Below are 57,671 nucleotides of genomic sequence, written 5' to 3' on the forward strand. Positions count from 1 at the left end.
GGTTTAACCAAAATACAGGATTGGGACACTACGCTATTTCTTTTTGAAGAGGAGTATCAAGTCCCCTTCCTGTCATTTGAACTAGCTGCTGTACTTGGAACCATGAGTGAGCTAACCCTTCCCATCTTATTATTTACAGGATTATTAACTCGCTTAGCAGCCATAGGGCTATTTATCGTAAACCTTGTCGCTGTCATTAGCCTTATCGAAATAGCACCAGCAGCACTTTATTTGCACTACATTTGGGGCCTTCTTCTAACTCACATCATCATTTACGGTTCCGGCCCTATTGCACTCGATAATGTGGCCCAAAGAATTAACCCGAAAATGCACCTAAATAAAAAAATACTCACTTAGAACTGGCTAGGCTCAGAGGAAGTCAAATTTAAGGCTTCCTCTTATATCCCTACCCAGAGTTAATCAATCAGATAGGATACATATGATGCAAATGGACAATAGAAGTAACTTTAAAAGTGTAGCCCCGTTTGACAGCAATAAGCTGGCTATAATGACTCCAAATCAACAACAAAGGCTTCGAGATTTACAAATAAATATTGGGCAAAAGTTAGTTATCAAACATGATCTGGAGGTCATCGCTTCTTTCAGTACAAATGGCTGGCGCCACTTTAAAAATGCTGATGATGTAAAGAACAGCTATTCTTTAATGACCGATCTAGAGTTAGTCGCAAAGCTAAAAGAGAAATACGGTAACTCACTGTCTATCTTTGAATACCCAAGGGATGAAAGACCCACTCTCGCCGAGGTTTACAGATAGTCTTTAGAAACTTTTAAATTAATACTCATTATCTCTTCCAATCAGGTTTCGCTTATTTATTTTCAAAAGACAGGCATTCTTAACTCAGTGTCATTGTCTTCAGAACAGAACAAACACTACCTTATAATCTCAATCCCTGATTTTGCTATCAGGCCTGCCATCAACACTGATGTTAACAGCCTTCAATTGATCTATCGCACCTTTTGTACATTTGCATCTCACGACACTACGCAGTGATGCATTCACTAGGCTAAATTTAGAAAAGCAATAACCCAGCCACTAGTGAATCTGAACTGGTACAACTTTGATGAAGCAAAGTATAAAAACAATCACGGTTAAGAAAATCTTAGTGTTAGCGTTTTCTTTCTTGATCTGTACGTTGATTATTATTGGAGTTAATTTTCAGGAATTAATTAATTCCACAATGCGAGATAAAGGTATCTCTATCGCACAGTCTATTGAAAATACGTTAACTCATCATATGCGTGATGGGCTCTTTCGAGATGAAAGAAGAAATTGTTCAGACTGCAAACTCATTACCTGGTATTCAAGATCTTAAAATTATCCGCACCCCAAAGATGAATTACCAATTCAGTTTGCCATCTCAAGACGACCTCATATCCATTCCTAGAATCAAAGAAACCTTCGACAGCAAAAAAATCTATATATAACTGCCAAACCCCTTTGAAGATCCAGCTTTAATTCAAATCGCTTACCCCTACTTTGCAACGGCTAGGCATGGTCTTAATTGCGTCACCTGTCACGATGCTGAACATGAAGATGTTTTGGCTGTATTGGATTTTAAGGTAGACACCACACAATATCGTTGGATGTCAGCTACCTACCTTTACACGCTAATGGCTTTTTACCTATTAACCTTGATAGGCGTCGCACGTCTTTTATTCTGGTCCTCGATAAAAACGTGACCGCACCATTACGCTGGTTAGTTAAACGAACAAAAGAGAGCTACGAACAGCATGTCAGCATCGATACACAAAGAATAGAAGCCTTAGAACTGGATTACTTTGCCAACAAAGTTAATGAATTTAATGAACTCGTTCTAAAACGAAATCAAGAACTTGAAGAAATAAACGAGGAGATAATTCTCACACAAAAAGAAATTATTTTAGCCATGGGTAACACCTGTGAAACTCGTTGCCAAGAAACAGCAAGCCACGTAATACGTGTTGCAGCAGTAAGTGCTTTGATCGCAAATAAAGCAGGATTACCACAAGAAGAATGTGAAACGATACAAACTACAGCCCCTATGCATGATATTGGCAAAGTCGGTATACCCGATGAAATTTTAAAGAAACCGGGCAAATTCACGCCCGAAGAATACAAAATCATGCAAACCCACTGTCAGATAGGTTTCGATATTTTTCGTCATTCAGAACGACCGTTATTAAAAACGGCGAGTATCATTGCTCTTCAGCACCATGAACGCTGGGATGGTGAAGGCTATCCACAAAGTCTTAAAGGCGAAGATATTCATATATACGGAAGAATAGTCGCCATCGCTGATGTCTTTGATGCGCTGATATCACCACGTTGTTATAAAACACCTTGGAGCCCTGAAAAGGTATTCGACTATTTCAAAGAAAAAGCGGGAAGTCAGTTCGATCCTAAACTAACCCAACTGTTACTCGATAATTTCGAGCAAGCACATCAAGTCGTCCTGAAATACCATGAATAGTATTAGCTAGGTTATTTAACGATAGTTAAACCCGTATCAATATTCCGAGGTTAACGAACGCAACAGTCCATGGTAGTTTGGGGCAGAGGAAATACTGCTATGACCTTCGTTTTCAAAACGATAAACGGTCGCTAAACCTGGACTAAATTGACGGTATAGTCTCATCGTATTATCTGGAGAAATAACTGTGTCATTAGTCGCTAAAAAAATTGACGTTTTAGCTCTGACCTTGGGCGCATATTGCCAAGATAAGTATTTATCTTTTAATAACAGCGATACAGGAATACCCCAATAGCGTTCACTCGCTACATCCTCAATACTGCTATAGGGCGTTATCAAAATAAGTTGCTTCGTGGGCTTTTTAGCTGCCAGCCGAGTCGCAATACCGGTTCCTAGACTTCGCCCCATCAATACGATGTCAGCGTTATCTTCGGCCACTTGTTCGTACAAAGCTAAAGCGTCTTGATAGATAGATTCTTCACGAGATTGTCCATCGCTACCATAACCTCGGTAGTGCATTAGATATAATGAGTAATGCGGGAAGAGCTGAGTAAATTTAGCCAAACGCTGCGATACATCTTCAGCATTGCCACCGAAATAGATCAGCGCTTTACCTGTATTCCTAGTTTGAATAGTAACGACTGTATTGCCAACGTCCGTAGGAATCAACAGAGTATGCTCATCCCTAGTTTCTTTTCGCTCTTGTGGAAAATAGAGGAGGTTATCCTGATTAAAGTAGAGAAAAGCGCAAAGCAGTAGGTAACCAAAGCCACCTAAAAATATAAATTTCAAGACTGCTTTTTTCATAACCTAAAACTCGCTATGCGCCTTTAAAAGATTTTTTAATTAGGCTTATTCAACCAACAATACTTCAATACGGCGTTTTTTCGCACGACCTTCAACTGTGCTGTTATCTGCTACAGGTTGCTGATCTGCAAAGGCGCGTGCTTGTAAGCGTTTTTGAGCAACGCCCAGTTCAACAAGCTTATGTAATACACTCAGTGCTCTTGCAGAAGAAAGCTCCCAGTTAGTAGGAAACTTATCAGTTAAAGCCCCTTTCACCTGAACATTGTCAGTATGACCAGCAACAACAATTCTATTTTGATCTTGTTTAATCGCGGCTGCCAATTTTTCGATAATGCGACACCTTCCTTAGAAAGCTCGATATTACCTGATGCAAACAAAACTTGAGGACCCAAAGTCAGCTTAACCGAATTAAGATTTATACGAGCGAAACGCTACAACTGGTCGGAATGAACAAATCTAGATTAAACGCCCGTTTTACTCATATAGGTCAATACATTAGCTCTCCATTTTCTATACAATGACAAAATCTAATATAAGGATTTTAGAGGGTTTCCCCGATGTTCTTCTCTGGTAAGTTGAACCTGCAAATTAAAGATTTACAAACTGAGATCGAAACGCTTAAAGCCGACAATGCGAAGCTTATCGCCGAGAATCAAGAATTGACTCGTCGCTGCTATAACCTTGAGAGCCAACAGTCCTCTCAAGAGGCAAATGATCAAAGAGAAATTTGTTCTGCATGGGTTCAAGGTGGAAGCCTTGTTGCCAAAGTAAGAGAGACCATCGCAACAACGGCTGAAAACTTGGAACAAGAGAAGCAAAGTTTGGGCAATTCAATGTCCATCTTCGACGAAACCAAACTAGCCGTGGAAAACATTCTTGACCGTGTTCAAACTATTCAATCAAATGCGCAAGAAGGCAACGCTAATGTTAAAGGCCTACTAACTTTATCTGAGCAAATTGAAAAATTTGTTGGGGTTATCCGTGACATCTCTGATCAAACTAACCTCTTAGCCCTTAATGCTGCAATAGAAGCAGCACGTGCGGGCGAATCTGGTAGAGGGTTCGCAGTAGTAGCAGACGAAGTACGAAACCTTGCTCGAAAAGCTAGCGAAGCCAGCGATGAAATTGCTGGTTTAGTAGGACAGATCAGTTCTAAAACGTCTATAGCATCAGATGATATAGGTCAGGTAGACATTTTAAGCAGTGAGGTCGTTGCATCAGCAGAACAGATCAAAGCGGGCGTAAAAAATGTTGTATCACTATCAGATCGCATGAACACAATAATCAGTGCCAGTGCTGCTGACACCTTCATTGAGACGGTTAAGCTTGACCATATTAATTGGAAAAATAATGTCTATGAGGGCATTGTTGAAGGCAAATTAGATCGCTTAGATTCTTTAGCGGATCATACTTCTTGCCGTCTCGGTAAATGGTACTACGCAGGTGCAGGCAAAGAGAACTACAGCCACTGCGGTAGTTTCCAAATCCTCGAAGCACCTCACGAAGTGGTTCATACATCAGGTCTAGCAGCGGTAAATGCCGCAAAAGCTGGTGATATTAGAACTGCCGCTATACATCTCGCTAAAATGGAAAAAGCAAGCTTAGAAGTAGCTGACGCTTTAGATCGCTTGAATTCCGAAATTCACTAAGTCTTAAAGAAAACGTTCGGGCCTGACATGAGCAACTCATATCAGGTCCACCATCCCCGCATCCAAAATTATTTGGTTTTCCCCAATAGAGCCTAACCTCGAATCAACTTTTCAAAGCCCCTATCAATCACATAGTTCTTTTCCAAGAGCCATCCTGATCCGGATTGGTATATCGGCCGTAAACGTTTTTGATTGTTGATGATAGCGTTGCTGGTAACTGAGTAATAAATAGGGAAAAGCCAATCGCTCCCGGCTTATTACCTGTTACTCAACATTCACCTCACGGCAATGTGGAAGTAGCCAATCGATACTTCTTTAGGTTACTGGCAATGGCAACAAGTACCTTTGGGATATACCTAACGGTCACCCCAATTTGAGTCTGGCGTAAGCCAGACTCAGTTTTTTAAAAGGTCAAAACCATGCTTCGTTTAGTAAAGAAAGAATGCCAAATCGATTTAACTAAAGCTAAAGGTGTTTTCAATTACATTTTGCTGAAAGGCAAAAAATTAAGCCACAATCATTACAGTTACTTAGGGCTGGAGGCGATTCATAACTTTGATACTTGCACGCTGACCTTGTTCGATTCCAACGTGAAGTTAAATTTCACTATGAAAGATGATTATCAAACGAAACTAGTTAGCCCCGCGGGTTTTCGATTATTTTTGGAAAAAATAGAAACAATTTCCCAAAGGTACAGATAACTACACCTGTCACATACTAGCTTAGTTAACATCTATTAGCCGACCCTCTGCTTTGAAGCCCATTCGATATGACGTTGTATTTTCGAAGAACTCAGCAACTGACCCAGTGAGTGATATTCCTTCGCCAAAGTCATCTCATCAAATGCCCTATGGACCGCATCATGACAACATCGACAAATATTGATACCTCGATTTAATTCCTCACGACTATAACGCTTAGAGAAGTAATATCGTCTATGCATCTTCTTAGGAATTAGATGATGAAAAGTTAACAACAAGGTTCGTTTACATAAAGGGCATTCAGCCACAAGACTCTTCACCAACACGCCTCAAATTTGCAAAGGTTTTATATCTTTTACCACTTTATCAACAAGATAGATCAGCTTAAAAGAGATCTACCTCTCCTACCCTAGCGTAAGCAAAATAATATAACGAGGTGGTCTATGAATGATCTTACGAATTTGAAGTTGCAACCAAGTATTAACAATATATCTGAAGCAAGTGCATTGGATATATACAGCCAGCAGCTTGCGCAATTTGATCTGTTATCTATCGAGGGAGAAAGAGCACTAGGTAAAAAGATCAATAAAGAAATGGCAAAAATCATTTCAGAAATATGCAACCTTCCACAAGGCCTTGAGCAACTTTCGCACGTTGTAGAAAACTACCTTCAGATCTACCAAAGCGCTGATGGCACTGCCACGAAACGCTGGAAATATGATCCCGAACCAAGTTACATCGCTAATCTCGCTTCTACTTTAATTGATACGCTTGAAGTAATGCTATTTTTAGGTGAGACATCTAAAGAGAGATCGCATATCCAAAATAACTTAATTGCCCTTTTACAAAGTCTATCGCTTGGCCGTCAGCAAATCATAGCAATAGCCGAACAGTTACAAGATCAACGCGAGCAGCTGAAAGGGTTTATTCAAAATTACTTAACATTAAGAAGTGAACTGGTAGAAAAAAACCTACGACTTGTTTATACCGTCGCTGGCCGATTTAACAGCAGCGGTGTCAGTTACGATGACCTAATTCAGGAAGGTAATGTAGGCCTACTAAAAGCCGCTGATCGGTTTAATTTTAATAAAGGTTTTCGGTTTTCAACTTATGCCTTCTGGTGCATTCAGAATGTTCTAAAAACTGCGCTGCAAAAGCGTTATCACACCATTTCACGACCCAGTTACCTCCAAGAAAAACTCAGCATTATTAAAAGGGCGAGGGCCAAATTTGTCAGTAAACATGAAAGACAACCCACCACAAAAGAACTTGCATCTTTAAGCGGTATACCGCTGGCAACCCTAGAGAAGATAAATACTTTCCCTTCAGAACCTCTTTCCCTCAACCATGGTATTGGTTCTGAAGATGACAGCACCCTTCTGGAGGAGATCGTTGCTGATAATACAAACGAAACTGATGTTCTGTCTGAGCAACAACTAAAACGAAAACTCCTCGATCGTATCTGTAAGAAACTGACCGATAGAGAATATCTTGTACTTAAACTCCGTTTTGGCATCGACAGCAGACGAGAACATACATTGGAAGAGATCTCATACCAGTTAAATGTCAGCGTGGAGAGAGTTAGACAGATGCAAAAAAATGCTATGACCAAGCTGCAGAAACTAGATGTAACTTTTGATTAATCAGGCTCTATCTCTAAAGCCTCTATTAGGTTCGACCGCTGTTGCAGAATCTGTTGTTGGTCCTCTGAAGATTTATTTTTCCAATGCTTCACCTGCATTGCTAATCGAGGGTTAACACTCAACAGCGCCTCTTTATCATGCACAAAAGCCCAATAAAGCGTGGTAAATGGACAAGCATCTTCTCCATAAGCCTTACTCGGGTTAAAACGACAACCACTGCAATAATTGGACATTTTCTTGATGTAATTACCGCTCGCAATATAAGGCTTAGACGCCAAAACGCCGCCATCTGCAAACTGACTCATTCCAATGGTATTCGGTATCTCAACCCATGCTACAGCATCTACATACATCGACAGATACCATCGATGGACCTGCTGCGGATCCACTTTAGCCAGTAAAGCAAATAAACCCGTCACCATCAGCCGCTGAATGTGATGACCATAACCATATTCCAACACTTGCGAAATACTCTGCCGAAGGCAATTCATCTCAGTGTCAGCATCCCAATAAAACGCTGGTAGCTGGTTGTGATGCTCCAATGCGTTCATCTGGCTCCACTCTTGTCTGTAGGTCCAATAAAGCCCCCTAACATACTCCCTCCATCCCAGTATTTGACGAATAAACCCTTCAACGGCATTGAGTGGGGCGTCCCCCTCCTCGTATGCATCGATAGCCTTTTCGATCACTTCTCTTGGACTTAATAATTTGAGATTTAAACTGGAGGAAATCCAAGCATGATAGAGAAAAGGTTCATTCACCCACATCGCATCTTGGTAAGAACCAAAGGAAGCTAAACGCTCTTCGATAAATTGATCTAAAAGCGTAAGCGCCTGCACTCTATTTACAGGCCATAAGAACTGATCCAGCTTACCTGGTAGGAGAGGTAAGCAGGTTTTTACATCTTCAATAACTTTCAAGGTTATCTCATCAGGAATTGAGCTAGGCATTAAACCCTTAGAGCTTGGCCCCGTTTTACCAAAGCTCTTGCGATTGTCCTGATCATAATTCCACTTACCACCGACCGGTTTGGTTTTATCGGCCATTAGGATCTGTAGATCCTTCCTAATATATCTATACCAGTGTTCCATCCGCGGTTGCTTTAATCGACTGATCCACTGGCTAAACTGTCCCGGTTGAGAGATAAAGTGGTTATCAGGCAACACCTCAAAAGGCACATTTAACTGATCAGTTAAAGCGTTTAGTTGATCCAGTAGTCGGCTATCCCCAGGTAAAACCACACGTATTTTTTCAGGAGATACTGCATCAGCCAGATCTGCTAGACCATCGCAAATAGAACCTAGGTTTTGACGGATATCGACATAATGAACAGCTAAACCCTTTGCCTCAAGTTCTTGAGCAAAATGCCTCATCGCACTAAGAAAAAGAGCAGTTCTATGTTTAGATGAGCCTTCCTGAACTGACTCCTCTGTAACTTCAAAGAAAGCAACCACATCCTGTTTAGAATCAAAACCACTAAACAATTCACTGTCGTGGTTAAGCTGATCTCCCAACACTAAGCAAACACTGCGGACAGAATTAACTATCTGATCCATTAAACAAGTCCACTAATAATGAGTGTTGAGCCTGCGACAACAGAGAGATGAGTTCTAAGTTTCCAAAATGCTTCAGGATAGATATTGATCAAGCTATGCATTTCATAAAGCCAAAGCAAAAAGAAAGAGGCACCCGCCAGAATCAACGGATGAGGCAGAGGGCAAACTAACCAACTCCATGCCCACAACATAGCAATGATCGATATCCATGCTTGATGTTTTGCAGCCCCAGTAGCCAAAGAGGCAAACCAGATCACCCCAGCAAGAAATGTAAAAATAAGCGCTGCATAACTTAACAACCAATCATCAAACAGAGCACCTTTATCATGGAAAAGCCAAGCTAATCCGATAAATGGTATTAATCCCGCATAGCCGAACAATCGATGAGTGTTGGTAAGTGTAAAACATGTAGACATATCAAATAGATCCAAGGAAGTGGAACAAAGCTGATTGGAATGATCAGCTTAAAAGGATTTAGATATGTTTACGCTGAAGAAGATGAAATCGATCAAATAGGGAGAAGCCTAAAGCAAGCATTACTTGCTCTAGGGCTGAAGGTCTGTGCCGATCATTGCGTTATGATTAAAGGAATGTAGCTGAGATCGGCGATATGCATTAATCGAAGATGCTAAGGAACAGCTCCCACTTACTTGGCTTAGCCTTCTTGTGATATTCCTTACGCAGCTCGTCTACTGCTTCAAGTTGCTTCTGAACCTGCTTTAAGTTGTCAGCCGTCGCAACTGGAATCCCATTTACCAGTTGTTCTACTTTTTTCAGACCTTCAAGAGAGATCACTTTGCGCTCAGGTGAAAAGTCATAAGCCTGCGCGTTTTTTAGATGATCTTTGAAGATATCCATTCGTTGGTTAAAACCCTCAGCCGAGCTACTCACCATCGCTTCTTTATACTGAAGGCGCATCTCTTTCATTGTCTGTTTTAATGTTAGTGGGTTACCAGCACTTACATACCCACTTGTTGTGAACATCACAGCTATTAACAGAGAACTAAATAACGTTTTAAAAGCAGAGAACTTCATAAAAATAAACCTATATCACATCAACATATTTACCGAGCGGGTAATATACCAGATCTGCCGATTAGGCTAAATCAAAGCAGATTAATCCACCAAGGGTAGATGATCGAAAAAACTCATCGCTCCCGCAGGCAAACGTTAATTGCTGCTTGGAAAACAAGAATGTTGCAGCTTCAACGGTGCGACATATCCTCAGCCTCTTAAAAGAACGCGAGTTAAGATGGACTTGCGATAGAGGTTTTCTGGAATTTGATGTTCTATCTTCGCATGTAGTTCCGGCAATCTGGACCAATGCACACCCTGCTTATGATGATGCGCTGTATGGTAACCAAGGTTTCCAGTTAGGCGATTAAAAAGTGGGTTTAGATTATTGTAGGAAGCTTCAAACTCATTATCTGTATCCAAACCAGAGTGATGTTCATATGTAACATAGGAGGTAAACAGCAAGCTGGTAATCATCGGTAAAACAAACAACAACAAGCCCGCAACAGGGTTATACCAAACCAATGCCGCAACAATAGCGAAGGTAATTGCGGTATAAGTCAAAAAGGTAGACAACTGCTTAGGATGCTTTTTACCTACTTGATAACCGCGACTATAGGCCGTTAAAGCAACATTCAATGTGTACTCAATAGCTCCCATCTGCTTACCATCTTTACGCTTCCAACGACTCTCATCTTTCTCTTGATCGAGGAAGTTAAGGTGATGGCCTAATACATGGTGCAAACGCCATAAATGCGTCGTTACCCCTGTATGCAAAGCATAAACAAACTCTAATACGCGATTTAGAACGTTATTTCTAAAAGTGAAAAGGTGTTGATGGTGGTGATTCCACGCACAGATCACCCCTTTTGGAATGATCATCAATAGATAGTATAGCGTCAGCGCAATAGGGTCACTCACTGTAAAGTAAAGTACAAAATCAATTACAGTCAGGCTCAAGATAATCAACACTGGCAAGCAGTCTTCTTTATACCTAAACCCGAGTAAACCACTATCTTTCATAAGAGATATCACGCCGAACTAAAATTGGCTGACAAACATAAAGGAAACAGCCTTAACTGTATATAAGAAATACTAACAACACCGATGAATAAGCCGGGTTATTGATCTAAGTAAACATCCGACTTTATTAGTTAAAACTGTTCTTCAAGCCACTTAGCGAAGATTCTCACTTGATGGGCATCTTCAGTATAAGGCGAGAGCCGGTAAGAATAGTTATAACCCGTAAGCCGTGGCATCCCTTTATCTTCAACTAACCAACCTTGCTGACAGGTACTTTCAGCCAGCACATCACTGATCAGTGCATACCCCTGTCCAGCTAGCGCTGCTTGTAATGCAAACTGCTCCTGATTAAAGCTACGAGCAGTATAAGTTAAATCATCGAAATAAGGTCGCCATTCGATATTAGCCAGAAAATCATCTTCCCACTCAGTAACAAATAGATTGGGATTGTCCGTAATCTGATCTAGAAAATCCTGCCTGGCATAGCAAGCTAACTGTTCTTGAGCTAACAATTTTTCCTGTGGATCATCACTCTCCAAGCCATAGCGTATCGCTAAATCAATCCTTCTATCATGCTCAAGCTCCACCAGCGTATTACTTGCACAGATTTCGATCTCGATATCAGGATATCTCAGATTAAATTCAGTAAGGCGTGGCGCCAACCATAAACTCGCAAACGAGGTACAGCAAGAGATCGTCACCCTATTAGTCGGTGTTTTTATCTCCTCTATACACATATGCAATTGATTGAGTACAGAGAGCGAGGTCTCAGCTAACTTCTCACCCTCAGGCGTAAGCTCGATGCTCCGTACCTTACGTTCAAACAGCGTTACATTTAACTGTGCTTCTAAACTTCGAATCTGATGTGACACCGCAGTGGGCGTGACATTCAGCACCTTAGCCGCTTGTTTAAAGCTCAAATATTGCGCAGCAATGGCAAAAGTTTTGATGGCATTTAACGGTGGCAGCTGACCCAACATAATCTAAATCCAAACCCATAGATGAATAAAACTTATTTATAAGCAGCAACTACTCGTTTGTCAAAACGTTGATTTAAGCGTGAAAATTAACCTAAATAAAATGATCACGGAGCTCCAGATGCCAACCATTCTACATATAGATGCCAGCGCACGTGGCTGGCAGCCAAACGGCGAGAAACATCAATCTATTTCACGCCATATAGCCCACCTTGCGGTAACCACCTTTAAAAATATGATCCCTGATTGCGAGGTTATTTATCGTGATTTAGCTAAGAAACCACCAGAATTTATCAATGAACAGTGGATTGCGGCATGTTTCTCGGAATCACCTACTGATGAACAGAATAAAGCCCTTGCGCAATCCGACCAATATATAGCTGAGATAGAACAAGCAGATATCATTGTGCTCTCATCACCTATGTATAACTACGGTATGCCCGCGGTATTAAAAGCATGGTTTGATCAAGTTATACGCATAAATAAAACTTTCTCATTCGATCTAGCTAGAGGTGATTATCCACTTGAACCTATCCTCAGTGGTAAGCAGTTAATCTTATGCACATCCTGGGGCGAATTTGATTTTGCAAAAGGAAAAGAACGAGCGCATTTGAACCACCTTTCACCGCATATTGAGCAGTTAAGTCCTTATCTAGGCGTAGATAAATTTTATGAAATCAGCAGTGAATATCAGGAGTTCTCGGATCAACGTCATAAAGCGTCATTAGAAGCGGCACAACTCAAGGCAGTTGAACTTGCACAATCCATAGCCGAAACCTATGCAACAGCTGTGGCTTAGAGCTTTTCGGAATAGTTTCAATTAACTTTGAACAGCGCCTTTAAACAAGGCGCTTTTTCGGAACAGATACACCGCCGCCACTAAATCAAACGAAATACACATAACTGCATACCACTCAGGTGCAAAGTGCCCGCCTGCTCCAACCAGATGCAACCCAACATCCCAAACAGGATGTAACAACCAACCCAGCGCTAAGAAATGAAGCCCAAAGTGTTTAGCCAATAGGTAGGAGCTGCCATATATCAACACGCCAACAGTTTCGATAAATAACCAAGTCGTACTCGCACCATAGAGCATAGCAAAACCTATATAAATCAGCGCAGCAATGACTAATGCTATACCAAAGATATTGATCTGCTCTTGCTCTGTTCTACCCTTTGCGAACTTAATTAAGAGTCCACCGCCCGTTAAACCGAATATTAACCACAGAATCGTATAGACATGCTCCATATAGCACCTACCACCAAACGATTTCCATCTTAGAAAAGATGTTAAAACTTAGCTTTAATCTTATTAACAAAAGCTTCTACACGAGCTTGAGAAGCTTTTTCACTTTTGTAAAACGACAACATCTGGAATTTACAGCCTTTGGTACACGCACCTAACAGAGCTATTTTGAGGACTTTCTTAACCGGCTGACGCAAGATGAACAGATCGACCCACCATGGCGAACCCAGAGTAGTAACCACTTTCACTTCTTTTAGATTATCTAAACGCGGCTGAATAGCACCAAGATCTTTGGCATGGTCATAAGCGAAACCCGGTGCCCAAACTCGATCAAACCAGCCTTTTAGCATCGCCGGAAAACCAAACCACCAAGTGGGAAAGATCAGTACGAGGGATTCAGCTGCCTGAAGTTGTTCTATATCCGCTTTTAATCGAGTGTCATCAAACTGATCAGCGTAGTAGCTCTTTCGCTCTGTCTCTGTAAGCGCGGGCTCAAAATCCGATTCGTAAAGATTGAGTAGCGTGATCTTATACCCCTTTGCAGTTAAGTGTTTAACCGTTTCATCGCAGAAATGATGACACAAACTATCCTTCAACGGATGGGTCAGAACTACCAAACACTTCATGCGAATCTCCTTAACTGATTACAGCGATGCCACACCCTATAGTGATCTGGATCCTATTTAAAGTCGTTAAAGTACAACAATAACGTTAGGAATAGTGACGGGTAGAGAAGAAATAAGGAAAGAGATATTTGGAGAGGATAATAACTTCGTGCAGACGCAAAAATACCTTACATCCGGTAACAACACCGAATGTAAGGTGGGCACTATTTAATCAAAGATGATTAAACGCGTTCAAAGATAACTGCGATACCCTGACCGCCACCGATACACATAGTTACCAGTGCATACTTACCTTCAATTCGTTCAAGCTCGTAGACAGCCTTAGTCGCAATGAAAGCACCAGAACAACCTACTGGGTGACCTAATGCAATGGCACCACCATTCGGGTTGGTTTTCTTCATATCCAAACCTAGGCCTTTAGCTACCGCAATCGCTTGAGCTGCAAAAGCTTCGTTCGACTCGATCACATCCATATCATCCAAGCTCAAACCTGCTTTTTGCAAAGCTAGCTTAGTTGCTGGAATTGGGCCTTCACCCATAATCTCGTTGGATACACCTGCAACGGCGTAAGACTTAATCTTAGCGATCGGCTTTTGACCGGCAGCTTCAGCTGCTTCAGCAGATGCCAATACGAAGAACGCTGCACCATCGTTGATACCCGATGCGTTGCCCGCTGTTACCGTGCCGTCTTTCTTAAATGCTGGACGCATACCTGCTAGTTTCTCAGCAGTAGTACCTGGCTTACAGTGCTCATCGGTATCGAAAACAACTTCGCCTTTACGTGTTTTCTGAACGATCGGTACGATCTGAGACTTAAAGCGACCTTCTTCAATCGCAACAGCCGCACGACGTTGCGATTCAGCAGCTAGTTCATCTTGATCTTCACGGCTGATATCCCACTTCTCTGCTAAGTTCTCAGCAGTGATACCCATGTGACCAGCACCAAATGGATCAGTCAGTACAGACACCATAGAATCCAGCATTGTGGTTTCACCCATACGAGCACCAGATCGCATCGCTGTGGATAGGTAAGCACCGCGAGACATCACCTCAACACCACCACCGATACCGTAATCGCAATCACCTAGCATGATCTGCTGAGCAGTGGTTACAATACCCTGCAAACCAGAAGAACATAGTCGGTTGACCGACATTGCTACAGACTCCATCGGCAGACCTGCCTGAATCGCAGCAACACGCGCAACATAAGCGTAGCGAGATTCTGTAGGGATACAGTTACCTACAGTTACATAGTTAATTTTCTCTGGATCAGCACCTGAACGATTAACCGCTTCCTTCATTACCTGACCTGCCAGCTCAGCCGGCTCCATAGTACTTAGGCTTCCGCCGAATGCACCGATTGCTGAACGTACAGCACTAAGAACTACAACTTCTTTAGTCATGATTGATCATTCCCCATATTGTTATATCGCCCGTAACTTCACGCAGAAATTAACTACCGGCTTATCGTTGTCCCATCTTTTTGAATAAGTGAGCAAGCGCTCATTTAGGCAAATCGAATAAACACAATATCACCGTGTTGTGAATAAAAAACAATCAACCATAGGTATAGGGGGCAGATGCTAGATGCTGGTGCTAGATAGAGTGTATGGAGGGTTAGCGAAGCGTAACCCAAAAGAATCGACAAGAATAAGTTCAAAACATGGTGCGATACAGTTCTTAATTGCATCCTACTGACTGAATGCCAGTTAGAAGGGCAAATCTGAATTTATAAGTATTTGTCTCTAAGCGCTTCTAATGTATTTTGAGATTGAAGCTTCTTATAGGCTTCATTCAGCTTCTCAATAGACAGCTTAGCTTTACTCTTTTTCGAGATTTGTACCCAAGGGGTATTTTCTTTGACCACCAGCGGTTCGCCAAACAAACTAAAGTCATCATTTAGTTGTTTAGCTGCGCTTAAAATAGGATCGATCGGTCCGATAATGCCATCCACTCGTCCCCTTTTGAGCATTTTAACGCCTTGTACAAAATCAACTGTACTGTACTTTCTAATCTCAGGGTCCTTATCAATTTGTTCACTGAACTTAGCCCCTCGCAGATAAGCAAGCTCCTTGCCTTTTAGACTCTCTACCGATTCAAATGCAGTACCCTTCAATCCAATCACTACGGTTGGCAAGGCAGGTAAAGGTGCTACATAGATGACATGCTCTTTTAACTCTTCATATTTGAACATGATAGTCATATCAGCCTTACCCGACTTTAACTCCCTAATAATGCGGCTGTAGGGAGCAATAGAGTTCTCTGGCTGATACCCCGCTTCTTCTATCAACTTATTTGCCATTTCATAGTAAATACCGCCTGTGCTAGAGCGACCTTTAATACCATAAGGGGGGAAGCCAATAGTCCGGATGACAACTGACTTTTTACTCTCATTTGAGAGATTGTATGGCTCCTCCACTAAGGAGCTTTCAGCTCTAATGACGCCCGGAAGGAATAATAAAAGAGATAAGAAAGTGAATAGGTATTTCATGCTTTTATTCTAGACCTAATCCAAACAACACAATGTACGGAAATCGTCTAAATGTTAGGGAACCTGCTAACAAGTCTAATGCGACTTTGCTATGCCCCTTGGGTACAGGCTTACAGAGCAATTGAAGCACAAGGCAATGATTACAGGCATGCTGGTTGCCTGGCGAAAATCATTAACGAAGTGATTCAGTTGCTCTGCAAGCCCCGTAGGGTGGGCTATAAAACGACCATCTACTTTGTCAGCAAGTTTGAAAAGGTCTAGACATTTCGCTGCACGGGCTTTCGCGTGTATGGTCGTTTTATAGCCCACTGAGAAAGTATGAGACTTATTCGCAGGTTCCTTAGTTACAAAGTGGGTTTCTCAAGCTCTTGAACTAGGTAACTCGCATCCTCAACTTTTTCCACAAATACGCGGTTTGCATCAGCTAGCGCTTGATTATAAAAATGAGGCCCAATCTCTTTAGCAAAGAACTCGATCAAAAACTCCGCTTCAAAACTGCCAATATCCTGATCCAGCTCATCAGAAAAATACCGCTTAATCTTACTCACCATGCGATCTGTTTGATCTTGAGATAACTTTATATCTTTCATAAATCCTTTGCTTTCTGGCTAACAACAACTGGGATAAACGATCTTAAACCATCTAAGGGTAATAAGATTCAATATATTCACCTTAAGCCATCCACCAACCACTAAGACCAACAACGCAGTCGCACAAAAATCTTAGATTTAGCGATTCTTTATCATCAATAAGCTAACCAAAGGAACACAAAGGCTGAGAACGGAAACAGGAATTTACCTAGGATCATCAGACATATAACCCAAGCCTATTTGAGTTATAGGGCAACACCAAAAAGAACCTCCACCAATGGCAATTTGCAGCACCAAACTTGAGCAACAACCCCGCCCCAAACTCAGAAAAACGCACCTTATTTGTGCACGTCTAAAGACATCTTGATTAATTGCTAAAAAACTAACAAAAAAATATAGATTTCTTTGTAAATCTACACATTTTGAAACAATTATTCTGTTATATTCAAAACAGCTAAAAAAGCAAATAAGCCTATGTTTTATAATGATTTAACACCACTTAAACCATACATAAAACAAGGTTTATATAAATTATAAAGTTACAACAAATTCACAAGTGCATAATTAAGAATGGGAGCGCATTTAGATGTTGCTTAGCTCACTCAAAATTTCTTCGCGGATAGCCCTGTTAGCAGGGATAAACTTATTACTCATCCTTGCCCTTGGTGGCGTCGCTACATACCAGATGAACAAGATCGGTATCGAGTTAATCGAAGTAGCAGAAGAAGACCTACCAATAACCAATATGCTTTCAAAAGTGGCTCAGCATCAACTAGAGCAAGCCATTCTTTTTGAGCGTAGCCTCTCTTACGCAACCGCAATAAAGTACGGTGATGATCGTTCACAAGAGATGCTGACAACAACAAAAGCATTCCACTCATTGGCAGATAAAGTTGATCAGGAGTTTAAGCAACTAGAAGAGCTGCTTGAGCATGCGATTACCAAAGCGCATAGCGCAGAAGCCAAAGAGCAATTTGAATCCTTACTCACAACCATTTTGGACATAGACAAAATTCACGCCGAATACGACGAGTTAGCTCTATCGTTATTCCAAAAGGTCAAAAATGGTTATGCGGCATCTGCTATTGCTTCAGCCGACCATATTATTGAACTCGAAGATAAAATTGATCATGAACTGATTGATGCGCTTGATCAGATTCAAGCCTTCACGCTTGAAGCCACACAGCGTGCCGAGCACGACGAGCTTAAAGCACAAAAGCTGATTATGATTATCTTTGTGGTCGCACTTATTTTGGGTGTTTCCCTAGCCTTGATGATCTCTCGTGCAATTACTGGCCCTGTGAGCAATATGCGTGATCGTCTAAAAGAGATCTCCGATGGTGATGGCGATTTGACTGTACGCCTACCCGTAAGCGGTCAAGACGAAACGGCTGAAGCGGCCGCAGCGTTTAACCGCTTGATGGAGAAGCTGGGTAAGATGGTGATGACTATCCGATCGACATCAACGCAACTGGTTCAACGATCTGAACAGTCGATTGTCTTGATGGACGCTACCCGCGACCAAGTTGAACAACAAAAACGCGAAACAGAACAAACTGCTACTGCTGCCGAGCAGATGTCAGGCAGTATCACTGAGATTGCGCAATCGACCGATCATGCAGCAGAACTTGGCCGAGGTGTGCTAGAAAAAGTTCAATCTGGTTCTGGAATCGCTAAGCAAAATCAGCAAGCGATAGAACAGCTCAATATCAATGTCGAAAGCGCTGCCACTCAGCTTAACTCTCTAGCTACCGAAACAAACCGAATCAGTGAAGTGCTAGACGATATCCGTGGCATCGCAGAACAAACCAATCTACTTGCTCTTAACGCCGCGATCGAAGCAGCACGTGCGGGCGAATCAGGCAGAGGCTTTGCAGTAGTAGCCGATGAAGTACGCACTCTATCTCAACGTACTCAATCATCCACTGAGGACATTCAAGAACTGCTAGAGAACCTACAATCAGCAACCAATGGTGCGATCTCTGTGATGCAAAAAGGCCAAGAGAATGCTGGCCACTGTATCCAACAAGCCAACCATACCGCTGCTGAACTAGAAGAAGCATCTGCAGCAGTTGAAGGAATGGCTGCAATGAATACGCAAATTGCCGCAGCAGCTGAAGAACAGTCGGCAGTGGTAAAAGAGATTCATGCCAGCCTTTCAAGCATTTCGCTTTACGCTAACAGCACCAATGACAGTGCAAACCAGACCTCTCATATAAATAAAGAAGTAAGTAATGAGTTACTTCAGCTTAACCACTTGGTCTCAGAACTAAGGGCTTAATTTAGTTGCTAGACAGGATGTAGGTTGGGTTAGCGAAGCGTAACCCAAAAAAATTGATCCCTCCGAGTCAAAACAGGGTGCAATACACTTCGTTATTGCACCCTACTTTCCAACCTAAACCCAATATACACTTTCATTACAACTTCGAAGTTTATAAGATAATTTCAATCATCAGTTCTGAAGAACAGAAACAATCAATGGAGTGAATATATGAAGATTGTCTATCGAGTTTTTGTGGGTTTAGGAGTCCTGTTCTGTTTATTTGCAGCTTTAGCATTTTATCTTTCTTTCAGCTCGGCACAATTTGTATCTAACCAAACCCAATTCATAAGTGATTTCACACAGGACTTTTCTGAGAACTGGGAAGTCTCAGATGTTTATGAACGACTTGATAACAATCTGATTCTAGAATTTAAAAAGCCTCAAGGTGCTGAAGCCCTTTCTCATTTTGCAGCTTTAGGCTCATTAAGTAACATCTCAGACATAACAATGGAAAGGTACAACGAGGGAACAAACGGTACTGTTGCCGTCCTGACTTATAAAGCAATTTTTCAAAACGCCAAAAGTGTTATCACTATTCAGTTAGTCAAACTTGATGATTCAGTAAAAGTCCAAGGTTTCTACATTACCCCAGAAGATGGCTTTCCAAATCAATTAACCAAACACGAAGCCTAACTTTATAGATATAGGTCTGTTTAGAGATTGATTTAGCAATACGTAATCCAAAGAATCAACGAATGTAAATCTAAAACCACGGTGCAATACACTTCGTTATTGCACCCTACTTAATGGTAAACCTCCCACCTATGTTGGTTAGCGAAGCGTAACCCAACAATTCCAGAATATTCTCGCCAATAATAATTATGGATACTCACCACGAGTAAGTGCACCCATATACTTATCAAATCGACGTTGGCGAGTATCAGGCTTTTTAGCGCTATCCAAACCATGGGCTATGACATAACGTCTCGATTTAGTCAGCGTTTCGTAAAACGCTTTCGCCTCTGGGTTATCATCAAGTGATTTAATGAAATCCTCAGGCACTTCCATTTCACTGGCGGTATAAGCATTTTCCCAACGACCATCAGTTTTAGCCGCATTAACTTGGACCATCCCCAGCTCAGTCATGCGGCCTTCACTAATCAGACGCTCGGCGTGATCTCTGTTTCGTTTTGACCAAACACTTTTCGCTTTCCTCGGGGTGATCCGTTGCAGGTAAGCTTGTTCATCAATCGACTTTTTAATACCGTCGATCCACCCCCAGCATAGTGATTCGACTACCACGTCATCCCAAGTCACACTGGGAATAGCGCATTTCTTCTTGAAGATCTTTACCCACAGCTCAGTTTTAGCTACATGGTTATGTTGCAACCATTGCCCCAACTCTTCAGCGGTAGCAAAAGATTTAATTTTCGTTGGATCAGGTTCGGTCATAGGCAAAGCTCAAACGATGCAGGGTTTTGAAAGTCAGGATCTTACGGAGTTTCACGATAGAAGGAAATAGAGCCTACCCACTGAAATGAGCTACTTTAATTAGAATATTAGGGGTCTAAATCAAGTGCATCTAGTACTGATTTAAGCTCAAAATTGTAATGCGTTACTGCTGGGTTATAAGTTTTAGAGAACGACTTAAAGTTAATTTTCTTCCAATTATTTTTTTCAATCAGAGGAGCATGATCTTCAAAATTTTCTTTCGTAATCAAGCTCATATTTGTTTTCATCTTAAGCCCTTCACTATCCATAAAGTCATGGCCGTTCAAAAAATCATAAACAACGACCAACGCCCAAGCGCCCTCCATAAAGTGACCTCCAGCTGTCGCTTGAATTTGGTTAAGGTCAACACCCTCTACGCCTTCTCTAGACCAATCAACACCGCCCACAAGAATGTTTTTCCTATAGTTTGGAGCGAGCGTTGTTAATGCATCAAAAACACCTAAAGCCATACCGTCACTTGCTGTCCACACTGCATCTACATTGGGGTAACGCAGGATAAGCTTATTAAATGTCCTACGTGCACGGCCTCTTTCCCAGTTAGCCCTCACAATTTGGAGCAAATTTGTTTTCGAATATTCTTCAATCGCTCGTTGCAAGCCTCGTTCTCGTTGAATACTGGCTGAGGTACCGTAAGGGCCACTAATCGCAACCATATTCACCGCACCGCCCTCAGAAGATTTACTGCTACGTTGTATCAGGTATTTAGCTAACTCGTAGCCAGCCATTTCATCATCCGGAAGCATTTCACCAATGTAATTTTTAAAATACTGTCTAGGCGATCCTATGGCCTTATCCAAAATAGCTGAATTTTCGATGAACACAGGCACCCCTGCCTGTTCAGAAAGTTTAAGAATTCTTGCACCGCTTTCTTTCACGCTAATCGCGATAATTGCGTCGAGTTGAGGGGTTGGAAACAGTAGTTCCTTCGCCTTCTCATGACCTAATAAGTGGTCATCATTGGCTTCTATTACGTGTAATTCGACACCCAAATCATCTGCAGCGGCCTGCATAAAACCAACAACAGGCCCGTAAAACATGTCATCTGCCGTTCGAGAGATGAAGTATCCAACTTTAAACGTTTCGGCGTAAGCAGCTGGGACACCCGTGATAAATGACAAGAGCAAGAAAATTAAGCTGAATTTATGTAGTAGCTGGAACATGTCGTGCCTCATATAAAATGAATCACTTCACTGTGAAATGGTGAGGGCTAACCAGCTAAAAAGTAATGATTTTCGGGTTGGAAGCCCTTAGGGCGTATGGACTTTAATTGGGAGTTAGATAGACAAGATTGAAATGCAGAGTTCATACCTTTCTATTTTGTGAGTCCTTTACAATTACCCATAGCAGTAATACGGCCATCTACAACGTTAAGTATTGTGAGTGTAGGCTGGGCTGTCAAAAAATTAAAGAATTGAACAAGGCTCTTTAATTACAAGAAACTCTGCCAAAGATAAAGGACGATATCAGGAAAAAACCTGATAGAGGTAGGTCTGCATCATCTACCTATATTACATCCGCCTTGTAAGTAGTTTTTCATTTTTTCTAAAGGAACTAGACTAAAAAGAAAAGATCGGCTGTATGATCAAACGTTTTTGTATTCTATTTATAGCGCTAACTCCTGTCCTCGCCAATGCATGTACTTTGACGATGGGCTATCGCACTAGCGAGAGAATGCCACTTATTCAAAAAGCACCTGATAATTCTGGCCTGTATAACGACCTCTATTCAAAGGCGAGTTCACTCATTGGTTGCAAGCTGGAAGTAGTGCGATTACCCAAAAAACGCATTCTTCATGCAATGCAGGAAGGTATTATCGACTTTTATCCAGGGTTTAACTTTTCCTTAGATCGTCAACCTTACACCTTTTATATTCCAAATGGTCTTACTACAAGTCTTAAAGTTATCTCACATATTAAAAGCCCTGAAGTAAACCATATAGAGGATATGCGAGGGCACTCAATGTTAGCAGCCAATGGTAACCCTACGTTTGGAGCAGCAGCTTATGGGATAACAATACGAGTTGTAGAAAACCTAGATTTACCACGTGCACTAGAGATGCTTGAACAAGGGAGAGCTGATTATTACCTTTATCAAAGTGATACTATTCGTTTTTACCTTAAAAAATATCCAAATACTAAAATTAAATTACATCCCTGCTGTTCTGCAGAAGAACCTATGTATTTAGGCTTTTCAAAGCTCTCTCCGCATTATCAACGGGTCGAAAACCCTAGTTATAAATCTAACTTATCACTCTCCATCAATAACGATCCTGACATACTCATACCTGATAGCCTGCCCCATAAACTACAAGAAGCATTAAAACTCCTCGATGATTCAGGATTTATCGATCAGCTTGAGGAAAAGTACTATGAATAATATCCATCTCCGTACTGCATGGTAGAAATTACGGAGGCCTCCCGTAACCTCATCCTTTCTAAAAGGGATAGCTGCCCACTAAACTAAGCGTTAACGCTCTAAAATTTCTAATGTTTGGCAATTAAATAGCTAAACTTCTATGAAGCACTGTGCCTTTAAATGCATGACCAGAGAGGAACCCGTTGTGGAAACTGAAGGTTATCGAATTCAGCTACCCGCTGGCGCTGTGATATTTCAGGAAGGCGAAGCCGGTGACCGCGCCTATATTGTAGATAGTGGTTTAGTTGGCGTTTCTACAAAAGTTAAAGACCGTGATCTTCGTTTTGCCATCGCCCAACACGGCGACATTCTAGGGGAGATGGCTCTGATCGATGATGGCGTACGCACAGCAACGGCCACAGTATTAAGTGATGCTGAGTTGATCGTTATTCCAAAAGAGTACATTCACCGCTTAATTGGTACTGCAGATCCAACCGTCAACTTGCTGATGCAGATCGTACTGCAACGTTATCGAGAGATGAAAGGCCATTTTGATACCGTCTCTGCAGGCGGCTCAATTGACAGCATCGAAGTAAAACCGAAATTAGAAAACGACCGTCTCAAAGAACAAACCGAGATGGCCGTTCGCCGCGTTACTGAAGAGCAACGCTTACGTGAAGCCTTAGATAACAACGAGCTTCGCCTGTTCTACCAGCCTATTGTCGATCTAGAAACCGGTTCAATCCTCGGTTGTGAAGCACTTATCCGCTGGCAGGACCCTGATCGCGGTTTAGTGCCACCTATCCAGTTTATCGCCCTAGCAGAAGAAACCGGCCTGATCGAACCGATCGGTCACTGGATCTTTTCCGAAGCTCACCAAGCAGTTAAGGAATTTAACCAGCTTGCTGATAAAGCTAATCCATTCTTTGTCAGCGTAAACCTCTCTAGTCGACAAATAGAGACCGATGCACAAGTTGAAGCACTAACCGATCATCTGTTGGATAACGACATAGAACTCGCTAACTTTAAGATTGAGATTACCGAAACTCTTTTGATGTCAGATCCACTTCGCATCTCGCAGGTACTGACAGATTTCAAACGTTTCGGCTGTAAGATCGCACTGGATGACTTCGGCACCGGTTATTCCAGTTTCAGCTACCTTCACCGCTTCCCAATCGACAGCATCAAGATAGACCGCTCGTTTGTCTCCACTATGGCCGAAAACCCAACCAGTAAAGCCATTGTTCGTACGCTTTGTACTTTGGCTGAATCTTTGGAGATGAGCACCATCGCAGAAGGGGTTGAAGAGGAAAAAGACCAAACCATGCTACAAGCCTTTAACTGCGATTTCGGACAAGGTTATTACTACTCAAAACCTATCCCGAAAGATGAATTTATTGTCTTAATTCAGAAACAGCTCGAGCGCTAACTAAATCAGGCTGAATACGACCTATGAACAAAGATCTGAATAAAGCGATTCTACGTTGTAAATCAGTAATCTCTCTACCAGCGATCTATCAAAAGATCACAGTAAAGATCGATCAACCAACGACAACCAATAATGAGCTAGCAGAAATCATAAAACTGGATGCGGGTATCGCCACCAAACTGCTAGCGATTGTGAACAGCTCCTTCTATGGCTTCCCAAGTCAGATTTCCACCATCTCCCATGCGATATCACTGGTCGGCCTTAAAGACTTTAAAAACCTTGTTCTCGGCTCCAGTGTGGTAAAGCAGTTTGAAGATGTTCGGCAAACCGGCTTTCCAATCAACGAATTCTGGGACTATAGCCTACATGTAGCCATTGCTGCTAAAACACTCGGAAAACACTGGGCAAACCGAAAGGAACAAGAAGAGCTATTTATCGCAGGCCTGCTGCACGATGTCGGTAAACTCGTTATAGCCCAAGCCTGTAAAGATCAGTTAGAAGAGATACAAAAGATCTGGCCAAACCAAATGCCACTACAGGAACAGGATTTTATCGGATTTGATCATACAGAAGCCGGTGCAGAGCTTCTCAACTCCTGGAACTTACCCAAGATTCTATCTACCGCGGTAAAACAACACCACCAGCTCGATCTAACTACTCCACCAGAGCCTACAGTACTCTGCGTTTATATGGCTAATGCTATGGCCTACGGTGACGAAGAAAAAATCAAAGCATCGCTAGAATTATGCAATCAGCATGTGGAAAACCCTATTAAACAAGAAGAGATATTGGAGATGCAGGAAGCTGTCACTGAAGAGAAGAAATCTCTGATTGGGGTTTATCTTTCGAGCTAACTGGTGGCGATTCACCTAGATGACATAACCTTGAAAAAACTCGTTTTCAAACTAGTCTAAGTTTAGCGTGTTTGAGGTATGCAAATCGAACATCAATGGTCTTGAAAGCTAAGCGAGCGCTAGGCTAAAAGAAGACAATAGGTAACACATAATGAATTATAATTTGTGTAAATTGCTTAACATCAGTTCTTCAATAAGAAACTATTCACTCACTGACATTAGAAAATAATATTATGTCAGATAAATATAAGATTAGCAGAAGATTAATTACATCACTGTTCTATATTTTTGTTATTCCCACTTTCATATCCTTATTTTTACTAATTATCGAAAATCCTATATTTGTAAACAAAGTAAACCTAGCCGAAGTAACTGGTGAATTTTTGCTTTCTTTTTCATTATTAAGCTGGATAGTTATCGTTGCTTTTGCAAATTTAGAAGCAATAACATATAGATATATCATTGCCGGCTTTAGCTTAATGTCAGCAGCTGCAGTATCAGACTTGCTAGATGAATTTATTAAAAGTGAATCTACCACAATCAATATCTTTGAAAACTTTGGATTTCCAATAGGTTTGTTCCTAGCGTCTATAGGTCTGTTTCTATGGTCAAAGCAACATAAGCAACTTGTAGATAAGCTTGATAATGAACGTTTAAAATGGAAACGAAATTCATTTTACGACAGCCTAACAGGTCTATTAAACCAACGTTTTTTCTATGAGAAAATACCGAGCATTGTTAGCTCGAAAGAGCAAAATTCAAGAAAAATTTATCTATTACTAATAGATGTAGACAATTTCAAATCGGTTAATGATACCTATGGTCATCCTGTTGGCGATGATTTGCTTCGTGTAATAGGTTTAACTATTCAGTCCTTTTTAAGAAAAGATGATTTAGGCTTTAGAATGGGAGGCGAAGAGTTTGCTATTTTGATGCACGATGCTAACGAACAGACATGCATAGACGCGGCTGAGAGGCTCAGAAAAAATCTATCTCAAATAGAAGTGATAACAGACGAAGGGGTAACAGTTACAAGAACCGTTAGCATAGGTATTTCCAACTACCTTTATGGAGAAGATATACCTAAGTGGGTAAAACGCACCGATCGAGCTCTATATAAAGCGAAGAACTCTGGGAAAGACCAAATAAATACAGAAATCCTAGAAAACAAAGCCGCTAATGAATAAGTATAAAGGGGTCTGTGTACTCATTAATCTACCTAACGTTAGTATCTTCATTTATGGGTCGAAGATTATAACTTCTTACTATATCCCCAAGCTCACCACTACTTTGTAACTTCTCAAGTCCTAGATTAAATCTATCAACTAACTTCTTATCCGTATGTTCTTTTGAAAAGCCAATGTAATAGTTAAGTTTTTTAGCCCCAAAAGCATAAACCACACCTTTAATATTAAATCTTTCTAATTGAGATCTACCGGTATCTTGATTATGAAAAACCGCATCAATTCTGTTATCCATCAACTTTCTAAAATTCTGACCATTACTATTTGGCAGCATTTGAATATGCAGTGGTTCCAACCCTCTCGCCTCTAGCTCCTCACTTAACATCTCTAATGAATAAGAAGTATTAGATGGACCAAACACACCAACCTTTTGACCCGAAAAATCATCAATCTCATTGAACTCATCACGCTCACTAGCACGGGTAAAAAATCCATATTCAGTGCTCATAAGCGGTAAAGACCAATATAACCACTTATCCCTTTCTTTATTCCAGCCAAGAGGAAAGTTAGCATTTACTTTTCCCTCTTTTAGTACCGACTTAGATCTTCTATTTGGATAAAGGTATATTTTTGTATCTATCTTCGTTGCAGCAGAGACTCTATCAACAATATCAACAAAAACACCGGTTACTCGCCCTTCGTCAACAGTAATAAATGGAGGGAAATCATGAACGCTGATAGATAACTCTTCAGCTGTAACATTTACTGAAAAAAGTAGTGCCGAACATATAGCGATTTTTTTTAACCCCATAACATGCCTCACAACAACACTTGGTGCCTTTGTACAAGAGCTAAGGCTCCATTTAAGGATAGATGAAGTAAAGCTACTTAGAGGATCAGAGCCCTTTTTATGCCCCTCTCACACCATTCCACAACAAGTTAGATATAGAGCCAGCAAAGAAAAGTGCTTCGCCTGTTTAACTCTAGTTTTTCATATGGAGCAAGGAGAACTAGACTAAAAAGAAAAGATCAGCTTTATGCACAAACGCCTTTGCATCCTATTACTAAGCATTCTTTCACCAGCATTAGCTGATGCTTGCACTTTGACTATGGGTTATCGCACCAGCGAGAGAATGCCATTAATTCAAAAAGCTCCAGATAACTCAGGCTTGTATAAAGATCTCTATTCAAAAGCAAGCTCCCTTATTAACTGCACGTTAAAGATTAAACGCCTTCCCAAAAAAAGAATTCTCTATGCTATGCAAAATGGCACTATCGACTTTTATCCGGGGTTTAACTTTTCCCTAGAACGCCAACTTTATACCTTCTATATCCCTAATGGACTGACCACCGGCCTGCAAGTTATCTCACTGGACAAAAGTCCAGAAATTAAAAATCTGGAGGACATGAAAGGGCGAACTATGTTGATTCCCAATGGCAGCCCTACTTTTGGAGCCGAAGAAAAAGGGGTGATCGTAGTAGTGGTAGAAAACTTAGATTTGCCACGCGCCATTGAGATGCTAGAACAAGGACGAGCAGACTATTTTCATTACCAAAGCGATACCATTCGATACTACTTAAAAAAATACCCACATACTCAAATAAAGCGTCACCCATGCTGTTCTTCAGCAGAGCCTATGTACTTAGGCTTTTCTCGATTCTCACAGCACTACCAACATACAGAAAACCCAAATTACAAACCCAGTTCAGCGATAACAATTAATAACGACCCAGACAAACTTTTACCTGATAGCCTTCCCCATAAACTTCAAATGGCATTGCAGTTTCTCGATGAAACGGGTTTTATCGACCAGCTTGAGAAAAAGTACTACGAATAGCAAAGGGAAGAGAGCTCTGCTCCAGTTGAATTGATATTGATAGCCTTAAAAATTAGGAATTATTCCTATATTACTATTTCATTACAAAAAGTAAGGTTAATTTTTAATTATGATAAAGGATTATCGATATGCAGATTGAAGGTCTATGTGAACACTGCCAAGAATTATTAGAAGATCAAGAAGGGCACCCAAGCTTAACCAAGATTGTAAGGATGCCTCCAGAGACAACTTACAAATGTGAACAATGTGGGTCTGCCTGGTGTTATACAACCATATCTACTCAACCATGGGACGTTGTTCGCATTGGTGGATGTGACAATCATACGATCCAAGGATGCTAATTAGCCAAGCGCTGTTAATTTAGATATTAAGGAGTCAGAGCCCTTTTTATACCTCTTTAACCACCGGCCCCATTTGTTTCAAACCAACGCTCTAAAAAGTTAATACACAGCTTAATTTTAGGTGGCGTCAGTCGCCTAGCCGGATACATGGCATATAGGGTTAAACGTGGTCTTTCTACATTGTTTAACAGCTCTACAACCTGCCCTTGCTGAATTGCATTTCCCGCAATAAAGTCAGGTATAAAACCAATACCCAAGCCCTCTTTAACAACATCAAGCATAAAGGGCGTGCTGTTCACGCGTAGATTGCCACAGACCTTTACGCCCTCACCAAGCGGCCAAATATCCTGACCTCTGAAATAGCTATAGATAAAACAGTTATGCTCCGACAGCTCTTCAACCGTCGTAATTGGGCCCTGTTCTTTCAAGTAGTCTTCAGATGCACACAGCTTGTAGCTAAATTCCATTAACGGTTTACCGACATAACCGGAATCAAATGGACGACTCGCTGCTCTAAAGCCAAGATCGAATCCATTTTCAATCAGATCGACGGGGGCATCATCAAGATGAATATCCAACTCTATTTCAGGGTATTCACGCATAAAATCTGCAAAAACGTGGCTTAGGTGCGAGATACCTAAAGCCATTGGCGCATTAATCTTGAGCTTGCCGCGGGGTAAATCTTGCGCCCCTTGGACAAAGCTTTCAGCGTCATCAATGCGCTCTAAAATCTCATGGCAATGGCGAAGGTAGCCCTCGCCTATAGTGGTTAGCTGTAACGATCGGGTAGATCGATGAATTAACCGCGCGCCGATTTCCGTCTCTAGCCGGCTGATCTCTTTACTCACCATCGACTTAGACAAGCCAAGCTCTTCAGCGACTTCAGTAAAGCTCCCCCGCTCTGCTAAGCGAATGAACAGCGACATTGCCCTAAGTTTATCCATAGTAGTTTCCAATATGTGAACAGTACGTTCATATTGTAGATATATATGAAACCTAGCAAGGCATTTATTCTGATTCTGTCTTTTACGATCTGACCTAATCAGGAGAAACCTATGTACACCTTGTATTACCTGCCCAACGCATGCTCACTCGCGACGCTGACTGTTTTGTTAGAGATGGATGCATCTGTCACCCTGATTAACAAAAACAGGGTTACTGACTTCTCTGCAATCAACCCTATGGGTAACGTCCCCGTGCTAATCAATGAGGGTAAAACGCTGACAGAAGGTGCAGCCATCATGCTTTACCTCTTGCGCTCTAAAGCCAATCAGCTGTTCCCTCAGGATGAAAAGGATCAGCAAAAAGCGATTCAGGACATTATGTTTGCCAATGCGACTATGCATCCCGCCTACGGCAGACTGTTCTTTATCTCTCAAAATATGAGCGAAGGGCCTGAGAAAGATAAGGCCTTAAACGCCGCAGCAAACGCCATCAATAGCCTATGGGAATCAGTAGAAGCTGAACTAGAAAACCGCAGCTACCTCGGCGGAGAGTCCGTATCCGCAGCAGATATTATGCTGGCCGTTTATTCACGTTGGGGTGAGTATTTTCCCGTTGAGATCAAACTGGGTTCACGTACCACAGCTATGCTAAACCGCGTTGTTGAAAGACCGACATTTCAGCAAGCGCTGCTGATGGAGGCCGATAATGACAACTAACCCTGCCATAGATGATGACTTCACCATGATTCGGTCCATCATCAACAGCTACTTTACGGGTTTGTATCAGGGCAATAGCAGCCAACTGAAAGCGATCTTTCACCCAACGGCCATGCTGAAAAGCCCAGGTAATTTCCGTTCTCTTGAGCGCTGGCTGCAAGATGTCGAAACCCGAGCAACTCCCGAGTCACTTGGACAACCATTTAACTTTAAGATCCTGTCCATCGAGATCATCCAAGATCAAGCGATGGTCAAACTGGAATGCCCATTGTTCGATTATTTCTATATTGATTTTTTAGGCTTACTAAAGGAACAAGGCCGCTGGTTAATCGTAAACAAGATGTACACAGACATCGCTCAACCAACCGACATAGCTACCGTATAAAGCACTTACACAGAGAATGTTCTGACCAGTAACTCATCAGCAAGAGAATCTAAAATGCCATACGTGAATATCAAAATTACCGATGAAGGCGTAACACAAGCCGAGAAAAAGGCCCTAATCCAAGGCACCACAAAGCTACTACAAGAAGTCCTGAACAAAGACCCTCAATCTACCTTTGTGGTAATCGACGAAGTAAATACAGATAACTGGGGTGTAGGCTACGAGTCTGTCACAGAGAGAAGAAAGGGATAATCGAGTTCGTTAGAATCCAAACAATAAAACCGGCATATCGCCGGTTTTATTGTTATTGGGGGCTCTCAGTAGGATACTGCTGAGCAGAGTTAAAATCTACTCTGACCCCATTTATCACCATTTATCTAGGCAATAAAAGGTTATCAATATGCTTATTACGAATAAGCCTCTCTTTCCGGTTATTTACACCTTCTTTTGCGGCAATTTGATAATCTGCAGGTACGTCACTTTCAAATTGGGTTAGAGTATCGCGTACATCGCCTATTGAACCCAGTATCGAAAAATCTTCAATTGTCGCTAGAAAAGAGAATAAGCTAAACATATTAGATTTATTAAGCCAGTAAGATTTAGGATCTAAATCTAAATCCAATATATATTTTGAAGTATTCTCGAATTTCTCTATGAGTTGACTTTTTTGAGAAAAATCTTCTTTTAGCTCATCTAAGTACCTAGTTGCCAAATCATTCCTTGTATAAATACCACCTATATTTGTTGCCATCAAATTAAGGGAATACATCAAATGAATTTGACGACTAATTTCATAAGGGGTAAAAATACCACTCTCAATAATCAATGACTTAAAATAAGAGACTTCCTTTCCCTTTGCCCACTCTGTAAAGTCCTCAGGAATCGAAGGATCTAACAATAAAGAACTATCTTCATCATCATTTTTATCAAAAAGTATCTCACCAGTTAAATGCTTGGAAACAAGCATAAATTCAGATGAAGCGAACTCAGAAGATAACTTTTCAATAGCATTAAGGGAGTAAAATGTACGATTAAGCCTCTGAAAAATTTCTTTAATATCGGGGTCTTCATTATCGATATCAAGATCGATAATTGGAACTTGGTATTTTAGAAAACTTTCTTGCTCATAGTCCTCTAAATCATTAAAGAATCTAGAATCTACTTGAAACTTATTATTAATAAATTCAACGATTGAAGACATACGCTGTTGTCCATCAACAATGCATGACGTAGTCGTCATGGATTCTAAATCAATAGAACCTTTAGCAACAAAAATCTGAGGTATCGGGAAACCCATCAGTATTGTCCGGATAAAGTCAACTTTATGAATTTCGCGCCATACTAAGTTTCGTTGAAAATATGGTGATAAGATCAATCGTTTTGACTTTATTTCATTTGCTAGGTCAATAAGTTCTTTAGATCTTACTTGGTAACGAATCATATTCTGCTCTATTATTTTTAAATTCCGTGATACATTCAACCTGCTTACATTCAAAGAAATATTCTGAAGCATATATCGCTCCATTTATACTTTTAAAAAGGTCAAAGTATTCATTAGATATATTACGAAAAAAGTCTAACCATTTAGACTTCATCTCACAGTCTGGCATAAAAAAAGGATTAATAAACCCCTTCTTTAAGTTATTAATAAATTGTTTATTTGTGCTTTTACCACAATATTCTGGAAATACAGATAAATTTGTAAACCCATCAGTTACTTTATGTACTTCTTCTAAGTATTGGTTATAAAGGCCAAGATTAATAACTGATATATCTAAATCAGATTCACCTTCTGTGAACTTTGTTTTTTTAAAAAAACTGATTCCCGTTTTTGATGAACCTGTCACCTGAATTGAAGAAAACGGTGTAATCAACTCATTCTTAATTTCATTTTTGATTTCATACTCGATATCCTGCTTATCTTTAAAGATAAGTGTCTGGTATGATAAGAAGATCTTCCTAGCTAGATCAGCTTCATCCATTCCCGAATCGAGGTCTTTATTTAGGATGCCTATTATGTCCATTTATGTGATCCTACAATACCCCTAACTTTAGGCAGATAGCTTATCATATAGCGAGTTTTACGTAAGGGCGATTGCTTTCTATCAGTATTTGCTCAGATAACATCTAAATATACAACAAGTGACATACTACACACTGACACGGAGCTCTTTTATCTTTTCTAAATAAAAAAACCAGTATCCCCCTGAAACCATTCCAGTACAAAAAAACTACAGTTTCACCCCTATTCCATTATTCTTTGATCTAAATCCTTATCCTTCAATAGATACCAGCCTTCGCAGGTAATACGTTTTAAAAAGCCACCCACAAAAAAACCGGCACAAAAGCCGGTTTTTCAATCTTTTTCTCTAGCGACGCAGCCGCGTCCTAAAAGCGAAGCGTTCTCTAGCTGCGAAGCAGCGTCCTAACCACTATAAGCGAAGCGCTCTAGCCACTAGCATCTATCTACTTATGCGCCAAAGCATCCTCAGCCTTACAAAGCCCCACCTTCGCTTTCTCCTCTTCCAGAATCTCTTCTGGGAACTGAGACATAAAGCAGCAGCAGATGCCTTCGCCAATCATAGTGCGTGGGCCGAGTGGATGACCGATATGTTTGTAGACGCCGTGCGAATGACCATGCTCATGAGAATGGCCGTGTTCATGGCTATGTGAATGCCCATGAGAGTGCCCGTGCGAATGATCATGATGATGGTGATGACCATGTGAATGATCGTGGCTGTGACCATGTTCAGCATCAGGGTTGAATTCAGCATGGTGGTGGTGAACATCAACCTCACCTGCAGCCAAACGACGCTGGAAGGATTCCATTAGGGTTTCATCACCTTGTGGAAGATCATCCAGAATTTCACGCACACGGATCTCAAACGCGTCGATCACTTTGTCGTGATCGTTTAGGTACGGCGTTTTGATAAATTCGATCGCTTGGTTCTCTTCTGCCACTTTATCCACATAACCAAAGATGCGTTTGATCAAACGACCTGTGAATAGGAAGTAAGGTGCCACCACAATCTTTTTGAAGCCTAGCTTCATTAGACGTTCTAGACCTACGCCAACCGATGGGTAAGTTACGCCAGAATAAACTGTATCAGCCCATCCAAAGCCCATGTTCTCGTTGACGATACGGGTTAGTTTGGCCGCTTCGGCATTGGCTTCGGTATCCGATGTACCACGGCCAACAACCACCAGCATAGTGTCGTAAAGATTCTCTGGTGGGTTTTCTGGGTCTAAACCTAGGGATTCGTAGATACGCGCCTGAAAGGCTTCGATCATCGCTGGGTGAAGGCCTAGCTCTTTACCGTAGTGAACGTTTACGCCTTCGTTCTTTTCAGCGTAAGTTGTCAGTACAGAAGGGATATCATTTTTAGCGTGGGTTGCCGCAAACAGCATACCCGGCACGGCGTAGATATCTTCTACACCTTGCTCTATTAGGGAGTTAAGCCCCATATGAATATTCGGTGCAGAAAACTCTAAGAAACCATACTCTACCGGCATATCAGGGAAGCGTTTTTTTAACCCTTCCGCAACACGGCCAAACTCTCTTTCTGCATCTTTGTCACGGCTACCGTGACCGCACACCATAATACCTTTTTTAGGCACAGGGCTTTCTCCAATCATTCGTAAAACACATTGTTATTGTACGGACTTTTTTATCAAATATGAGCCCGTTTATAGATCATTCCAGTGTAAGTAATAACTCACTTATAACCCGTTTTAATTTCTGACACTGGTCTGCATTTTGGGTATCAACTAACCCACTGCGCAGCAAACAGTTTTTACTATCACGCTGTGCTTTATCAGCTGATAAATCACAGTTGAATTCGTCATCCAGAACAAGGCGGATCAGTATGCCCTGCTCGGCTAAAAATTGGTAAATCTGCTTCGCTTTTTCAGTGTCCAATTTAACCGTTAGAAACAGGCCATCGCACGATAAAAGCTCTGCATTAAATGTCCTAAGCAATGGCAGCCAAAGCTCTAAGGTTGCTTGCGCATTTTGGCTAATTTTCTGCCTAGCCTCAGCCTGCCATTTAGCATCATTCAGCGCAGCGATGGCCACAGCTTGGGCCGGACCATTTACCGCCCAAGGGCCTAGTTCCGTTTGTAACTGTTGCAGTATCTGTTGATTAGCAAAGGCAAAACCCAAACGAATACCGGCTAAGCCAAAGAACTTACCGAATGACCTCAGCACTAGGATATTACCTAGCTGCTTAAACCGATCATAATCACTTAAAGCACTCTGTTCAGGGCTTAGATCAATAAAGGCTTCATCCACAATAAGATAAGTGCCCTGCTGCATCTGCTCCGCCCAGCGATAGATCTGCTCCGGGGTAAATTTAAGCCCTGTTGGATTATTCGGATTGATCAGTAACAGGTGCATTGCAGAACCTGAATTTAGCTGCTGTTCGATACGTTGCTCAGCAGCTTTCTGATCAGTTGCAGGATAATAATTCAGCTCTCGCTTCTGCTGTTGCCAGCTGTAGCGATGTTCTTGATAACCACAATCGGGTAGCAGGATCGGTAACTCTTGCGACACTGACGGTAGCGCTGATGGCAATAACTCGATGATCTGTTGGGTGCCATTAGCCGCCACGCCCTCAGCGCCATAGTAGCTTCTAACCGCCGCTTTAAATTCAGCTGATTGATAAGGCAACTGCTGAAAGCAATGTTCGCTTATCTGAGGTACAGGGTAAGGTACTGGGTTGATACCTGTGGATAGATCCAACCATTCCTCTACCGGAATACCGTATTGCGCAGATGCCGAGATCAGATCGCCACCGTGAATCAGATCACTCAAGAGCTCACCCCTGAGGTAATCGCCGCCGTTAAGGCCAGTGTCACATAAAGACCTATACCCCACAGCATGAGTACGCGGTTTACCAATGCGCAGGCATCTTCGATACTTTTTGCCGAAGGTTGATCACCTTCCAAGGGGCCTAGTGGTGGGCGCTGCTGTACTTCACCGTGATAAATAGCTGCACCACCTAAGGAAACATTGATCGCCCCAGCACCTGCGGCCATCACTGGGCCAGCATTTGGGCTCTTCCACGTTGGCGCTTGCTGCTTCCAGCTATCCAGTGCGATCTTGGTTTCACCCACCAGTGCATAACTTAGGGCGGTTAGACGTGCTGGGATAAAGTTCAGCAGATCATCGATACGCGCTGCGCACCAACCAAAATGGAGGAAGCGTTCGTTTTTGTAACCCCACATGGCATCCAGCGTGTTGCTCAAGCGATACAGTACTACGCCAGGAATACCTAACAGGCAGAACCAGAAGATTGCCGCAAAGATCGCATCAGCACCGTTCTCTAATACCGATTCTGTTGCTGCAGAGGCTACCGATTTTTCATCTAGCTCGGCGGTATCACGGCTAACAATCATCCCTACAGCGGTGCGAGCGCTATCCAGATCACCTTGATTCAGCGGTTTAGCAATGGCTAAAGCATGGCTGAGTAAGCTCTGCCAACCGATCGCTAAGTACAACACTATTCCGCCGACTACCGCAGAAAAAACCGCCGAACCTGACAACAACAGATCAACAATCAACGCGGCGCAAGTTAACGGTATAACAGCCAATAACCAAGCAATAATACCGGATCGCTTCTGTCTGTTTTTAGCCGCAGTCCCCTGATTTAATCTCTTCTCTATCGCTATGGCTAAATTGCCAAAGCCCACCAGCGGATGGAATCGCTTAGGCTCTTTTAGGAAGTAATCTAACAGCAGCGCGATTAATAAACTTAAAGCGATGCTCATGCGGGTTCACCAGCCTTTTCATCTAAGCCATTTGCTTGTAGCTCAAGCAGGCTAAGTATCTTTTCTAATGGCATCACCGCTTCGACTTCATCCGCTAGACGGTTGATTTGTTCTTCACGGAACGCTGGGTAATCAAAGCTATTCTGCTGATCCAAACCAGCCCAATCTAGCCACGCTTGTAGTAGTTCTGGTTGATCAAATACACCGTGTAGATAAGTGCCAAGCACCTGATCACTTGGATCACGCACACCGTCGGTGTGGATAATCCCATCAACATCCAACTCAAATAGCGGGTTATCTAAGGCTTCACCGCTACTGATACCGGCATGGATCTCGTAACCCGTCACTGGGGTATCTGTACCGCAAAGCACGCCTTTAACATTACGCAGCATCTTATTGCCAGTCAGCGTGGTTTCCATCGGTAGAATTCCCAACGCTTCGCTAGAACCGGCTGTGGATTCGATCTGTTCAGGATCGTGAATCCACTCCCCTAGCATTTGATAACCGCCACAGATACCGATTAGCTTGCCGCCAAAACGTAGGTGACGCTCAATCACTTTGTCCCAGCCATTCTCTTTTAACCAGTTAAGGTCGCCACGGACATTCTTACTGCCCGGCAGAACGATAAGGTCTGCTCCGGTAAACTGTTGTGGATCACGGATAAACTCGCAATCCACCTGCGGATGCATTCGCAGTACATCAAAGTCGGTATGGTTACTGGCGCGAGGGTAGATAGGTACAACCACTTTGAGTTGTTGCTCACCGTTGCTCTTTTGCTGCTGATTAACCGCGTCTTCCGCCTCGATATGCAGATTCATTACGTACGGAATTACACACAAAACAGGTACGCCGGTTTGTGCTTCCAACCAATCCAACCCCGATTGCAGCAGACTAACATCACCACGGAAACGGTTAATTACAAAGCCCTTAACACGGGCCTTTTCGGAATCAGAAAGCAGTTCATAAGTCCCCAACAGATGAGCAAACACACCACCACGATCGATATCTGCAACAATAATCACCGGGCAATCGACTGCCTCGGCAAAACCCATATTAGCGATATCATGCTCACGCAGATTGATCTCGGCCGGACTACCCGCCCCTTCGACAATCACAGCGCTGTATTTCTGCTGTAACTGGGTGTGGCTTTTCACCACTTCGGTTAGTAGCTTAGGCTTAAACGCGTGGTACTCGGTCGCCTTCATATTGCCGATGGCTTTACCGTTAAGAATCACCTGCGCACCAATATCACTGTTCGGTTTTAACAGTACAGGATTCATCTCTACTGAGGCTGGTAGATAGCAGGCTTCAGCCTGTACCGCCTGAGCACGACCGATCTCACCACCCTCTGCGGTTACCGCGCTGTTAAGCGCCATGTTCTGTGGTTTGAATGGCGCAACAGAGACTTTGTGGCGAGCAAGAATACGGCATAACGCGGTAACGACGATGCTCTTGCCGGCGTCAGACGTGGTGCCTTGAACCATAAGGGTGTGCGGATTTTTAAAGGTGCTCATTTCAGATCCTATGCTCCGCACGTAAAAGGCAGCTAACATCCGCCGAAACCTGCTTGGAACAGCTAAAAGATAAGCCCAAGAATGTTTTGTTATTTAAGTTCGTCATTAAATCAAAGCACATAATTAAAATATCGAGACGGGGGCGTCTCTCCTACATTGCGGACTCTTGCTGTTCATCTAATTCAAGCAACAGATCTTGGAGTCGCTCGGAGTAATCTCCCGGTTCCTGCCATAAGCCACGTTGAGTTGCTTCTAATAACCGCTCTGCCATTTCTTCTAGGGCATGGGGATTATGCTGCTCTAGGAACTCGCGGTTCTGTTGATCAAATACCAGTGCATCGCTGACCTTCTCGTACTGATAATCGGCGATCAGGTTAGTGGTGGCGTCGTAAGCAAACAGGTAATCGACGCTGGCGGTCATCTCGAACGCGCCTTTATAACCATGTTCCTGCATGGCATTGATCCATTTAGGGTTCAGTAGGCGCGAGCGGATTACACGGTTCAGTTCTTCTTTTAGAGTGCGGATCTTTGGCTTTTGCGGGTTAGAGTGATCACTGTGATACACCTGTGGAGCTTCACCACGATAGACTTCAACCGCGTTACTCATACCGCCTTGGAACTGGTAGTAATCATCGGAATCTAGCAGATCGTGTTCGCGATTATCTTGGTTCTGTACCACCGCTTCCAGTTGCGACAGCTGATGCTGAAACGCCTGCGGTGCAGCCACGCCATCACCTTTTTGATTACCGTACGCGTAACCACCCCAGTTTAGGTAAGCCTCCGCCAGATCGCTTTTCTGTTCCCAGCAGCGTTCATCGATCAAGCCCTGTAAGCCAGCGCCGTATGCGCCCGGTTTGCTACCGAAGACACGGTAACTTGCCTGACGCTGTGCTTCCTCCGAAGACACACCTTGCTCTAAAAGCTCCTGCTCACGCTTGTGGATATTCTGCGCGATGGTGTTGCTATCACCCGGTTCTTCCAACGCAGCAATCGCTTGCACAGCTGAATCGTAAAGCTTCATTACATTAGGGAAAGCATCACGGAAGAAGCCGGAAACTCGCAGGGTAACATCCACTCGTGGTCGGCCTAATAGCTGCGAGCTAAGTACTTCAAAATCGACGACACGATTCGAGCCCGGCGCCCAGATAGGTCGAATACCCATCAAGGCAAAGGCCTGAGCTATATCATCACCACCAGTACGCATGGTCGCTGTACCCCAGACCGATAAACCAAGAGTACGCGGATAATCACCGTTTTCCTGAAGATGACGTTCGATCAGCGCTTGTGCGGAACGCTCGCCAATCGCCCATGCAGCAGGAGATGGGATAGAACGATTATCCACCGAGTAGAAATTTCGACCTGTGGGCAGGGTATCTAAACGGCCACGAGTCGGCGCACCACTTGGGCCAGGGTTAACAAACTCACCGCCTAAGCCTGCGATAAGCGATTCGATCTCAAGCTCGGCACTTTGCAATAACGCTTTGTGGATAGTGGCACGGGCATAAGCAAGTTGTTTTGCTGTTCTGGGTAGATCGCTTAAGGTTTCTAGCGAATTATCTGCCAAGACATAGTCTGTTACTAACTGAGCCGCGAAGAGTTCCAAACGCTCACGGGTATCAGCCTCACTGCGCCAATCATCTTGGGTAAGTTCAGCGAGTTGGGCTGGTTTTTCACCTAGCCAGTTTTTACTGCCTGCTTCTAGTGGATCAAAAGAATCGTTATCTACTTGTAGATTCAGATCCTGTACTAAGTTATGCAAAATACCCTGACTATCGGGATCATCACCCCGTGGCAGACGTAGCAACGCCACTAACGTATCTGCTAATTTTGACGTTTCCGGCAATTCACCTAGACGATGTAGACCATGACGGATCTGCGCCTCTTTGATATCACAGAGGTAGGCATCCAGTTCGTTTAGAACGGTGTCTTCATCATCGAACGTTTGGCCTAGCTCTTCTAACAGGTGAGTATTCTTAACTTGCTTCAGGATCTCATCACGCAGCCATTGCTGACGTTTATCATCCATCCCCATCGCTTGATAATACTCATCCACCAGCCCTTCCAGTACTGCCATTTCGCCGTAGGTTTCGGCGCGAGTCATTGGCGGCATAAGATGATCAATAATCACCGCTTGGGTACGGCGCTTGGCCTGCGCACCTTCACCGGGATCATTGACAATAAATGGGTAGAAGTGCGGCATTGGCCCTAAAGCGATATCCGGCCAACACTCTTCTGATAGCGCACTACCCTTACCCGGCAACCACTCTAAGTTACCGTGCTTACCTACATGCACTACCGCATCCACTTGATAGCACTCGCGCAACCAGAAATAGAATGCTAGATAGTTATGCGGTGGGATTAGATCAGGATCATGGTAGTTAGCCACCAGATCGATATTAAAACCACGGGCTGGCTGGATACCGATAAAGGTTTCACCTAAGCGAATACCGGAAAGCATCAAACGGCCATCACGGTACTTAATATCCTGCTGTGGCGCGCCCCACTGATCGATCACCGCTTGTTGGCAAATCTCAGGTAGTTGAGCAAAACAGCGCTGATAATCTTCCAGCGACATACTCTGCCAGCACGGCAGGTTGTGCAGGGTATTCGGGTTATTCGTTACTGCACCTAGCAGTTCCTGAATCAGGGCATCGCCATTTTCAGGAATATCCTGCAGTGGATAACCTGATGCTTCCAACGCTCTTAGAATATTCACAGCAGAAGCTGGAGTATCTAAACCTACACCATTGCCGATACGGCCATCTTTGGTTGGGTAGTTGGCCAAAATCAGCGCGATGCGCTTTTCAGGATTGGGCTTGTTTGCTAGCTGAGCGAACCTAAGCGCTAACTGCGCCACAAAACCTGCGCGTTCTTGATGGAGTTGATAACGCACCACTGAAACTTGGCTGCGCTCATCAAAGTGATCTTCGGTTTTAAAGCTCAACGCACGGGTATGCACCCTGCCATCCATCTCTGGCAGAACCACCTGCATGGCGATATCACGGCTACGTAAACCTTGCGAGTGCGTTAGCCAATCCTCTTCGGTACTACTAGAAAGAACCAACTGCAGAACAGGTACTTTACGTACAAACGGCGAGTAGAACTCGCTCGGTTGCGAACACAGATCAGGGCTTGCAACAGTATTCGAGGCAAACCCTGTGCTGTTGATAATCAGGCTGGCACCGCTCTGTTCCAGTAGTGCATTCACTAGCGCTAAGGATTCCGCATCTTTAAGCGAGGCAATTGCGATTGGTAATGGTGCTAAGCCGTTGCTTTCTAGCTGTTCGATCAATTGATCAAACATGCGGGTATTGCCACTTTGCAGATGGCTACGATAGAACAACAATAGCGCTACCGGCCTATCAACGTCGCTCTGCCGTTGTTGCCACTCTGGAAAAGTCGCTGCCTGCACAGTATTTTTTGATGTGTTACTAGCAGCCGGCAGATAGATCATGCATTTAGGTAGCGGTCTTGGCTCATGCCACAGACGCTCTTGTTGCAGGTATTGATCGGTTAAACAGTTCAGCAGTTGCAGACTGTTATCTACACCGCCTTCACGAAGGTAGCGCCAGATCCGCATCGCTTCGCTATCGGTTACAGAACTAGCGGAGAACAATTCTGGATCAGGGGTATCATCCCCCGGCACGATGATTAGCGTTCGGCTACTGTCAGCTTGCGCCCATGCTTGCAGGCGTTCGAAGCCATACTGCCAGTAACTCGCACCACCTAAGAGCGACAACACAACGACTTTGGACTGTTCCAGCACCTTGTGCTCATACAGATCATAAGCAGCAGGTTTTAGCAGCTGCATCCAGTTGGCTAGACGAACCGATGGTTGATCTTCAATCTGCTCATCCGCAAAAAGGCACGCAGCATCGGACAGCGCGGCAAGCGAGCTATCGGCTGCAGAGAGGATGATCATATCGGCCGGTGTCTGGTTTAAGTCGATGATGCCTTCATCATCGACAAACCCGCCCGGTTGCGCTGCTAATAGGTGCATAAATAATCAGTCGTTAGTGGCTAGAAACCAGAATTAAACCAATGCTTCTTCAAGCGCGGCTTTGATGGTTGCTTCGTCGATGCCTTTGCCGATAAATACCAACTGAGTTTTCGGCTCATCGTTGCCCCATGGACGATCGAAATACACATCCAAACGCTTGCCTACCGCCTGCATTACCTGACGCATCGGCTTACCTGGAAGTGCCGCAAAACCTTTAGCACGGAAGATATTAAAGTCGCTTAGCAGACCTTTCAGAATAGCTTGCAGCTTGTCGCTATCCACTTCACCGATAGATATCACGAAAGAATCAAAGTGATCGTGGGCATGGTCGTGATCATGGCCGTGATCGTGGTGATGATCGTGGTGGTTGTGTACCGCTTCGATACGCTCTTCTGTAGCGCAGTCTAGACCCATCAGCATCTCAAGATCCGCTTCACCGTTGCTGATGTAAGAGGTCTTAACTTCAGCAGGCACTTTAGCATTTACAACCGCTTCAACCTGAGTGCGTTGCTCTTCTGCGAGTAGATCGTTTTTGCTCACTACAACCAGATCCGCAGCACTTAGCTGATCTTCCAGAAGCTCTTTCAAGCTTGGATCATGATCTAGGCTCTCATCCGCTAAACGCTGCTCTTGAACTTTAGCTTCGTCGTTAGCGAAACGACCCGCTGCAACCGCAGGACCGTCAATTACAGTGATGACCGCATCAACGGTGCAGTACTCTTTAATGCCCGGCCAGTTGAATGCCTGAACGAGTGGTTTAGGTAGCGCAAGACCACTGGTCTCAATCAGGATATGATCGATATCGTCACGACGCTCAACTAGCTGCTGCATAACTGGCAGGAACTCTTCTTCTACTGTGCAGCAGATACAGCCGTTCGCTAGCTCGTAGAAACCTTGTTCGCCCTGTGCACCACCTTCTGCTGCAGACTCATCTTCACAATCAAGAGGACAGCTACGTAGCAAGTCAGAGTCGATATCCAGCTCACCAAACTCATTTACAATCACGGCGATACGCTTGCCTGCCGCTTGTTTCAAAACACTAGATAGCAATGTTGTTTTACCGCTACCCAAAAAACCTGTTACTACCGTGGTTGGAATCTTATTCAGTTGCATAACTATTACTCTGTTGTCTCTTTAACAAGTTTTGCTTTGTGTTCTTTCTTGCGGAATACGTGGGCCTGATCCTTGTCGTACAGATAGGAATCGGCAAAATCATCGGTATCCAATACGTGACCGACCAGAATCAAAGACGTACGGGTAAAACCCTTTTCGCGAACTTTAGCGACAATATCACCCAAAGTTCCGGTCACTTTATCCTGATCAGGCCAAGAGCTGCGATAGCAAACCGCTACCGGGCAATCTTCGCCATAGTGTGGAATCAGCTCTTCAACAATCTTATGGATACGGGTGACACCCAGATGGATCGCCAAGGTGGCACCGCTTTGCGCTAGCTGAGGCAAACGCTCACGCTCAGGGAACGGCGTTTTACCTTCATAGCGGGTCATGATGATCGTTTGAGATACACCGGAGAGTGTTAGCTCTTTCTTCAGATAAGCGGCAGAGGCAGCCACCGCACTCACGCCCGGAATCACTTCATAATCGATCCCTTCGGCTTCTAGGCGGCGGATCTGTTCGCCGATAGCGCCATAAAGCGATGGATCACCACATTGAAGGCGGGCAACGTCCTTACCCTCTTTATGTGCTTGAACGATATGATCGGTAATCTGATCCAGATCGATCGTTGCGGTATCGATGATCTTCTCCGCTTTGCCTTCAACCGCTTCCAGTACTTCACGTGGAATCAGAGAACCGGCATAAAGCACCACTGGGCACTCTTGCAGTACACGATGACCTTTCAGGGTCATTAGCTCAGGATCACCCGGACCTGCACCGATAAAGTAGACTGTCATAATTAAATCCAATAATAGGAAGTTTTGTCTGTGGGAGCGGCTTCCAGCCGCGAAATTTCGGCGCAAGATGCGCCTCCCACAAATCTAATTCACCAAACCTAGTTACAACTTCTTTGAGTAACCGCGCGGGGTGTAGACCCACTCTTTTGAGCCATTGACGATATGGCGAGATTCGCTGTTACCGACACTTACTAGTGTGAACATATCCACATCTTTAGCATCCAGCTCACCTAAGGTAATAATACGGATCGACTCATCTTCACGAGTTAATTGGCGACCTAGTAACACTGGCGTTTCCGCAGGGCGATACTGCAGCAAGATGTCGCGGGCATGATTCAGCTGCCAATCGCGCTTTTTGGATACGGGGTTGTAGAAAGAGATTACAAAGTCACCGCTACCTGCACTGTGGATACGTTTCTCGATTGTTTCCCAAGGGGTTAACAGATCAGAAAGCGATACCGTACAGAAGTCATGGCCCAACATTGCACCAACGCGGCTGGCACCCGCCTGCATTGCCGAGATACCTGGGATCACTTCGATATCCACATCTAGCCATTCAGGATGATCTTCTTTGCCCTGTAACTGTTGATCCAGCAGCTCAAATACCAATGTCGCCATGGCATAGATACCGATATCGCCACTGGAGATCAGTGCGGTGGTTTTACCGCTTGCCGCCAGATCTAAAGCTAAACGCGCGCGACCGATCTCTTCGCCTAAAGGCAGATCATGGTGCTGTTTGTTATCACAAACATCGCCCAACAGATCTAGATAAAGACCGTACGCGACTAGATCGGAGCTTGCTTTGATCGCTTCCAAAGCTTTTGGCGCTACAAGCTGTTTATCACCCGGGCCTGTGCCCACTACAAATAGTTTTGACATTAAATTCTCTTTATTCGGCTATTTGCCTGAATAGCTTCTGGCAATTGCACAGGTAGCTTTCTTCGTTTTCTGTTTATTCAAGACCAGCTCAGGCTGTTGCCCAGTCTGCTGCTTGGCACTCAATAGGGCTGCTGATTCTGCTACGCCATAAACACCTACAGTGTTGAACACATACTCGGATCGAGTGCTCAGCAGCGGTTCCATCTCTGATAGCTGGTTTTTATCCCAAGTCTGATAAGGCTTATCGAGCTTTTTAGCCAACTCAATTAAGCCAACCTCGTCTGCTTTAATATCGATGCTGCTGATAGAACTCACTTGATCTAAGCTCAGGCCCGACTGTTGAAGACATTCCATTAGCAACCGTTCCAATTCATCCACAGGGCAACCACGTTCGCAGCCCATACCGACGCTATAAACTGGATTTAGGTAGCCATTGGCTGTGGTTATCACCGGCTGGGCATTTAATAGCTTCGAGACTTCTAAAGCCCAATTATTGGCTCCACCTTCGTGACCTGATAACAACGGAATTACAAACTGCCCCTGCTCATCAATCACCAGTACGGGCGGGTCTTGATATTTATCCTGTAGCACCGGTGCTAAACTGCGCATAACAATGCCAGTGGCACAGATAAAGATCAGTCGATCACCGTTTTTAAAAAAGCCCTGAACTTGCTCCGCAAAAGGTTGCGGTTTATACACCACATCGGCTTCAATCGAGGATCTAAGACGCTCAGCGAGGCTTTTTCCAGCCTCTGTAAGAGCGATGATCTTGGTTTGACGAGAAGCCATTAGCGGCTATTCCTCTCACTACGAGTAATCACAAACAACGAAAAGTAAGGGCCCGCTTCAGCTTCCAGCTCACTAATATCGTTCACAATACGTTGATTATCACGGCCGATATATTCCAAATACTGGGCATCTTCTGTGCGCCCGCTATCAGCCAGTAATTTAAGTAAACGAGGGCGTGCCTGACCCGCTTTCATAATCACCAGCGAATCATTTTGTTTAAGTGCGGCAAGAATCTGTTCGTCAGAATGACGACCATTAACCACTGCAAAGGACTCTTTCAGCATAGTGAGCGGATGAACTAGAGTGGCTGCGGCGGCATTTACCGAGGTAATGCCCGGTACAACTTCGCAGGTAAACCGATCTTGTAAACGTTCCAATAGATAACTGAATGAGCCGAAGAACAGAGGATCACCTTCACACAGGAAGATCACATCTAAGCCCTGCTCTAGTTGTTCAGCAATCGCCGCTGCGCCCTGATCATAAGCCTCATTCGCTTTGTTGCGATCCGTCGACATCGGCATATAGATAGGAATACCCGATTGCGCTGTTGTCGCTGAATAGATGGCATCGGAAGCGATATTCTTCGCTTGTGATTCGCCTTTATCATTCACCAGATAGCTGATCACATCAGCGCTCTGAATCAAACGCCAAGCTTTCACTGTTAATAACTCAGGATCACCTGGGCCAACGCCAACACCGATAAATCGGCCTTTCACCAGATTCATACAACATCTCCGGTTTTAACAAACTTAAACAAATTAACCGGTAAATTCGGTCGATACATCAACTGCCCTGCTAAAGTTTCACCACGACTTACGGCCACTTGGGTGGTTTCCAATTGGCTATCTTCGGCTAACGAGCGTTCTTGCCAGAACTGCATCAGTAGCTGTTTGGTATTTTCAGTGACCGCACTCGCCACCAGTACACCATCTTTAGGCAGTAAGGCCCATATTTCGGCAAGCAACTGTGGCAATTCACCATCGCTACCACCAATAAACACTTTGTTTGGCAAAGCGAGCCCTTCTAATGCTTCAGGCGCGCGCCCTTCAACAATATTAAGATTGCTTACCACGCCAAAACGCTGGCGGTTCGCTTCTAAGCAACTTAGGCGATCTGGGTGATGCTCTATCGCATTCACGGTCGCTAGCGGCTGCCAATAAGCAAGCTCAACGGCTACGCCACCACAACCCGCACCTATATCCCAAACCTGATCATCACGGCTTAACTGCATCAACGAGAGAATCGTAAGTCTGACCTCGCGTTTACTGATCATCCCTTTACCCGGTTTATCTGTATCAGTAATAAAGTGCTGATCAGGAATACCCGGAAACTCAGGTAGGTAACCTTGGTTTGAACCCGGTTCGATAAGGGTCAGATGCAGTGGATCAAACTCATGATCTGCTTCCAGTAACTCCGATGCAGAGAAACGGCGAATCTGCTCGTCTGGATAACCTAAGGTTTCCAATACGGTCAGCTGTGCTTGTGGAAAACCTGACTCAACACAGTGTTGAGCAAGCACCTGAGGATAACTTTTACTGTCCGTCAGGATCAGCAACGACTGATTCTGGCGTAAACGTGTTTTCAGCTTTTCGACCGGACGACCGTGCAGGCTTAATACTTCTAAGTCCTGCAGGGCCAGACCCAAACGGTGGCAGGCCATCTGTAAGCTCGATACCGCTGGATAGAATCTCAAATCTGACTGGGAAAAATAGCGGCTAAACCAACGACCAATGCCATAAAACAGTGGATCACCGGAGGCTAGAATCATCACTGATTTTTCTTCAGCAAGAACGCCCTCAACCAGTTTTTTCAGTTCAGCTAGTTTTGGCAGTTCCGTGGTAGCGTTATCTGATGGCATCAACTCTTTGATGGTCGCCAACTGACGCTCAGAACCGATCACCAGATCAACCTGTGCTAAAGCCTGCTGCGCATCCGAAGACAGTTCAGCCAGATGAGAAACACCTAAACCAACTACGTGGATCATTAATAATACTCCCCACGATTACAACGCAGCAGAGCATTACAACTGGCGGCTGATACAGCACTACCACCCTGACGACCCAGCAGCGTTATACATTCAATGTCCAGTTGCTCGTGAACATCCCACAATGCTTGTTTGGACTCAGCAGCACCGACAAAACCCACCGGCATACCGATAATCAACGCAGGTTTTTCTGCGCCCTTTTCGATCATCTCTAACAAACGAAACAATGCAGTAGGCGCATTGCCAATCACCACGACACTACCGGCCAAAGAATCACGCCATAGCTCTACCGCCGCCATAGAACGGGTCTCACCCGTTTGTTTTGCCAGTTCTGCAGTACGTGGGTCATTCAGATAACAGCTAGGTAAACGCTGAATCATGCGTTTAGTGATTCCCTGACGTACCATCTCGACATCACAGAGGATTTCGCACTCCTGAGACAGCGCAGCCATACCTGTTTCACAAGCATTTTTACTGAAACGCACCTGTTCCGCTAACTCAGGCATACCTAAGCTGTGCACAATACGCATCACAACTTGTTGCTGCTCGCGATCGAAGTGGCTTAGCTCCGTTAGCTCGCGAATCTGTCGAAAGCTATCTTTCTCTATCGCCTGTGGATTAATTTCGTACTCAAACGCCACGCTGTTTCTTACCTACTATCATCTAGACTCGTTAACTAGTGTTCTGACGGCTTCTACACAGCCGTCTATCTCTCGGAATATCCGATCCGCTTCAGGAAGTTCTGGGCGCTCTAACATAAACACATCTACGCCCAACTCTCTGGCAGCACTCAACTTGGCTTCTGTTGCTGCGCCGCCACTATTTTTACTGATCAGCAGATCAATCTGATGATGCGCTAACAGTGCCTTTTCATCCTGATGATTAAACGGCCCAATCGCTTTTAACCATTGCATGCTTTCCGGTAATTCAGCTTGCGCAGGTGCAGCTGTGCGGAACACCTGCGTCTGACCATTACGTTGTGCATAAACGCCAAACTGATCGATCACCGCTTGGGATAACTGCCCCGCCGTCAAAAGCACCGACTTATAGCTTTCTGCTGCCGCAACCAGTGATTGCATATCAGCAAAGCTACGCCACTTATCACCCTGCTGCGCTTGCCATGCTTCGCGATGGAAACGCCAGCATTCAATTCCAAGCTGTTTAGCGGCATTCACCGCAGTAGTGCTCATCGTTTCGGCAAAGGGATGGGTCACATCTAGAAGAAGACCGATCTGCTCCTCTTTTAGATAAGTATCCAATCCACCGTATTGGCTAAAACCACCTGAGATTACTTCGCAAGGTAGCTGCGGAATTCTCACCAAGCCAGCCACGCTATAGATCACGCGGTTATCACCTAATAGTCCTTGCTGATCTAGGCCTTTAACCACTTTGCGCGCATCTGAGGTGCCTCCAAGAATCAGGATATTCACTGCTGTTCTCCATTCAGGCTACCCGATGTATCTCGGTTAGAAGCTTTACCTTGAGCATGCCCGACAAAGTTGCCTTTTCGATCCGTGGCCCACACTTCGATCTCTACTTGAGGTTGAGTTTTATGCACAACCTCTTCTGCAACCAGCAACGCCTGTGTACAAACCGCTTGTGCCAGATCGATCTCGGCTTCCTGACACAGTTTCAGTACTTCCATACTGGTATTTGCGTTGTGGATCTTCTCCAACAACGGTGCATTAGCACCCAGCTTCTCAGCCAACATCGCCATATGTTGAAAATCGATGCTGGAGCTGCGGCTATTCAGATCCATATGACCGTTCGCTAGTTTGGTCATCTTGCCAAAGCCGCCACAAATACTGAGCTTCTCTACAGGCTCTTTACGTAGATGCTTAAGTAAAGCGCCAACAAAGTCGCCCATCTCAATCAGGGCCATATCATCCAAGTTGTAGTGCGCTTTAATAGCAGCTTCACTGGTACTGCCGGTCGTTGCTGCCAAGTGTTTAGTTCCGTTGGCTTTGGCAACATCCACCCCTTGGCGGATAGAGGCGATATAAGCAGCACAAGAGTATGGCCGGACAATCCCTGTTGTCCCTAAAATCGATAAACCACCGATAATGCCAAGGCGTGGATTCATAGTTTTAAGGGCAATCTGTTCGCCCTTTTCTACGCCCACAGCAACCTCAAAACCACCTTCGTAGCCATAAACATCAGCGGCTTTTTGTAGATGCTCAGTCATCATCTTGCGTGGTACCGGGTTGATCGCAGGCTCACCTACATCAAGTACCAAACCTTCGCGCGTCACTGTGCCCACGCCTTCTGCGGGTTTAAATGCTACACCCGCTTCTTTAGTCAATCGAAGCTCAACAAAGACCGTTGCACCATGGGTGACATCAGGATCATCACCGGCATCTTTAATGGTTGCGGTTCTAATACCCTGCTCATTTTCTAACTGTTGATAAGCGATAATCTCCAGCTCTACCAACTGCCCGCGAGGCAACAAGACTTCTACATTTTCTGGCTCTTTGCCTGCTAACAACGCTTGAGATGCAGCTACACAACATGCAGTCGCACAGCAACCGGTGGTTAAACCGCTGCGCAACTCTGGCTGTTGATTTTCGCTACTCTCAGGCCACACGTTCTTATATTTCCTCTAAATTACCGCTAAAAATTGCGGCGATCGCTTCTGGGTTCGACGCAAAAAACAGATGTAGATAACTCGCCGTTAAACCTTTCTCTCGGTAGATCGCTTCGCCCGGTGCTGGGTGACGCTGACGACGACCATGTCCTACCGGTTCCGGTGTATCAGAACTACGCGAACGGTGATGAGCATGTGCCTGAACCTCACCTTCAGGTAACATCGCCGTTTGCATCCCTTGGCAACCGCGTTTACCGCGCATAGCCCCATGGCCTTTGAGAATTCCAGTCATAGGACGGCAGTTATCTTCTAGATCGGTAAGATCTTCAAGGCAGTAGAGGAAGCCGCCGCACTCAGCCAAAATCGGTTTGCCCGCTGAGTGGAACTCACGGATCTGCGCCTGCATGGTTTGGTTGTCAGATAGCGCCTGTGCATGCAGTTCTGGATATCCACCCGGTAACCATAAGCTATCAGCTTCTGGTAGTTCCTTATCATGTAGAGGCGAGAAGAACTTAAGCTCTGCTCCCATCTGCTCTAGTAAACGTAGATTGGCATCGTAGATAAAACTAAACGCTTCATCCTTAGCGATCGCTATGCGCTTACCTTCCAGCAGCGGTTCAACCTCAGGTATTTCTGCGCTGAAGAACTCTACTGGTTCAGGCAGGTTAGTAATCTGATTAATGTTTTCTAGCGGGCCTCTAATCCACTCGGCACCCAAACCAAAACGCTGCTCTAACTCGTCATAAACTTCTGCGGCCTGCACTAAACCTAAATGGCGTTCCGGTAAGGCAACCTCTGGGTCACGCGCCAATGTAGCTAGCAGAGGTAAAGATTCAGGCAGTGCATCACAAATCAATTGAGCATGACGCTCGGTGCCACAGTTATTGGCAATTAAACCGGCAACCGAAATATCAGAACGATAGTTAGCTAAGCCCATCGCAATCGCTGCAGCAGTCTGTGCCATCCCTTTTACATTCATAACGATCGCAACAGGGATATTAAAACGCGCTGCTAAGTCTGCACTGGAAGGTTCGCCATCAAACATGCCCATAGCGCCTTCAACCAAAATCAGATCGGCGGTTTTTGCTGCCTCATAGAGCTTTTGCTGGCAGTAGTTTTCGCCGGCCATCCATAGATCTAGCTGCTCGACATCCTGACCACTCGCCTGCGCTAAGATCTGCGGATCAAGATAGTCCGGGCCGGTTTTAAATACACGAACCACTTTACCCTGATCACGGAAATAACGTGCCAGTGCTGCTGTAATCGTGGTTTTACCTTCACCCGAGCTTGGTGCTGTTAGAAACAGTGCGGGGCAAAGTACAGATTGCTGTTCGGCCATTAGAATTCGATCCCAGCCTGCGCTTTAACACCAAGACGGAATGCATGACGCTCATCGCGAATACTGCTGATCGTATCAGCGATCTCTTCTAGACCTTCAGGCATAACACGACCGGTAATCATAACGTTCTGATTCTTCGGGCGATTTTGTAAGGCTTCGATAACCGGCTCTAACGGCAAATATTTGTATTTGAACATATAGCTAAGCTCATCAAATACCAGCATTTCATAGCTATCATCTTTAAGGTATTGCTCAGCTAGGGCCCAGGCTTTCTTCGCTGCCTCAATATCTTGAATTTTATCCTGCGTTTCCCAGGTAAAGCCATGGCCCATGACATTCCAGTCGATCAGCTCATGATCACGGAACAGCTTATATTCACCGGTCTCAGTACGACCTTTTACAAACTGGATAACCGCCGCTTTTTTTCCATGGCCGACACAACGTGCCATAGTGCCAAACGCAGAACTACTCTTACCTTTGCCGTTACCTTTCAGCAGGATAAGTACACCGCGCTCTTCAGTGGCTTGGGCGATACGCTTATCGATCACCTCTTTCTTTTTCGCCATGCGTTCCTGATGCGTTTTCATATCGGGTTCTTATGCTCCAGATAAAGATAGGTAAGTTGCATTTAATTCATTAGCGAAACGACGGCCTTTGCCGCGTTTCACTTGGCTGAGTTCGGTATCGATCCAGATCAAATCGCCACCTAAATCAATGCCATTTAAAGAGCTACTGCTGCGACCATCGCTTAATACATAGATAGCGACATCAAGCTCGGGCTGTTGTTTGCGCAGCTGCTGTAGATAAGTTCGCGCTTCAACAAAAGCTTCGCGCATAGGTGTGCCACCACCGGCACCCAGTTGATCTAACCAACTACGCAGCTCTTTAGGTGCTCTAATTCTAGAAAGCAGGTTTTTAACCTCGGTATTACCAAATCCAAACAGAGCAATCTGTTCACGATTCAAATACGCATTCTCTGAGATCTGCAGCACAGCAGCTTTTGCATAAGCAAAACCTTGTGCCTGCAAAGTGGAAGCTGAAGTATCCAACAAGACCAAGTGTAAACGATCTGCACTCTTGCCCTGCTTCTTAAACTGCAGCGCCTTCGGTGGCCAGTTAGGCAGGCTGCTCATTAAAGTCTTAAACCAGTCAGGACGACTGCTCAGTTCTGATGTTTGCTTAATGCCCTGCTTCTCGTGGTTGTGAGTCATCAGATCAGGAAGCTCTAGTGCAGTTTTCTCAGCCGTCTTCTGTTGTTGCGGCTTCATAGCCCCCCACTCACCTTCACCGGACTGTGGGCGATGACTATCGTCAGGGCGTTTAAAGCCTTGCTGATCTTGCTTAGGAGGTGTTGGCGGTTGCTGCGGAGGATTCTGCTCAGGCAAGACCTTACGGCGATGCGCTAAAACTAACTCTTCCACTGCATCGATATTCTGTAATGTTACTTCCGCTTGCTGATTCAGCGCCGCATGAGTTAACGCTGCTCGGTACCACACGATATCAGCACGCAGGCCATCAACCTGTGCTTGAGCACATCGCTCAGCAATATCTAAACGTAGCTCATCAGAACAAGTGACTGTTTGTAGCTTTTCACGAGCTGCCAAAATCTGATCAACCAGTTCAGTTTGCTGATCTGCATATTCAGCAATAAAGGCTTCAGGATTGCGATCAAACTGCTCGCGACGTTTTACAATCTCGACCCTCTCAAGCGGCGCATACTGGTTACTTAGATTTACCGAGAAACCAAAGCGATCATGCAACTGTGGGCGCAACTCCCCCTCATCGGGGTTCATTGTGCCAACCAATAGAAACTCAGAGCGGTGGCTATGGCTTATACCATCACGCTCTACGCGGTTTACGCCAGAGGTAGAAACATCTAACAATAGATCAACAAGGTTATCGGGTAGTAGGTTCACCTCATCCACATAGAGCACCCCACCGTGGGCTTTGCTCAATAGACCAGGGCTGAACTGCATCTTCTTATCGTTCAACACCTGCTCTAGATCCAGCGTACCCAACAGCATCTCTTCGCTTGCACCTAACGGTAGCGTCACGAACTCAGCCGCGACTAGATCATCCCCTTCCGCTTGAAGGTGATCGGGCAAAAGATCCGCCATACCGCGCGCTAGCGTAGACTTAGCACTACCACGAGGTCCACTGATCACCACCCCACCGATAGCTGGGTTGATCGCTGTAAGTATCAAAGCAAGCTTAAACTGCGCCTGCCCGCATACTGCTGTAAATGGAAAATGAGGCTTACTCATTCTGCTACCTTTAAGTTCCAGACTTCGCTGGAATGACTAAATTTGTTCTAAAGCTCATCGTACGCTGAGTATAGATGTTCGAGTACAAGGCAAATTTTTTCGAAAGAGCGGAGTCAGTGTGCCCCTTCGGGTATTACTGGTGTAAAGATTCACTCCGTTCACCCTAAAGGGCCGCTCTTTGAGCGTTGTGGCAGAAACTGCCGCTGAGCACTCAAGAAAAAATTTAACGCCGTAATCGGGCATCTAGGCCAGCGTACTATTGTTTTGGCCAATGTGCGTGATGTTCGTCGATAACAAATTTGTGTTTATGCTTCTGCTTCGGATGATAATGGGGATGCACATGTGGCTCTGGCCCCTCCCATCCTTCGTGTTCATGCTGATGATGTTCATCATGTACATGTGGATGAAGATGGTCCATCTCTGGATGCTCATGCCATAGATCATGCTGATCATCTTTCTTCCAAACCAACATTGCCGCAATCAACGCTACTGCGGCCAGCGCAGCTAAACCAAGAAAAGCACCGTCCATACCCAATCGGCTACCTAGCCATCCAGCAAGCAGATAACCTAACAACCACATACCGTGAGTCAGGGCGAAATTCGCTGAGAAGTAATCGTTTCGATCACTCTCTTGGCATGAGTTTCTGACTACTCGCCCGGTTGGTATAAGGATCAAACTTGTACCGACACCAATCACAAACCAGATTGGAAATAATCCCCAATACCCTGGACCGCTTAGCCCTGCTAACAGAACAACAACCAACAACCCTGCACCTATAAACATCACAGGGCGATCATGAACACTCTCAAGCAGTTTAGGCAATATAAACGCGGCTATCATTGAGCCTACGCCTGCTGAAAGCATCAGCAAAGGCACCTGTTCTTCGGATAAACCCAACACTGCACGTACATAAACAACCGTGTTTACGATGATCATCGCGCCTGCTGCAGAAAGCGCTAGATTGAGCAACAACACCGCCTGTAAGCGCGGCGTTTTAAGATAACTACGCACTCCAAAGCTAACCTTTTTCCAAACCCCACCGCTGCGATCGCTTACTGTATTAGCTGGAACAACCGCTAGTAGAAGAAACAACGCTGCGATAACAAAACCAACGGCATTCAACTCGAACAACAAGGCATAGCTAGTAAACAACAGTAAGAAAGCCGCTAATGCTGGGCTTAATAAGCTTTCCATCTCCATCGCTAAACGCGATAAAGATAGCGCTCGGGTATATTCTTTTTCATCGGGCAATACATCGGGCAATAACGCCTGATAGACTGGGGTGTAACCTGCGGCCATCGCATTCAGCAGAAACATCAACAGAAACAGCTGCCACGCTTCCTGACAGAACGGCATTAAAGCCACCAGCGCTGCTCGACCAATATTCAACCCTGCCAACCACCTCTTTCGTGGTAACTGACTGGCATAACCACCCACAACGGGCGCTACACAAAGGTAAGCGACCATTTTGATTGCTAGAGCTACACCCAATACCCAGCCAGCATCACTAGGATTTAGATCAAACGCCAATAGTGCCAAAGCAACCGTAGTCAGCCCTGTACCCACCAGCGAAACTAATTGACCAAGAAATAGCCAACGAAACGCAGGATTACTAAGGGGCTGAAAAATTTCCATTAAGCGCTTTCCAACTGCGGTTCAGCAACAGTTACAGCATTAAGTTTTGCATCTTTTAATCGCACTTCGCGAGTAGCCAGCTGGGCAATAAATTCTGAATCATGGGAGATGATGATCATTGCTTGCGGTAAGCCAAGCAGCGTATCGATCAGCCTTTGACGCGCTTCAGTATCTAAGGCATTACTCGGCTCATCCAGCAATAACACTTCAGGCTCCATCGCTAATACCGAAGCCAGCGTGATCATGCGCTTTTCACCACCCGATAGCTGGTGAGTTATACGCTCTTCAAAGCCTTCCATTCCTAACGAAGCTAAAGTATCGCTCGCAATCTTCAACGCTTCTTCACGGCTTTTGCCAAGGTTGAGTGGACCGAATGCTACATCTTCCAGAACCGTTGGGCAGAACAACTGATCATCTGGATCTTGAAATAGGAAGCCCGCGCGCGCACGAACATCGATGAATTGCTTTTCTTCACTGCGGGTTTCGCCAAACGCCCAAATCTCTCCGGCTTTAGCTTTCTTTAAGCCCACCAATAGATGTAATAAGGTTGTTTTACCCGCACCATTTGGGCCAGTTAATGCGACCCTTTCGCCTGCATTAAGAGTAAAATCGACGTTATCTAAAACCACTCCACGACGTGGGTAACGATAACTCAAACCGGTTACTTTAATTAGTGTGTTTTGTTCACTCATAAGAAATTCAATCCGGTTAGAATGCAAAGGAAAGGCACAAATACCGCTAAGAAGCGGTAATCTTCACTGCCTAAGCGCATATCATCAAACAGGTAAAACTGGCCTTTGTAACCACGGCACTTCATTGCATCCATAATCCGCTCTGAACGCTCTAACGAATGCACGAGCAACATGCCAATTAGATAACCAATCGAACGCCAGGTATGCATATCAGTGCGAAGTACAAAGGCTCGAGCCTGCATCGCTCTGCGCATCCGTTTGTACTCTTGGCCGATCACTTCAAGATAGCGCACAGTAAATAACATGAGATGTACTAGTTTATCGGGTACCCGAAGATGCGCTAATGCATGCCCTAGCGTGGTAGCGCTGATCGTGCCTACTAAAGCAAGCAGCGCTAATACCACAGCATGGGCCTTCAATAGAATCATGAGAGCATGAAAGAAACCCTCTTTACTCGCCGATAAACCAAACAGAGTAAACCAAGTTTCGCCGGGGGTGGTGAAAGGCAGCAGGATGATCAAGAAGATCATAAACATATCCATCGCGATCACACGACGAAGAGTACGTTTAACATTTAACTGCGCGAGCACCGCCAACATAAAGCCAGCGATAACGGCTGTTGTTAAAACAAAAAAGTTGTGCGAAAGCACTGTCGCAAACGCAAACAGTGTCACTAAGATAACGCGCATGCGCGGGTCAAGGCGATCAATCAACGATTGATCATGCTTAACCTTCTGCCCCTTCCATGAGGTGCCGCTATGCTCAAGAAACTGAGGCATGTTCCTTTTCCTACTGTTTCTCTTTCTGACGTTGGCGCCACCAGATACCTAAGCCGCAAAGTCCAAAGATATAACCAATACCACCCATCACATCTTGAAGACCCGCTTTCTCTTTATAAGCAGCCAATTCCTGACGCAATGGTTTAACCTGTTTTGCTACCGCTTTTTCGATCATCGCCTGCAGCGCTGCTTGATCACCATTAAACTTTGGAGTTTCACTACTATTGCCCGAAGCGCTCATTGCGACATTTCCGCCGGGTAAGCTATCTGGCAGTTCATCAGCCGGCAGGGAGATTTCAAGCACATGACCTGCACTCAGGTTGGCAAAGAAATGGTGATCAATTCGTTGCTGAGCCGAAAATACAAACAAGCCATCAGCGTCAGTTACGGTCTTACCGAGTTCATTACCAGCCGCATCAGATACGATAATTTCTGTACCCTCTTGAGCCATATCACCATTAGAAAAGCCAACTTCACCTTCTATCGTGTTACCAATAGCGTAAACACCACCGACAACATTATGGGCATGCGCACCTGAAGAAATCAGGGCAAATAGGAATACAAGTGGCGCTAATAACTTAGCCATAAGCGCGTTCCTCATCGAGACCAAAGAATTCAGGCTTCACCTTACGAATCAGCAACACAGCTGCCGCAGTGACAAAGCCCTCTACAATCATGACCGGAATATGCGCAACAAAGGTCGCTTTAGCTGCGAGCAAGAAAGCCTCGCCCGAAAGCATTAACGAAAATGCCACCATGATAGTAGTTATAACAATCGAACCTGCGCCACCGATAGCGCCCCAAGCGGCTGCCACTTTAGGTGACTGCGAACCAATTCCATGCCGGCAGAGGTAATACACCAACACCGCAGGTAACGCGATATTGACTGCGTTCACCCCTAAGACGAGGAATCCAC

Annotated in this window: 58 protein-coding genes (2 of these 58 cut by a window edge); 17 read left to right on the top strand and 41 right to left on the bottom strand. The window is 44.3% G+C overall.

All coding sequences use genetic code 11. The features are described 5' to 3' along the window. The 3 genes from ACMXYT_RS11480 to ACMXYT_RS11490 form a co-directional block, all read left to right on the top strand. Positions 1–357 carry the 3' portion of a DoxX family protein gene (locus ACMXYT_RS11480; protein WP_415898775.1) on the top strand. The gene continues 123 nt to the left of window position 1, outside the view, so only the last 357 of its 480 coding nucleotides appear in the window; the start codon falls outside the window, past its left edge; it ends in the stop codon at positions 355–357. 151 nt (positions 358–508) lie between these two features. After that, positions 509–775, top strand: coding sequence for a hypothetical protein (locus tag ACMXYT_RS11485; RefSeq protein ID WP_415911462.1), 267 nt, complete (start codon positions 509–511; stop codon positions 773–775). A 922-nt stretch (positions 776–1,697) separates the two neighbouring features. Next, a complete protein-coding gene (locus ACMXYT_RS11490; RefSeq protein ID WP_415898777.1) occupies positions 1,698–2,471 on the top strand; it encodes an HD-GYP domain-containing protein in 774 nt (257 codons plus the stop codon). A gap of 36 nt (positions 2,472–2,507) precedes the next feature. On the opposite strand, the gene ACMXYT_RS11495 is transcribed toward ACMXYT_RS11490, so the two are convergent. Then, positions 2,508–3,278, bottom strand: a complete 771-nt coding sequence (locus ACMXYT_RS11495; RefSeq protein ID WP_415898778.1) for an alpha/beta hydrolase — start codon at positions 3,276–3,278, stop codon at positions 2,508–2,510. 45 nt (positions 3,279–3,323) lie between these two features. Continuing rightward, positions 3,324–3,599, bottom strand: coding sequence for a flagellar motor protein MotB (locus tag ACMXYT_RS11500; RefSeq protein WP_415898779.1), 276 nt, complete (start codon positions 3,597–3,599; stop codon positions 3,324–3,326). Positions 3,600–3,835: 236 nt separating this feature from the next. On the opposite strand from ACMXYT_RS11500, the gene ACMXYT_RS11505 reads away from it, so the two are divergent. Together ACMXYT_RS11505 and ACMXYT_RS11510 are read left to right on the top strand one after the other, a co-directional pair. Then, on the top strand, positions 3,836–4,927 hold the full coding sequence (locus ACMXYT_RS11505) for a methyl-accepting chemotaxis protein (protein WP_415898780.1): 1,092 nt from the start codon (positions 3,836–3,838) through the stop codon (positions 4,925–4,927). A gap of 419 nt (positions 4,928–5,346) precedes the next feature. Beyond that, positions 5,347–5,628 (top strand): DUF3081 family protein, encoded by a 282-nt coding sequence (locus ACMXYT_RS11510; RefSeq protein WP_415898781.1) that lies wholly within the window; start codon positions 5,347–5,349, stop codon positions 5,626–5,628. Positions 5,629–5,663: 35 nt separating this feature from the next. Here ACMXYT_RS11510 and ACMXYT_RS11515 read toward each other — a convergent pair whose 3' ends face one another. Continuing rightward, positions 5,664–5,948, bottom strand: coding sequence for a hypothetical protein (locus ACMXYT_RS11515; protein ID WP_415898782.1), 285 nt, complete (start codon positions 5,946–5,948; stop codon positions 5,664–5,666). 123 nt (positions 5,949–6,071) lie between these two features. Between ACMXYT_RS11515 and ACMXYT_RS11520 the strand changes: the two genes are divergently transcribed. Then, the gene (locus tag ACMXYT_RS11520) at positions 6,072–7,271 is read left to right on the top strand and encodes an RNA polymerase sigma factor RpoD/SigA (protein ID WP_415911463.1); all 1,200 of its coding nucleotides are present in this window, start codon (positions 6,072–6,074) and stop codon (positions 7,269–7,271) included. Here the strand turns inward: ACMXYT_RS11520 and ACMXYT_RS11525 are convergent. The 5 genes from ACMXYT_RS11525 to ACMXYT_RS11545 all read right to left on the bottom strand — a co-directional run bounded on the left by ACMXYT_RS11525 (position 7,268) and on the right by ACMXYT_RS11545 (position 11,844). After that, positions 7,268–8,827, bottom strand: coding sequence for a cryptochrome/photolyase family protein (locus ACMXYT_RS11525; protein WP_415911464.1), 1,560 nt, complete (start codon positions 8,825–8,827; stop codon positions 7,268–7,270). The two genes, ACMXYT_RS11520 and ACMXYT_RS11525, sit on opposite strands and share 4 nt — an antisense overlap. After that, the gene (locus tag ACMXYT_RS11530) at positions 8,827–9,243 is read right to left on the bottom strand and encodes a DUF3429 domain-containing protein (protein ID WP_415898785.1); all 417 of its coding nucleotides are present in this window, start codon (positions 9,241–9,243) and stop codon (positions 8,827–8,829) included. The genes ACMXYT_RS11525 and ACMXYT_RS11530 overlap by 1 nt, the downstream gene beginning before the upstream one ends. A 199-nt stretch (positions 9,244–9,442) precedes the next feature. After that, positions 9,443–9,862 (bottom strand): cytochrome b562, encoded by a 420-nt coding sequence (locus tag ACMXYT_RS11535; RefSeq protein WP_415898786.1) that lies wholly within the window; start codon positions 9,860–9,862, stop codon positions 9,443–9,445. Positions 9,863–10,051: 189 nt separating this feature from the next. Further along, positions 10,052–10,864, bottom strand: a complete 813-nt coding sequence (locus ACMXYT_RS11540; RefSeq protein ID WP_415898787.1) for a fatty acid desaturase — start codon at positions 10,862–10,864, stop codon at positions 10,052–10,054. 131 nt (positions 10,865–10,995) lie between these two features. Further along, positions 10,996–11,844, bottom strand: coding sequence for a LysR family transcriptional regulator (locus tag ACMXYT_RS11545; protein ID WP_415898788.1), 849 nt, complete (start codon positions 11,842–11,844; stop codon positions 10,996–10,998). A gap of 118 nt (positions 11,845–11,962) precedes the next feature. Here ACMXYT_RS11545 and ACMXYT_RS11550 point away from each other — a divergent pair, with 118 nt between their 5' ends. Further along, positions 11,963–12,640 (top strand): FMN-dependent NADH-azoreductase, encoded by a 678-nt coding sequence (locus ACMXYT_RS11550; protein WP_415898789.1) that lies wholly within the window; start codon positions 11,963–11,965, stop codon positions 12,638–12,640. Between the two features lie 21 nt (positions 12,641–12,661). On the opposite strand, the gene ACMXYT_RS11555 is transcribed toward ACMXYT_RS11550, so the two are convergent. From ACMXYT_RS11555 to ACMXYT_RS11575, 5 genes are all read right to left on the bottom strand, one after another. Continuing rightward, positions 12,662–13,090 (bottom strand): DUF6010 family protein, encoded by a 429-nt coding sequence (locus tag ACMXYT_RS11555; RefSeq protein ID WP_415898790.1) that lies wholly within the window; start codon positions 13,088–13,090, stop codon positions 12,662–12,664. A 41-nt stretch (positions 13,091–13,131) separates the two neighbouring features. Then, positions 13,132–13,713: an NAD(P)H-dependent oxidoreductase gene (locus tag ACMXYT_RS11560; RefSeq protein ID WP_415898791.1), complete on the bottom strand. Its 582-nt coding sequence runs from the start codon at positions 13,711–13,713 to the stop codon at positions 13,132–13,134. Positions 13,714–13,934: 221 nt separating this feature from the next. Beyond that, the gene (locus ACMXYT_RS11565; protein WP_415898792.1) at positions 13,935–15,116 is read right to left on the bottom strand and encodes an acetyl-CoA C-acyltransferase family protein; all 1,182 of its coding nucleotides are present in this window, start codon (positions 15,114–15,116) and stop codon (positions 13,935–13,937) included. 326 nt (positions 15,117–15,442) lie between these two features. Continuing rightward, a complete protein-coding gene (locus ACMXYT_RS11570) occupies positions 15,443–16,204 on the bottom strand; it encodes a substrate-binding periplasmic protein (RefSeq protein ID WP_415898793.1) in 762 nt (253 codons plus the stop codon). A 344-nt stretch (positions 16,205–16,548) separates the two neighbouring features. After that, entirely contained in the window at positions 16,549–16,794 is a 246-nt protein-coding gene (locus tag ACMXYT_RS11575) for a DUF2164 domain-containing protein (RefSeq protein ID WP_415898794.1), read from the bottom strand. 586 nt (positions 16,795–17,380) lie between these two features. Here ACMXYT_RS11575 and ACMXYT_RS11580 point away from each other — a divergent pair. Next, positions 17,381–19,075, top strand: a complete 1,695-nt coding sequence (locus tag ACMXYT_RS11580) for a methyl-accepting chemotaxis protein (RefSeq protein ID WP_415898795.1) — start codon at positions 17,381–17,383, stop codon at positions 19,073–19,075. Between the two features lie 210 nt (positions 19,076–19,285). Beyond that, positions 19,286–19,750, top strand: a complete 465-nt coding sequence (locus ACMXYT_RS11585) for a hypothetical protein (protein WP_415898796.1) — start codon at positions 19,286–19,288, stop codon at positions 19,748–19,750. Between the two features lie 186 nt (positions 19,751–19,936). Here ACMXYT_RS11585 and ACMXYT_RS11590 read toward each other — a convergent pair whose 3' ends face one another. Both ACMXYT_RS11590 and ACMXYT_RS11595 read right to left on the bottom strand, forming a co-directional pair. After that, the gene (locus ACMXYT_RS11590; protein ID WP_415898797.1) at positions 19,937–20,509 is read right to left on the bottom strand and encodes a YdeI/OmpD-associated family protein; all 573 of its coding nucleotides are present in this window, start codon (positions 20,507–20,509) and stop codon (positions 19,937–19,939) included. A 107-nt stretch (positions 20,510–20,616) separates the two neighbouring features. Then, positions 20,617–21,729, bottom strand: a complete 1,113-nt coding sequence (locus tag ACMXYT_RS11595) for an ABC transporter substrate-binding protein (protein ID WP_415898798.1) — start codon at positions 21,727–21,729, stop codon at positions 20,617–20,619. 418 nt (positions 21,730–22,147) lie between these two features. On the opposite strand from ACMXYT_RS11595, the gene ACMXYT_RS11600 reads away from it, so the two are divergent. The 4 genes from ACMXYT_RS11600 to ACMXYT_RS11615 all read left to right on the top strand — a co-directional run bounded on the left by ACMXYT_RS11600 (position 22,148) and on the right by ACMXYT_RS11615 (position 26,394). Beyond that, positions 22,148–22,945 carry a substrate-binding periplasmic protein gene (locus ACMXYT_RS11600; protein ID WP_415898799.1) on the top strand — a complete coding sequence of 266 codons (798 nt, stop codon included), beginning with the start codon at positions 22,148–22,150 and terminating at the stop codon, positions 22,943–22,945. 184 nt (positions 22,946–23,129) lie between these two features. Continuing rightward, entirely contained in the window at positions 23,130–24,353 is a 1,224-nt protein-coding gene (locus tag ACMXYT_RS11605; protein ID WP_415898800.1) for an EAL domain-containing protein, read from the top strand. Positions 24,354–24,376: 23 nt separating this feature from the next. Then, positions 24,377–25,207 (top strand): HDOD domain-containing protein, encoded by an 831-nt coding sequence (locus ACMXYT_RS11610; protein ID WP_415898801.1) that lies wholly within the window; start codon positions 24,377–24,379, stop codon positions 25,205–25,207. 233 nt (positions 25,208–25,440) lie between these two features. After that, positions 25,441–26,394 (top strand): GGDEF domain-containing protein, encoded by a 954-nt coding sequence (locus ACMXYT_RS11615; RefSeq protein ID WP_415898802.1) that lies wholly within the window; start codon positions 25,441–25,443, stop codon positions 26,392–26,394. Between the two features lie 28 nt (positions 26,395–26,422). Here the strand turns inward: ACMXYT_RS11615 and ACMXYT_RS11620 are convergent, their stop codons facing one another. After that, positions 26,423–27,202 (bottom strand): substrate-binding periplasmic protein, encoded by a 780-nt coding sequence (locus ACMXYT_RS11620; RefSeq protein WP_415898803.1) that lies wholly within the window; start codon positions 27,200–27,202, stop codon positions 26,423–26,425. 298 nt (positions 27,203–27,500) lie between these two features. Between ACMXYT_RS11620 and ACMXYT_RS11625 the strand changes: the two genes are divergently transcribed. Continuing rightward, complete coding sequence (locus ACMXYT_RS11625) at positions 27,501–28,229, top strand: substrate-binding periplasmic protein (RefSeq protein ID WP_415898804.1); 729 nt, start codon at positions 27,501–27,503, stop codon at positions 28,227–28,229. Positions 28,230–28,626: 397 nt separating this feature from the next. On the opposite strand, the gene ACMXYT_RS11630 is transcribed toward ACMXYT_RS11625, so the two are convergent. Next, positions 28,627–29,514: a LysR family transcriptional regulator gene (locus ACMXYT_RS11630; RefSeq protein ID WP_415898805.1), complete on the bottom strand. Its 888-nt coding sequence runs from the start codon at positions 29,512–29,514 to the stop codon at positions 28,627–28,629. 111 nt (positions 29,515–29,625) lie between these two features. On the opposite strand from ACMXYT_RS11630, the gene ACMXYT_RS11635 reads away from it, so the two are divergent. From ACMXYT_RS11635 to ACMXYT_RS11645, 3 genes are read left to right on the top strand one after another with little or no spacing between them, the layout of a single operon-like run. Continuing rightward, on the top strand, positions 29,626–30,231 hold the full coding sequence (locus tag ACMXYT_RS11635; protein ID WP_415898806.1) for a glutathione S-transferase family protein: 606 nt from the start codon (positions 29,626–29,628) through the stop codon (positions 30,229–30,231). Further along, on the top strand, positions 30,221–30,616 hold the full coding sequence (locus tag ACMXYT_RS11640) for a nuclear transport factor 2 family protein (RefSeq protein ID WP_415898807.1): 396 nt from the start codon (positions 30,221–30,223) through the stop codon (positions 30,614–30,616). The genes ACMXYT_RS11635 and ACMXYT_RS11640 overlap by 11 nt, the downstream gene beginning before the upstream one ends. Positions 30,617–30,670: 54 nt before the next feature. Further along, complete coding sequence (locus ACMXYT_RS11645; RefSeq protein WP_415898808.1) at positions 30,671–30,868, top strand: tautomerase family protein; 198 nt, start codon at positions 30,671–30,673, stop codon at positions 30,866–30,868. Positions 30,869–30,989: 121 nt separating this feature from the next. Here the strand turns inward: ACMXYT_RS11645 and ACMXYT_RS11650 are convergent, their stop codons facing one another. The 24 genes from ACMXYT_RS11650 to cbiM form a co-directional block, all read right to left on the bottom strand. After that, entirely contained in the window at positions 30,990–32,057 is a 1,068-nt protein-coding gene (locus ACMXYT_RS11650; RefSeq protein WP_415898809.1) for a DUF262 domain-containing protein, read from the bottom strand. After that, entirely contained in the window at positions 32,032–32,640 is a 609-nt protein-coding gene (locus ACMXYT_RS11655) for a hypothetical protein (RefSeq protein WP_415898810.1), read from the bottom strand. The genes ACMXYT_RS11650 and ACMXYT_RS11655 overlap by 26 nt, the downstream gene beginning before the upstream one ends. Before the next feature lie 442 nt (positions 32,641–33,082). Then, entirely contained in the window at positions 33,083–34,252 is a 1,170-nt protein-coding gene (locus ACMXYT_RS11660; protein ID WP_415898811.1) for a sirohydrochlorin chelatase, read from the bottom strand. Between the two features lie 58 nt (positions 34,253–34,310). Next, entirely contained in the window at positions 34,311–35,429 is a 1,119-nt protein-coding gene (locus ACMXYT_RS11665) for a threonine-phosphate decarboxylase (RefSeq protein WP_415898812.1), read from the bottom strand. Further along, entirely contained in the window at positions 35,426–36,385 is a 960-nt protein-coding gene (gene cbiB / locus ACMXYT_RS11670; RefSeq protein WP_415898813.1) for an adenosylcobinamide-phosphate synthase CbiB, read from the bottom strand. Before cbiB ends, ACMXYT_RS11665 begins: the two co-directional genes overlap by 4 nt. Beyond that, positions 36,382–37,899: a cobyric acid synthase gene (locus ACMXYT_RS11675; RefSeq protein WP_415898814.1), complete on the bottom strand. Its 1,518-nt coding sequence runs from the start codon at positions 37,897–37,899 to the stop codon at positions 36,382–36,384. Before ACMXYT_RS11675 ends, cbiB begins: the two co-directional genes overlap by 4 nt. Before the next feature lie 151 nt (positions 37,900–38,050). Then, positions 38,051–41,899, bottom strand: a complete 3,849-nt coding sequence (gene cobN, locus ACMXYT_RS11680; RefSeq protein WP_415898815.1) for a cobaltochelatase subunit CobN — start codon at positions 41,897–41,899, stop codon at positions 38,051–38,053. Positions 41,900–41,932: 33 nt separating this feature from the next. Beyond that, positions 41,933–43,012 (bottom strand): cobalamin biosynthesis protein CobW, encoded by a 1,080-nt coding sequence (gene cobW / locus ACMXYT_RS11685; protein ID WP_415898816.1) that lies wholly within the window; start codon positions 43,010–43,012, stop codon positions 41,933–41,935. 5 nt (positions 43,013–43,017) lie between these two features. Continuing rightward, the gene (gene cobM / locus ACMXYT_RS11690; protein WP_415898817.1) at positions 43,018–43,809 is read right to left on the bottom strand and encodes a precorrin-4 C(11)-methyltransferase; all 792 of its coding nucleotides are present in this window, start codon (positions 43,807–43,809) and stop codon (positions 43,018–43,020) included. A gap of 102 nt (positions 43,810–43,911) precedes the next feature. Then, a complete protein-coding gene (gene cobJ, locus ACMXYT_RS11695) occupies positions 43,912–44,688 on the bottom strand; it encodes a precorrin-3B C(17)-methyltransferase (RefSeq protein ID WP_415898818.1) in 777 nt (258 codons plus the stop codon). A gap of 18 nt (positions 44,689–44,706) precedes the next feature. After that, positions 44,707–45,477: a cobalt-precorrin 5A hydrolase gene (locus tag ACMXYT_RS11700; RefSeq protein ID WP_415898819.1), complete on the bottom strand. Its 771-nt coding sequence runs from the start codon at positions 45,475–45,477 to the stop codon at positions 44,707–44,709. Beyond that, the gene (gene cobI, locus ACMXYT_RS11705; RefSeq protein WP_415898820.1) at positions 45,477–46,202 is read right to left on the bottom strand and encodes a precorrin-2 C(20)-methyltransferase; all 726 of its coding nucleotides are present in this window, start codon (positions 46,200–46,202) and stop codon (positions 45,477–45,479) included. The genes ACMXYT_RS11700 and cobI overlap by 1 nt, the downstream gene beginning before the upstream one ends. Then, positions 46,199–47,461 (bottom strand): precorrin-6y C5,15-methyltransferase (decarboxylating) subunit CbiE, encoded by a 1,263-nt coding sequence (gene cbiE / locus ACMXYT_RS11710; protein ID WP_415898821.1) that lies wholly within the window; start codon positions 47,459–47,461, stop codon positions 46,199–46,201. The genes cobI and cbiE overlap by 4 nt, the downstream gene beginning before the upstream one ends. Further along, complete coding sequence (locus ACMXYT_RS11715; RefSeq protein ID WP_415898822.1) at positions 47,461–48,102, bottom strand: precorrin-8X methylmutase; 642 nt, start codon at positions 48,100–48,102, stop codon at positions 47,461–47,463. Before ACMXYT_RS11715 ends, cbiE begins: the two co-directional genes overlap by 1 nt. An 18-nt stretch (positions 48,103–48,120) precedes the next feature. Then, the gene (locus ACMXYT_RS11720; RefSeq protein ID WP_415898823.1) at positions 48,121–48,891 is read right to left on the bottom strand and encodes a precorrin-6A/cobalt-precorrin-6A reductase; all 771 of its coding nucleotides are present in this window, start codon (positions 48,889–48,891) and stop codon (positions 48,121–48,123) included. Further along, positions 48,888–50,045 carry a cobalt-precorrin-5B (C(1))-methyltransferase gene (locus tag ACMXYT_RS11725; RefSeq protein WP_415898824.1) on the bottom strand — a complete coding sequence of 386 codons (1,158 nt, stop codon included), beginning with the start codon at positions 50,043–50,045 and terminating at the stop codon, positions 48,888–48,890. The genes ACMXYT_RS11720 and ACMXYT_RS11725 overlap by 4 nt, the downstream gene beginning before the upstream one ends. A gap of 4 nt (positions 50,046–50,049) precedes the next feature. Further along, positions 50,050–51,384 (bottom strand): cobyrinate a,c-diamide synthase, encoded by a 1,335-nt coding sequence (locus ACMXYT_RS11730; protein WP_415898825.1) that lies wholly within the window; start codon positions 51,382–51,384, stop codon positions 50,050–50,052. Further along, entirely contained in the window at positions 51,384–51,971 is a 588-nt protein-coding gene (cobO, locus tag ACMXYT_RS11735) for a cob(I)yrinic acid a,c-diamide adenosyltransferase (RefSeq protein WP_415898826.1), read from the bottom strand. Before cobO ends, ACMXYT_RS11730 begins: the two co-directional genes overlap by 1 nt. 9 nt (positions 51,972–51,980) lie before the next feature. Then, a complete protein-coding gene (locus ACMXYT_RS11740; RefSeq protein ID WP_415898827.1) occupies positions 51,981–53,648 on the bottom strand; it encodes an ATP-binding protein in 1,668 nt (555 codons plus the stop codon). 256 nt (positions 53,649–53,904) lie between these two features. Then, the gene (locus ACMXYT_RS11745; protein ID WP_415898828.1) at positions 53,905–55,284 is read right to left on the bottom strand and encodes an MFS transporter; all 1,380 of its coding nucleotides are present in this window, start codon (positions 55,282–55,284) and stop codon (positions 53,905–53,907) included. Further along, positions 55,284–55,976, bottom strand: a complete 693-nt coding sequence (locus ACMXYT_RS11750) for an energy-coupling factor ABC transporter ATP-binding protein (protein ID WP_415898829.1) — start codon at positions 55,974–55,976, stop codon at positions 55,284–55,286. Before ACMXYT_RS11750 ends, ACMXYT_RS11745 begins: the two co-directional genes overlap by 1 nt. After that, the gene (gene cbiQ / locus ACMXYT_RS11755) at positions 55,973–56,755 is read right to left on the bottom strand and encodes a cobalt ECF transporter T component CbiQ (protein ID WP_415885345.1); all 783 of its coding nucleotides are present in this window, start codon (positions 56,753–56,755) and stop codon (positions 55,973–55,975) included. Before cbiQ ends, ACMXYT_RS11750 begins: the two co-directional genes overlap by 4 nt. Before the next feature lie 10 nt (positions 56,756–56,765). Next, positions 56,766–57,341, bottom strand: coding sequence for a hypothetical protein (locus tag ACMXYT_RS11760; protein ID WP_415898830.1), 576 nt, complete (start codon positions 57,339–57,341; stop codon positions 56,766–56,768). Beyond that, positions 57,334–57,671, bottom strand: the 3' portion of a protein-coding gene (gene cbiM, locus ACMXYT_RS11765) for a cobalt transporter CbiM (RefSeq protein ID WP_415898831.1). It continues 283 nt past the right edge of the window; the window shows 338 of its 621 coding nt (coding positions 284–621); its start codon lies off the right edge, out of view; its stop codon occupies positions 57,334–57,336. Before cbiM ends, ACMXYT_RS11760 begins: the two co-directional genes overlap by 8 nt.

Origin of the sequence: Neptuniibacter sp. QD37_11 (assembly GCF_047778105.1) — a bacterium.
Taxonomy (GTDB): Bacteria; Pseudomonadota; Gammaproteobacteria; order Pseudomonadales; family Balneatricaceae; genus Neptuniibacter.

Coding starts and splice junctions, on each gene's coding strand:
- ACMXYT_RS11485 (WP_415911462.1), top strand. CDS start 509: ATGACTCCAAATCAACAACAAAGGCTTCGAGATTTACAAATAAATATT.
- ACMXYT_RS11580 (WP_415898795.1), top strand. CDS start 17,381: ATGTTGCTTAGCTCACTCAAAATTTCTTCGCGGATAGCCCTGTTAGCA.
- cbiE (WP_415898821.1), bottom strand. CDS start 47,461: ATGATCCACGTAGTTGGTTTAGGTGTTTCTCATCTGGCTGAACTGTCT.
- ACMXYT_RS11565 (WP_415898792.1), bottom strand. CDS start 15,116: ATGACTAAAGAAGTTGTAGTTCTTAGTGCTGTACGTTCAGCAATCGGT.
- ACMXYT_RS11650 (WP_415898809.1), bottom strand. CDS start 32,057: ATGATTCGTTACCAAGTAAGATCTAAAGAACTTATTGACCTAGCAAAT.
- ACMXYT_RS11675 (WP_415898814.1), bottom strand. CDS start 37,899: ATGAGCACCTTTAAAAATCCGCACACCCTTATGGTTCAAGGCACCACG.
- ACMXYT_RS11585 (WP_415898796.1), top strand. CDS start 19,286: ATGAAGATTGTCTATCGAGTTTTTGTGGGTTTAGGAGTCCTGTTCTGT.
- cbiQ (WP_415885345.1), bottom strand. CDS start 56,755: ATGCCTCAGTTTCTTGAGCATAGCGGCACCTCATGGAAGGGGCAGAAG.
- ACMXYT_RS11620 (WP_415898803.1), bottom strand. CDS start 27,202: ATGGGGTTAAAAAAAATCGCTATATGTTCGGCACTACTTTTTTCAGTA.
- ACMXYT_RS11530 (WP_415898785.1), bottom strand. CDS start 9,243: ATGTCTACATGTTTTACACTTACCAACACTCATCGATTGTTCGGCTAT.
- ACMXYT_RS11575 (WP_415898794.1), bottom strand. CDS start 16,794: ATGAAAGATATAAAGTTATCTCAAGATCAAACAGATCGCATGGTGAGT.
- ACMXYT_RS11505 (WP_415898780.1), top strand. CDS start 3,836: ATGTTCTTCTCTGGTAAGTTGAACCTGCAAATTAAAGATTTACAAACT.
- ACMXYT_RS11570 (WP_415898793.1), bottom strand. CDS start 16,204: ATGAAATACCTATTCACTTTCTTATCTCTTTTATTATTCCTTCCGGGC.
- ACMXYT_RS11545 (WP_415898788.1), bottom strand. CDS start 11,844: ATGTTGGGTCAGCTGCCACCGTTAAATGCCATCAAAACTTTTGCCATT.
- ACMXYT_RS11630 (WP_415898805.1), bottom strand. CDS start 29,514: ATGGATAAACTTAGGGCAATGTCGCTGTTCATTCGCTTAGCAGAGCGG.
- ACMXYT_RS11555 (WP_415898790.1), bottom strand. CDS start 13,090: ATGGAGCATGTCTATACGATTCTGTGGTTAATATTCGGTTTAACGGGC.
- cobJ (WP_415898818.1), bottom strand. CDS start 44,688: ATGTCAAAACTATTTGTAGTGGGCACAGGCCCGGGTGATAAACAGCTT.
- ACMXYT_RS11525 (WP_415911464.1), bottom strand. CDS start 8,827: ATGGATCAGATAGTTAATTCTGTCCGCAGTGTTTGCTTAGTGTTGGGA.
- cbiB (WP_415898813.1), bottom strand. CDS start 36,385: ATGAGCATCGCTTTAAGTTTATTAATCGCGCTGCTGTTAGATTACTTC.
- ACMXYT_RS11510 (WP_415898781.1), top strand. CDS start 5,347: ATGCTTCGTTTAGTAAAGAAAGAATGCCAAATCGATTTAACTAAAGCT.
- ACMXYT_RS11495 (WP_415898778.1), bottom strand. CDS start 3,278: ATGAAAAAAGCAGTCTTGAAATTTATATTTTTAGGTGGCTTTGGTTAC.
- ACMXYT_RS11745 (WP_415898828.1), bottom strand. CDS start 55,284: ATGGAAATTTTTCAGCCCCTTAGTAATCCTGCGTTTCGTTGGCTATTT.
- ACMXYT_RS11655 (WP_415898810.1), bottom strand. CDS start 32,640: ATGGACATAATAGGCATCCTAAATAAAGACCTCGATTCGGGAATGGAT.
- ACMXYT_RS11540 (WP_415898787.1), bottom strand. CDS start 10,864: ATGAAAGATAGTGGTTTACTCGGGTTTAGGTATAAAGAAGACTGCTTG.
- ACMXYT_RS11625 (WP_415898804.1), top strand. CDS start 27,501: ATGGGTTATCGCACCAGCGAGAGAATGCCATTAATTCAAAAAGCTCCA.
- ACMXYT_RS11610 (WP_415898801.1), top strand. CDS start 24,377: ATGAACAAAGATCTGAATAAAGCGATTCTACGTTGTAAATCAGTAATC.
- ACMXYT_RS11550 (WP_415898789.1), top strand. CDS start 11,963: ATGCCAACCATTCTACATATAGATGCCAGCGCACGTGGCTGGCAGCCA.
- ACMXYT_RS11730 (WP_415898825.1), bottom strand. CDS start 51,384: ATGGCCGAACAGCAATCTGTACTTTGCCCCGCACTGTTTCTAACAGCA.
- ACMXYT_RS11615 (WP_415898802.1), top strand. CDS start 25,441: ATGTCAGATAAATATAAGATTAGCAGAAGATTAATTACATCACTGTTC.
- ACMXYT_RS11740 (WP_415898827.1), bottom strand. CDS start 53,648: ATGAGTAAGCCTCATTTTCCATTTACAGCAGTATGCGGGCAGGCGCAG.
- ACMXYT_RS11660 (WP_415898811.1), bottom strand. CDS start 34,252: ATGATTGGAGAAAGCCCTGTGCCTAAAAAAGGTATTATGGTGTGCGGT.
- cobN (WP_415898815.1), bottom strand. CDS start 41,899: ATGCACCTATTAGCAGCGCAACCGGGCGGGTTTGTCGATGATGAAGGC.
- ACMXYT_RS11535 (WP_415898786.1), bottom strand. CDS start 9,862: ATGAAGTTCTCTGCTTTTAAAACGTTATTTAGTTCTCTGTTAATAGCT.
- cobO (WP_415898826.1), bottom strand. CDS start 51,971: ATGAAAACGCATCAGGAACGCATGGCGAAAAAGAAAGAGGTGATCGAT.
- ACMXYT_RS11600 (WP_415898799.1), top strand. CDS start 22,148: ATGATCAAACGTTTTTGTATTCTATTTATAGCGCTAACTCCTGTCCTC.
- ACMXYT_RS11590 (WP_415898797.1), bottom strand. CDS start 20,509: ATGACCGAACCTGATCCAACGAAAATTAAATCTTTTGCTACCGCTGAA.
- ACMXYT_RS11640 (WP_415898807.1), top strand. CDS start 30,221: ATGACAACTAACCCTGCCATAGATGATGACTTCACCATGATTCGGTCC.
- ACMXYT_RS11760 (WP_415898830.1), bottom strand. CDS start 57,341: ATGGCTAAGTTATTAGCGCCACTTGTATTCCTATTTGCCCTGATTTCT.
- ACMXYT_RS11635 (WP_415898806.1), top strand. CDS start 29,626: ATGTACACCTTGTATTACCTGCCCAACGCATGCTCACTCGCGACGCTG.
- ACMXYT_RS11645 (WP_415898808.1), top strand. CDS start 30,671: ATGCCATACGTGAATATCAAAATTACCGATGAAGGCGTAACACAAGCC.
- ACMXYT_RS11595 (WP_415898798.1), bottom strand. CDS start 21,729: ATGTTCCAGCTACTACATAAATTCAGCTTAATTTTCTTGCTCTTGTCA.
- ACMXYT_RS11700 (WP_415898819.1), bottom strand. CDS start 45,477: ATGGCTTCTCGTCAAACCAAGATCATCGCTCTTACAGAGGCTGGAAAA.
- cobW (WP_415898816.1), bottom strand. CDS start 43,012: ATGCAACTGAATAAGATTCCAACCACGGTAGTAACAGGTTTTTTGGGT.
- cobM (WP_415898817.1), bottom strand. CDS start 43,809: ATGACAGTCTACTTTATCGGTGCAGGTCCGGGTGATCCTGAGCTAATG.
- ACMXYT_RS11520 (WP_415911463.1), top strand. CDS start 6,072: ATGAATGATCTTACGAATTTGAAGTTGCAACCAAGTATTAACAATATA.
- cobI (WP_415898820.1), bottom strand. CDS start 46,202: ATGAATCTGGTGAAAGGCCGATTTATCGGTGTTGGCGTTGGCCCAGGT.
- ACMXYT_RS11750 (WP_415898829.1), bottom strand. CDS start 55,976: ATGAGTGAACAAAACACACTAATTAAAGTAACCGGTTTGAGTTATCGT.
- ACMXYT_RS11560 (WP_415898791.1), bottom strand. CDS start 13,713: ATGAAGTGTTTGGTAGTTCTGACCCATCCGTTGAAGGATAGTTTGTGT.